This is a genomic window from Flagellimonas aurea, assembly GCF_017313785.1.
GTDB classification, from domain to species: domain Bacteria; phylum Bacteroidota; class Bacteroidia; order Flavobacteriales; family Flavobacteriaceae; genus Flagellimonas; species Flagellimonas aurea.
Genome location: NZ_JAFLNL010000016.1, coordinates 1 through 57,671, shown reverse-complemented (window position 1 = coordinate 57,671; position 57,671 = coordinate 1). Strand labels below are relative to the sequence as shown.

Below are 57,671 nucleotides of genomic sequence, written 5' to 3'. Positions count from 1 at the left end.
ACCATAGGGAAACGAGGTTGCCGATAAGGGCGAAAATGGAAACGATAATCATCCATTGGAACAAAGGGGTTTCGCTACTACTCAAAAACCTTCTCACGACTTCCGAAAATCCCAGCAGGGCCAACGCCATCTGAAAATAGCCACTGAATTTCGCCACTTTCTTTTTTCTGGAAATAGCGCCGCCTACGGCAAAAAGGCTCAATGCATATACAATGGAATCGGCCAGCATATCCAGTGAATCGGCAATTAGACCCATCGAGGAAGAAATCCAACCCGTAGTCATTTCGATAACAAAAAAACCAAAATTGATGTACAAGACCCACCAGAGTATCTTCTTTTGTTTGGTCTCATCTTCAGTATTAGGTGCTTCCGCCTTTTCTGTTCCCAAAAGTTTTTCCCCCAACTTTAATGCACCCAATTCCACGTTTATTTCTTGGGCATTCCCTTGATGGTACACATCTAATTTCCTATTCGGAATGTCAAAGTCCAGATATTTGATTTGAGGATTTGACTCCAGTTTCATCCGTATCATCTGTTCTTCTGAAGGGCAATCCATTTGACTTACCTTAAAAGTGCTTTTGTTTATAGTGGACATTTAAATAATCTGTATTAAATTCTACGTTTGGTCTTTTAAATCTTTACTTACTATGGGATTCCATATATTTTTCCAAAATCGATTTTAAGCTCTCCAAATAATCAGCGAACGATTTAATGGTCGGTTTTGCTTCATCATCTACGGGAATCGTTATGGGGTTCTCATCCAAATACCGATAGAGTTCGGGATATTCGTGTTCAATCCTTAGGGTCAATTCGTTGATTTCTTGGGTTAGTTTTTGAATTTTCTTCATCTTCGTTTTTTTTATAATTTTATATATGCAACGCCCTGTCTTCGGTAGCAGCCAAGCAGGCTTCCTTAAAGGTTTCTGAAAATGTGGGGTGTCCGTGGGACATTCTGGCAATATCCTCTGCCGCTGCCCTGAATTCCATCGCCACGACAGCTTCCGTATAACTATCGGCTATGCGCGGACCTATCATATGAACGCCCAAAATTTCATCGGTTTCCTTGTCTGCAATCACTTTTATAAAGCCATCGGTGTCCATACTTATCTTGGCCCGTGCATTGGCCTTAAAGGGAAACGTGCCCGTTTTTATAGCCCTTCCTGCTTCTTTAAGTTCCTCTTCGGTAAGTCCCACGCCGGCTACTTCGGGCTGTGTATAGACAATGTTTGGTATGAGGGAATAATTGATGTGCGGCTTTTGTCCCGCAATGCGTTCGGCCACAAAAACACCTTCTTCACTGGCCTTATGGGCGAGCATCGCACCTCGGACTACATCTCCAATGGCATAGACCCCTTTTACATTGGTTTCCAGGTTATCGTCTACTTTTATTTGTCCTTTTTCGTTGGTTTCCACTCCCACGTTTGCAAGGCCCAAGCCTGATGTAAAAGGTTTTCTCCCAATGGCCATCAGGCAATAGTCGCCTTCCAACTGCATTTCCTTGTCGTCTTTCCTGTTCTGTGCCGTAAGGGTTACTTTATCATCTGCTGCCACAGCTTTTGTGACCTTGTGTTCCAGATAGAACTCGATATCTTGTTTTCTTAGGGACCTGTACAATTGATGCCCTACGGATTTGTCCATTGTATAAATAAGCCCATCAAAATACTCTACGATGGAAACCTTTGAACCTAACCTGGCGAAAACCGAACCTATCTCGACCCCAATGACACCACCTCCAACGACCATCAAGTGTTTGGGGATTTCTTTAAGGGCAAGCGCTTCCGTAGAGGAAATAATCCTTTTTTTATCTATTTCTATGTTGGGCAAGGATGCAGGTTTTGACCCGGTGGCGATGACCATTTTATCGGTTTCTATGGTTTGTGTTTTGTCCTCGCCCTTAATTTCAATGGTGTTTTTGTCCTTGATGTTTCCGTGGCCTTCATAAACGGTAACCTTGTTCTTTTTCATCAGGTAGGCTACCCCGTTGATGATTTCCCCCACGACGTCTTGAACCCTTTGGTTCATTTTTACAATATCTACATTCGCCTCCTTGACATCAATGCCGAAATCCTCGAATTGGTGTTTGAGCTTGTGGTAATGTTCCGATGCTTCCAGCCAGGCTTTTGAAGGGATACAACCCACGTTAAGGCAAGTGCCGCCAAGGGTACTGTACCTTTCGATTATGGCCACTTTAAAGCCCAGTTGTGCAGCACGTATGGCACACATGTAGCCACCTGGACCGGAACCAATAATTGTTATATCATATTTTTCCATAATTGTATTTTTTTGGTTAAATAAGGTGGAAGAACCTTGAACTTGCCTCTTGGGCGCAAGGGTTCAAAGTTCTGGAACTCCCACCTGTTATTTTTCCTTACATTTCACGCATATCCCTTTTAATACCAAGTTGACATCGTTTATTTTATAATCACTTGGTAAACTTTCTTCCGGTATTTTATTTGGCAAACAGATTGTTTTCTTACATTCGGTACAATGAAAATGCAGATGTAAATCCGAACCATATTTACCTTTAACGTTTTCATCAGAAATTGCAAATTTTGCCACTCCGGTTCCATCATTAATCTGATGAATAAGTCCCTTCTCCTCAAAAATCTTAAGGTTGCGATAAAAGGTCGTTCTGTTTGCTGTCTTATTGGTTTCGCTCTTTTCGGCAAAGACCTTTTTTAAATCGGAAAAGGACACGGCACTTTGCTTCCTTCTCAGATACCTGTATATCTTGGACCTCATTTGAGTAGGGCGAATACCGTGACTTGACAATATTTTTTCCGTTTTGTTCATTTTTTAATCTTGATTCAAAGGCAATCTCCTTTATTGGATTTATTTTTTATAGGCGAGCAAACGCAATGCATTGACCACCACTACCAACGTAGAGCCTTCGTGAACCGCCACGGCTATGCCGATACTTGCCCAGCTCATTATGGTCGCAGGAATTAAAAGGGCAACAACCCCCAAGCTAACCCATAAGTTTTGCTTGATTATCGCCTTCGCTTTTCTGCTCAAACCGATGGCAAAAGGCAAGGTTTCCAGTTTGTCTGCCATTAGTGCTATATCTGCGGTCTCTAAAGCCACGTCGCTTCCCGCCGCACCCATTGCAATACCAACGGTACTGTTTGCCATAGCAGGGGCATCATTGACCCCATCACCTATCATTGCCAGTTTATTTTCCTGTTCCGCAAGTTTTTTGATGGCCTCCACTTTTTCTTCGGGAAGCAGACTTCCGCGAGCTTCGGTCAAACCGATTTCCTCGGCTACAGCGTCGGCTACTTTCTGGTTGTCGCCGGTAAGCATTATCATTTTCTTGATGCCTATTTCCTTTAGTTGGGCAAGGGTTTCCTTGGCTTTTTCCCGTGGCGTGTCCATTAGCCCCAGCATCCCTATAAATTCATTGCCCCTTTTTATTAGCATCGTGGTCTTTCCTTCCCCTTCAAGCGCTCTTACCTTTTCTGATACATCGCTGGGAACACCTTTATCAATATCCTCAAAAAGCTCAAGGTTGCCTATGTAAATGGAATTCCCTTGATAGTTTGCCTTTATGCCCTTGCCCTGTACGGCTTCCAAATCATCGGCATCGGGAATTTTGGTGTCCTTCCCAAGCCGCTCCATCCCATCCCTTACAACAGCCTTTGCCAGGGGATGGTCACTCAGTTCCTCAACCGCAATCGCGATTTCCAACAGTTCCTTTTTATCTATACTGCCAAAACTTTCGACGTCGGTAAGCTTTGGTTTTCCTTCGGTAAGTGTTCCCGTTTTGTCAAAAGCGAGAGCGGTAAGTACCCCTAAGTCTTCCAAGGGGCGACCGCCTTTTATCAAAACCCCGCCTCGTGCTGCTCTTGCCACACCACTCAATACAGCAGATGGCGTAGAAATGGCCAGGGCACAAGGACTGGCTGCCACAAGTACCGCCAGGGAACGGTACAGGCTTTCATTCCACGTTTCATCGATGACCAAAAAAGCAAAATTTAATACTATGACCAATAAGATTACCGATGGCACGTAGTACCGCTCAAACTTGTCTGTCAATAATTGTGTGGGCGATTTTTGGTCCTGGGCCTCTTGAACCATAGTGACCAAGCGGTTGAGGGTAGAATCTTTTGCCTCTTTAATCACCTTTATTTCGAGGGTATTGTTGCCATTGATAGTTCCTGAAAATACACGGTTCTCGTCGGGAATATCGCTTTTTGCTGTATATTCCTTATCGGGATTTTCTATTGGTGTTTTGTCCACTGGAACGCTTTCCCCGGTAATGGGTGACTGGTCTATACTACTATTGCCCTTTACAATAACACCATCAGCAGATATTTTACTGTTGGGGCGTACCACGATAGTATCACCTATCTGTAACTCTTCTATACCGACTTCAACGGTATCGTCATCCTTCTTTAATAGTGCGGTTTTAGGCGCAAGGTCTGTTAACGCTGCAATGGATTTCTTGGCCTTGCCCATTGCATAGTTTTCCAGTGCGTGACCCAAACTAAACAGGAACAGCAACAAGGCACCTTCTGCCCATTCGCCCAAATAGGCGGCTCCTGCAGCTGCGACCAGCATCAGGAAATCGATTTCAAATCCGCCCTTGGAAATCTTGACGATGGCCTCCTTCAAGGTAAAATAGCCACCGAAAAAGTAGGCCGCAATATAGAGCCAAAAAGGAATGTTTTCTGAAACCCCGGTAAATTTCTCCAATAGGAAACCCGTAATTAGTGTGACCCCGCTTAAAATAGCAAAATAGAGTTCGGTGTTTTTGCCGAAGATGCCGCCGTGGTCGTGGTTGTGGCCATCGTCTTTGCTGTGTTTTTCCTTGTCTTTCATATTATTAATGGTTTTGTTATCGTTAATTAAGATTTAATCCAGTTTTGGGCTTGTAATTTGTTAAAGGTTAACATTTTTGCTATTTCCAATTCATTTTTTGCAAACGTATTGCATTGAGAATGGCAACGAACGAAACACCTACATCGGCAAACACAGCCTCCCACATCGTAGCCAAACCGATGGCACCCAAAATGAGAAAAATCCCTTTTACCCCAAAAGTAAGACCAATATTTTGCCATACGATACGGCGTGTTGAGCGTCCAATTTGGATTCCTCGGGCCATCCTGCTCGGCTGGTCGGTCTGGATGATAACGTCTGCGGTCTCTATGGCCACATCGCTGCCCAAACCACCCATTGCAATACCCACATCACTGGCTGCGAGCACGGGTGCATCGTTGATGCCGTCGCCCATAAATGCTACCGTGGATTCAGGTTGTTCCTTGAGCTTTTCGACCTCGTTGAGCTTATCTTCGGGTAGCAAGCCGCCTTTGGCCCAATCAATATTCAGTTCCTTGGCAACTTGTTGGGTTATGGAATCCTTGTCTCCAGAGAGCATTATGATTTTAGCTATTCCGGCCACCCGAATCTGTTGAATGGTGTGATGCGCGTCTTCCTTAAGTTCATCGGCAATGGTCACATAGCCTGCGAATTTTCCATCGATGGCGACCATCACTATAGATTCGACTATCACATCGGTTTCAGGTGGAACATCAACACTATTGGAAGTCATCAATGCTTTGTTGCCGACCAAGACCTGCTTATGGTTGACTGTGCCCTTTAATCCCTTACCGGCAACTTCAGAAACTTCGGATGCCTTAAAATCAGTACCGTCCGCTTTGTATTCCAGAATTGCCTTTGCAATGGGGTGGGTAGATTGTTCTTCCATCGCCATCAGGTATTTCATAAATTCCACTTCCGCAAAAGCGGATGTATTTATCACTTCCTTAATCTTAAAGACCCCTTTGGTAACGGTTCCGGTTTTGTCCATCACCACAGTATTCACTTTGGTCATTGCATCGAGAAAGGATGCACCTTTGAACAGGATTCCGTTGCGCGATGCCGCACCCAGACCGCCGAAATAGCCCAGTGGAATGGAAATGACCAAGGCACAAGGGCAGGAAATCACCAAGAAAATTAAAGCTCGGTATAGCCAATCCCTAAACACATATTCATCGACAAAAAAGTATGGTAACAAAGTGAGTCCGATAGCAAGGAAAACCACGATGGGCGTATAAATCCGTGCAAACTTCCTAATAAATAATTCGGTCTTTGATTTCCGGGCCGTGGCATTCTGTACCATCTCCAGAATACGGGCGATGGAACTGTCCTTGAATTTCTTGGTGGTTTCTACTTCGATGACACCGTCGAGATTGATGCTTCCCGCAAAGACTTTTTCGTTCTGTGTTATGGTGTCGGGTTTGCTTTCGCCAGTAATGGCAGCTGTATTGAGCGATGCTTTGTTTGATAGCAGTTTGCCATCCAATGGGATTTTTTCGCCCACCCGTACCTGTATCTTCTCGCCAATATTGACCGTTTCGGGATTGACGGAAACGAAGTCCCCATTACGATAGACCAATGCCTCGTCCGGTCGTGCATCCAGAAGTGCCCTAATGTTTCCTTTGGCACGGTTTACGGCAGCATTTTGGAACAGTTCGCCCACGGCATAGAACAACATCACGGCAACGCCCTCTGGATATTCGCCTATGGCAAATGCTCCCAAGGTTGCGATGGACATCAGGAAAAATTCTGTAAAGAAATCGCCATTTTTAATACTTTCCCATCCCTCCTTGATGACGGGAAAGCCAACAGGGATGTAAGCCACCGTGTACCACACAATCCTGACCCATCCCTTAAAGAAAGGAAAGGCATCGAAATAGTCAATGGCAATACCAACTATGAGCATCACAAAGCTGAAAATTGCCGGTAAATAGGTTTTGAGCTTTTTTTCGGTTGCTGAAATTACAGTGGACTGTTTCCCTTTTAGCTCCCGTAGCTGTAGTTTTTTCTTTTTCATCCTTTTGTTGAGACCCAGGTCATTGCCTGCTCTTTATTTTTACTATCAAAAAATTTAACTTCAGACTTTATGAAAAAATCAGTTGCCTTCGCGGCCCATTCCTGCCATTTTTTATTGCCCACAAAGGCCATCTTGCCATAATCTCCCAAATGAGCCGAATCAATCTTTAGGTCTTCCCAAAAGCCTTTAAGGGTATAGCCTTTTAAATCTTCCATTTCAAAATAGAAATCCACTTTATGCCCTTTTTCTATGATGTTGTGGATAAGCGGATGCATCTTTTCCATATCCTTTTCCGTAAGTTTCCCGCTGATTTTAGCGGCAATAAGATGTTCTTGTTCTAAGTTTATTATCTGTAACATATTTGTATATCTTTATATTAATCTATTTAAAATATTAGTGCGTTGTATGTGCAAATATCCATTGGCCTACACTTACTTTTCTTAATTATAAAGCGCCTTCTCTTTTCCTAAGTGCAAGATGGCTTCGGGCAAATCGAGTTCGCGCGTTCCGTTGCCCGTTCTAATATAAAACCGTGACCTCCCGTCTTGACTTAGATAGACTGGTGTTTTGGCCGGGTCTATTTCTATGTAGCACACGTCATTTTCTCCATATCTGTAAAAAGATACATTTACAGCCGTACATAAATGGGTTCCCAATTTTAAAGATATCAACTGCATCAGGTATTGCTCAAAACCATCTGTACCCGGTTTTTTCAAGGTGTCAAAATCCTGGTTTAGACCGAGGATGTTGCCGTTATCGTCTACTCCTATAAGCAAATTACCACCGTTGGTGTTCATAAAACCCGCTATGGTCTTGATAATTACAAATTCCAACTGTTTATTCACTTTGGATTGACGTAAATCCCATCGCAGACTTGATTTGAACTCCACCAAATCATTCTCGCCTTTTTTAATGAGTTCCAGCAGGGTTTGCCCATCCATCCGTTTCCTGTTCAGTTGAAAAATCTTTTTTCTGAAAAAGACCATCAAGGCAAGGCTGCTTCCCAATATTCCGAACAACAGGTTTTTAAGGACTTGGTCAACATCGGTAAAACCCCATACGGTTTCAAAAGCCTCGCCAAGATAGCTTGGCCAGTGACCGGAATCGCCCGACCGGTCAAAGAGAAAAAGGGATAGGCCCAAGGGTTGCAGTATAAAGACCCCAAAGGCAAAGCCTGCCAAAAGCCATATCCCTATTTTTCTTCTTTGCATAGATAACGGTGTTATGGTCGTTCGGTCAAAAGCAAAACACTGTTATTTTTTGTCCTTTAACAGGAACGTCTTGCGTTTCTCAAACTCCTCTTCGTCGATTTCGCCGCGGGCGTACCGCTCCCTCAGGGCTTCCATTGCCCTGTCCTTTCTGTTTTTCTGTCCCGGTGTGGGGTAGGGAATCAGGAATATCCAGAAGATGAGGATTATCCATAACCCCCACCATATCCAGTGCATTCCCCCAAAATACCAATCGTCCATCATAATTTTCTAGATTTAAAGATTCATGTTTCAGTTACTATTGCTATTGCTTGTTTGTTCGAGCCAGTTGTTGGCCATGTTTCCATCTTCAGGTCCGAAATATTTTATGTGGGCTTCACTAAACGGCAATAGCGATTCGGTAAACCGTTCTTGCCATGTTTTTTCGCCCACCAAGGCTATTTTCTTAAGCCGTGCTTCTTCGGGAAAGGAAATATCCAACCTCTCACCGCTGCTTTTCTTCACTCCTTTTTTGCGAGGCTCCATTTCCATATACCAAGCGGGCAGTTCATTGCTTTTCAAATGTTCATTCAGGGCCTTGACTAAGGTCGCCCCATCATCGGCATCCAGCTCTTGATCTGCGATGGTATATAAGATTTGGTCTTTTTTATAGATTGCTATCATCGTCGTATTCTTTTGATATTATTGTCCTTAAAGGTTACTCCAAATTGCCATTGCATTTATTGCATACTCCCGTTACGACCAGATTGATATCCTCTGCCATATATCCTTGGGGCAGGTTTACCTGCGGGATTTTACGGTCGGTCAAACAAACGGTCTCGTTGCACCGGGTGCAATGAAAATGCAGGTGCAGGTCGTTGCCCACCTCACATTCACAGTCTTCCTCACAGAGCGCATATTTCATAATGCCCGTACCGTCCTCTATTTGATGTACGATGCCTTTTTCCTCAAATGTTTTCATCGTCCGGAAAAGGGTACTCCTTTCCGACTTCTCGAAGAAACTCTCCAATTCGCCCAAACTGATGGCCACCTCGTTTTCCAGTAACTTTTTATAGGTCAACAGACGCATCGGGGTGGGTCGTATTCCCTTGCTCTCCAATTTTTTGACGATTTTTTCCATGTGCGATGGGTCAGAGGTCGTACCGTTTTAAGGATTCCCCCGTTTTGATCTGGAAGGCATCCTCAATATCCGATAAATAGATGATACCGTCCCCTGGGTCGGGCGTTTTACCGTTTTCCGTAATAATATCGATTGCCGATTGTGCTTCTTCATTTTGACATACCAGCTCCACTTTTACCACCGGACTATCGGTTACGTGAAAATCCAATGAGGGCTTCGCGCCTTTTGCTTTGAATGCTCCAGTACCCTCCGCCTGTGAAAGCGTCATACTTTTAAAACCTTTATCGCTAAGGGCTTCGATGACCCTTTGTATCCTGTTCGGTTTAACAAATGCTTTTATTTCTTTCATTTTTAAAATGTTTAAATTTTTAATCGATTTTGAACCGAGCCTGTTCTTTAATTTTTAACTAACTAAATTAAGTCGATAAACAAACTCGGAATCAAAATCCTTGATTTTTAGAGAATTAATGTCCGTGCTCCAATTCGCCTTTCACCATTTCTGAAGAAAGAGTATAGGCCCCATTTGTTACTATTTTGATATTTTCGGGTGTTCCTGCAGGCAGGTTAACTTCAACAAACCCCAGATCGTTGACCCCCGTGCTCACGGGGATGCGTTTATATTTCATTTTATTTTCAACAGGTTCTTCATCCTCATCCATGATGAAGATATAAGACTGTTCACCTTCCTGGACAATAGCTTCCTCGGGAACAGCAAAGCCTGATTTTTCTCCTTGTACAATTCTTCCCTCCACATACATTCCGGGCAAAAGGTCCTTGTCTTTATTCTCGATATCTGCCAATACCTCTATGGCCTTCGGATCGCTCTCAAACGTCTGCCCTATGGAACGCACGGTGGCCTTTAACAATTCATTAGGTTTTGAGGCTGTTGAAAAATAAATCTGTTGTCCCTCCTTGACCTGCTTGATGTCCTTTTCATATACTTTGAAATTGACATAGATTTTCGAATTATCGCTTATCGAGAACATTTTGGATTGTGGGGCCACATAATCGCCCAGGCTTACCATTACTTCGCCCACATAGCCACTAATGGGCGTAATAATGGGGATGGCAGAATAGATCTCCCCTTCGGCCACTTTGGAAGGGTCCAGTCCCAACAAGCGTAGTTTGGACTTTAGGCCGTTTACACTGGAAGTGGTGGAACGAAATTTGGATTGCGCCATTTGGAATTCCTTGCCAGAGGAAACCCCTTTGTCATAGAGGGTCTTTTTGCGCTCAAAATCCTGCTTTAAAAATACCAGTTCGTCATTCTTTTCCTGGTATTCCTGTTGCATGGCGATGATATCCGGGTGTTCTATATAGGCCAACACCTGTCCCTTGCGCACAATGTTGCCCGGTACTACCTTGATCGAGCTAACATTTCCACCAATAAAGGGACTAATGTTTGCCCTGTCCTGTGGGAAGAGTTCGAGTGTTCCTGTTACCTTAATGTTGTTCCCTAAATTACGTTCCTCCAGAGGTTTCGTTTCCAGACCGATGGTTTCGGCCTGTTGTTTTGTAAGTTCAACAACACCTTCTTCCCCTTCTTCCCCTTCGTGGCCACCTTCTTCTTCGTCGTGACCCTCTTCTCCGTGCGCATCTTCTCCAGGTGCTTCGGTTTTTGATACGCCTTCCGTTTCGTTATGCCCAAGCTCGGATTTTGGGGCATCGTTACAGCTCAGAAACATAAGTGTCAATAATACGGTACTAACTAATAGTATATTCTTCATTTTTCTTTCTTTTTAAGATTATAGATTGCCCAATTGATATTGTATCTCAATGGCCTGTTGGTTATATTGGTTGATGAAATCCAAATGGTTTATTTTGATGTTGATGGCACTGTTGAGGATGGTGATATAGCTAATGTAGTCTATCTCACCTTCCTTGTTTGCCAGTTCGGCAGTGGTCAACTGTTCCTCTGCCAGTGGCAGTGCCGCTTCTTCATAGTACCTCAACGACTTCAACGTTTTGTCCTGGGCTTTGTACAGTTGGGAGACCAGGCTCTCGGTGGTCGCCTTTTGTGTCAAATACTGGTTTTCGGCCACCATGGCATCTGCCTTGGCCGCCCTTACCCTATTTTTTTGCGGAAGGAACCACAAAGGGATGCTGATGCCCGCCTGATAGGCATTGAACCCCGTAACATCATTATACTTGAGATTGTCATAGCTCAGGCTGAACTTTGGCAGGAACTGGGATTTTTCGACCTTTACGTTCGCTTTGCCCACTGCAGCGTTCTGAAGGTCGAATTGCAGCAACGGGTTATTGCTTATATCCAAAGTGTCCACAACCGATATTGGGTTTATGATCCCATAAGGCCCATCCATCGTATCAATGGAACCATCGATTCCCAGATATTGCTTCAATGCCCTTTTGGCAATCTCGATATCATCATAGGACTGTTGCTTTAACACCTGTATTTGTTGGTACTCCGAGGTAGCCGAAATATAGGCGAGTTTTCCGGTCTCACCGCTATCGTACCTTAATTTGGCCGCGCTTTCAAAATCGGCATAAATGCTGTCCAGCCGCTCGGCAAGCTTCAGGCGGGCCTTATTGTAGGCAATCTCATAATAGGCCTGCATCACATCCCGTACCAGCTGCTGCTCACTAAGGTCATAGAATTTCTCGCCCAGCTTGGTGCGTTCCTTATAGAACCTGGATTTTGAAAACCCGGAGAGCAGGTCAATGTTGCCCTGTTGTACCCCGAAGGTACGCAGATTTCCCTGATTCAGGCCTTGGTCTTCCCTGCCGGCATATAGAAACGTGCTGCCCAGGTCAAAACTGGTGCCCTTCAAGGCCTGTTCCCTGTCTATGAACGCTTGTCCTTCCTTTAGGGTGGGATAATTTTCCCTTGCCATTACTATAGCTTCATCTAAAGTCAAGGTTTGAGCGATGGGATTGTTTTGGGCCGATAGGTTACCAGATGATAAAAATCCTCCAACCAACAATAAAACTGGAATGATGGCTTGGCTTTTTTTGATATAACCCGTATCGTCACCATTATTTCTACGCTCCTTACGGGATTCCAACCAACTATAAAGTACCGGGACTACCACCAATGTTAAAAAGGTTGCCGTAATCAAGCCACCAATAACAACGGTTGCCAATGGTCGCTGCACTTCTGCACCACCGGAAGTAGAAATCGCCATTGGGATAAAGCCCATAATGGCCGCCGTTGCCGTAAGCAATATAGGGCGCAAGCGCTCGTGGGTTGCCTCGTAGATCCTGTCTTTTAAATTTGTCATACCACTTTCTTTTAAATCATTGAATTTGTTTATCAGTACCAGTCCGTTCAATACTGCAACACCAAAAAGCACGATAAATCCGACTCCTGCGGAAATACTGAATGGCATTCCCCGTATCCAAAGGGCAAACACGCCACCAATGGCTGCCAGGGGTACTGCCATATAAATCATTACCGACTGTGAGAACGAGCTCAAAGCAAAGTAGAGCAATATGAAAATTAGGAACAGTGCAATAGGCACTACGATCATTAATCGGTCGGTCGCCCTTTGAAGGTTCTCAAAAGAACCGCCATAGGTTATATAATACCCCGGGGGCAGTTTCAACTGGGCATCGAGCTTTTGCTGAACCTCCTCGACCATGGACTTGACATCCCTGCCCCGAACGTTTACCCCCACATAGATTCGCCGGTAGGTATTGTCCCTGGAAATCTGCATGGGCCCGGGTTTATAGCTGATGTCCGCCAATTCCTTTAGGGGCACTTGGTTACCACTGGGCAGGTCTATATACAGATTTTTAAGGTTGTTGATATCCTTTCGATAGTCCTCGGCCAGACGGATGACCACGTCAAAGCGCTTTTCGCCCTCGAATATGACACTTGCCGATTCCCCTGCGAAGGCGGCACTCACATAATCGTTGAGCTTGTCAATGGTAACCCCGTATTGCGCCATCTTTGCCCGGTTATAGACAACGGTCATCTGTGGCAGGCCACTGGTCGCTTCCGCCCGTACATCACCAGCGCCATCTACGGTTTGTATGATTGCCGCCATTTCCTGTGCCTTTTCGGCCAGAACATCCAGGTCCTCACCATAGATCTTGATGGCAACATCTTCCCGGACACCCGTCAACAGTTCATTGAAACGGAGCTCTACGGGTTGGGTAAACACGAAGTTCACCCCCGGGATAACCGAAATCTTTTCCTTTATTTTTTCTATGAGTTCTTCCTTGCTCTCCGCACTGGTCCATTTGCTCTTATCCTTTTCAAGGATGATGTAACTATCGGCAATGTCCATGGGCATGGGGTCGGTAGGGATTTCGGCCACCCCGATCCTCGAGATCATGGTCTTCACTTCGGGAAATTCATTTATCAAGTTCTGAAGTTTTTTTGAAGCTTCAATGGATTCGGTAAGGCTACTGCCCGGTTTTATCAGGGCCTGCATGGCAATATCGCCTTCATCCAGCTTTGGGATAAATTCACCACCCATAGTGCTGAATATAAATCCTGCGATTGCCAGTAAAGCAACTGCCCCTAAAACAATACCAGCCTTAAAACGCAATGCAAACGACAGCAATGGCTTATAGGCTTTGTTCAACCCTGCCATGATTTTATCACTGAACCTATCGATACTATTTTCAAATTTGGCAAACCAATGGTCCTGGTTTTTTGCAGGTTTCAGGAACAAGGCCGAAACCATAGGTACGTAGGTAAGGCATAGGATAATCGCCCCAAGTACGGCAAAACCAAAGGTAAATGCCATGGGACGGAACATTTTTCCTTCAACTCCGGTAAGGAAAAGGATTGGTGTAAATACGATAAGAATGATAAGCTGACCGAAAAAGGCAGAGTTCATCATCGTACTTCCCGATTCGTATGCCATTTCGTCCATTTCGGCCTGACCTATCGCTGCTTTTGATTTTTTCATCCGTTGATGGATATGCAATACCATACCTTCCACGATAATGACCGCACCATCCACGATAATCCCAAAATCGATGGCACCAAGGGACATTAAATTTGCCCATACGCCGAACTGTTTCATCAGGATAAATGCGAAGAGTAATGATAACGGGATTACCGAAGCGGTAATCAATCCGCCACGTAAACTCCCCAAGAGCAGTACAAGCACAAAGATCACAATCAATGAACCTTCAATCAAGTTCTTCTCTACCGTACTTGTGGTCCTGGCTATAAGTTCGGCACGGCTTAAGAACGGTTCAATATAAACGCCCTCGGGAAGCGATTTTTGTATCTCGTCAATTCGTTTTTCTACATTATTGATCACATTACTTGGGCTTTCTCCCTTTAACATCAAAATCTGACCTCCCACGGATTCGTGGCCATCTTGGGTAAACGCCCCATAACGTACCTGATTCCCATAGCCCACTTTCTGAGCGATATCACGTACCAGAACAGGTGTTCCATTTTGGGTAGTAACCACCGTATTTTCCAAATCTTCAAGGCTACTGGCCAAACCTTCGCCACGGATAAAGTTGGCCTGATGGTTTTTTTCAATATAGGCACCGCCTGTATTGGCATTGTTCACCTTAAGGGCTTCAAAAACCTGCCCCATGGTAATGCCAAAACTTTTTAGTTTGTCAGGGTTTATGGCCACTTCGTACTGCTTCACATAGCCCCCAAAAGCATTGACCTCGACCACACCGGGCACTAATGCCATTTGGCGTTTAACAATCCAATCCTGAATGGTACGAAGTTCCATTGCATCGTATTTATCTTCGTATCCTTCTTTTACCTTTAAGGTGTATTGGAATATTTCGCCCAGACCCGTAGTAATGGGTGCCATAAAAGGCGTACCAAAACCTTCGGGAATTTCCCCGGCGACTTCGGTCAATTTTTCTTGCACCAATTGCCGGGGAAGATAGGTGCCTGCTTCGTCCTTAAAAACAATGGTAACCACGGACAGCCCAAAACGAGATACCGAACGCAGCTCGATAACGTCAGGAAGGTTGGCCATTGCCAATTCTACAGGATAGGTAACAAATTGTTCAATATCCTCAGTACCTAAATTTGGGGCTACTGTAATAACCTGTACTTGGTTGTTGGTAATATCGGGGACAGAACCCAGATTTATAGTGGCCATAGACCAAATGCCCGTACCTACCAGTGCCACTATGAAGAGCCCAATAATAAACTTGTTATTAATGGAAAATGAAATGATTTTGTTAATCATAGTAAAAGTATTAATTCAGTTTAAACATCGCAATGCAATGAGATACAATGCGTTTATAATGTGATGCTTATTTTGAAAAGCATCACGTAAGGATATAGCTATCCTTAAAAAAACTGAATTATACTTTAGGTGGTTGGAAAAGCGATTCCAAATATCTGGAAGTGAAGTTTACTTTATATAAGTTAAACTGTTCTTTCCCTTCAAACTTTAATAGATTAATTAAAGCCGAATTGTTGTTCGCAATAATTAATACTAAAGGGTGGCAACATTGCTGATGGGAATGGATTGGTGTTTTCTGCTTACCAGAGTCATTATGGTGCCTTTCAGCTTTTGCTACGTTACCAAAGTAATCTTCAACTACATATTCAAGGAAAGAGTCACCATAAACTTTATGGTCTTGGTAATGGATTAGGATGCTTGAAATTTCTTTAATGGGTCCACAAAAGTCCATATCAATACTAATTCCCTGAAAAAAGAATAATAGCGACATTGATATGGAAAAAAGTGTTTTCATAAATTTCAACAAAGGTAAGAATTAATCGATGCACAGGTTGTGCAAAAACTTGAAAGCAGGGATAAAAGGTTTCATGAAGCACTAAAAACTAGTTATTCTGCAGATCCATAAATCTTTTGAGGGCGAAATAGGCTTTCCATAGGATAGGTCATATATATATATTATATCGTAAGATATCAGACATAAAATTGAGTGCCAAGAAATATATTTATAATATGATTGCCAAAAATTTCAAATTGCAAATATAACAATGATTACGTGCGACTGGGTTACAAAAGAACTTCAAAAATAGGGTAAGGTTTCAAATAGTCACTAAAATTAATAAACTGAAAAGGCTGAACAATAAGACAATAAGATTTCTAATAATATTAAAATTCTCCGTGCTTCCATCTCTCACTTTATCCATCAATGGACTACAAATCGTGTGCCTTACAAAAGTTATTACAGATTTGTTTATTTTCCCTTTGTTCTTTTTTGATGTTATTTTAAACAGAACTAGGTTTAATTCAATTCCCGCCTCGCCTTCTGATGCCCCTTCAAGGGTTATTGTTCCACTTGTAAAAGGAGGTAGACAGTCGTCCAAGTCCTTTTCGCTTGGGTAAACCGCCCTACGGATATCCTCTACAAGCAAACGTAATGGTTCGCTATTTTTCCTGAGTTCGCGAAGTCTTTCTTCTTCTGTAAACCGTCCATATTGAGCTGAAATTGGTACTGAAAAAAAGCAAAAAATGAGAAATAAGAGTGGAACGTGGCTTTCATATTCGGTAATTTTTAAATATTCAAAAAATTAGGGAAGCCAATTTTAGGGTAAGAAATACACACACCTCATTTTGAGTGGCTTTTAAAATGGGGGAGTTTTCCAATTTAGAAAATTTATTTGAGACCCCATTACAGGAAATCCACATAAAAACTGTGGTTTTCCCCTGTGTATATTTGCAAATGAATGCCCCGCATTACTTCAATCTCTTTGAAATTTTGATTATCATTGGTGAGAATAAAGTAATCACTCATTAGAATTACCTCTCGAAATCGAACTAATATCGAACTAATAAAAATATAATTAAATACAGTTAAATCAATATCAGTTATTTAATATAAAATAGACGATATACAGAATGGATATATACCTGCTTTAGCATTAACTGTTCGGAGGCCTATAATGGAGCAAGCTTGGAACAGGTCGAGATCCGCATTTTCAACAGACAGGACAATCGTTGGGATACCAAATTGTTGAACTACAGCGAAGCCAAGGGAAGTGGTGTCGACAGGTATTTTGAGATGGAGACCGAACCGCGTGAAAGTAGATTGAAATACCTAGATCAGCCTTATGAAGTAAGGGTACGGGACAGTGATGGGCAATGGAGCGATTGGACTTTTGGCTCCGTGGTAAGGGTATAAAATTCATTAATGGGCTATGCCCCACTTATTCAATATCTGAATCAACACCGTTTGTAAGTATATGTGATAACGACATCCTGATCATCCAAAAAATCATCCTGTTCCAGTACAAGACGGTTCTTGGTAAACTCTATGATTCGCATATCATTTCTGTTCTCGAAGCGTAGAATTTCGTTATTGATCAACTCATATTTGTCCGATTCCACCGTACTATATGGGTCAACTTCACCACAGGAAAGACCATTTTCATTAATTCTAAACTCGTTTTTTTCTCCAATTGCCCCTTCTGTAAAAAAGATTAAGTTGTCTTTAAGACATTGACGAATTTCGTTTGTGTTATATAGGTCAATGTTTACGGTCCCGTCACCATTGATATCAACGGCAGTATCGGAATCAATAGCCTCATATTCCCATTGGCCAAAAAGTGCCTCCTTCCTGTCATTAATTGAAACGTCATCATCTTTGCTACAAGAAGATATTACCAATATCACTCCAACTGTAATTGTGTATTTTCTCATGAGGCCAGATTTGGGATATAAACAAAGATATAAAAATAAGCCCTTCTAACTTTATCTTTTAAGAGGCATTGACGAATTCATAAAATGATTTCAGTTTATGTTGACTGTTTTTGGGAACTTCTTTCAACATAACCTATCACAATATAAAGAATTGTTTATCCTATGTATCTTTTTATATTGAGGACAGATCTCTTGCAGAGTTTATAACCAGACAAGCTCCAGAATATTATGCTTAGAACATTTTCTCAGGGTGGATTATATTTTATGTCTTAATGCAAAAAATTAAAATCAAAAAATCATTATATTATATTACATTTAAAATCGAATTATGCGGTTCGCAAATAAGTAAACAATGAATCACAAGTTCTTTTCAATATCGGATAGAATCAAAAGGGTTGTTGGACTTCCATAATTGATGAGCCTGTCCACAAAGTCCTGCAAATGTTTTTGGTCCCGCAGAATTGCTCTAATATGGATATTATACGGGCCGGTAATCCTATACGCCTCCTCCACTTCAACAAAGTCATGGATTTCCTCCAAAAAATACTTTAGTTTTCCATCGAAAATCTTTAGAAGGATAAAGACCTCCATCCCATATCCCAACAAGGCATAATTGACCTTGAGACTGTACGATTCGATTATGCCTAAATCTTCCAGCTTTTGAATCCTTTCCCTCACAGATGAAGGCGAAAGTGAAATGATTCTGCCGATTTCGGCAAATGAATACCTAGAATTCTTTCTCAGAAGACCAATTATTCGGTTATCTATTCCATCAACCATCTTTTCAACATATTTTTTGTCAAAATAACGCATATTCAATTAAATATACCTGTTTTCTCCAATTTTTCAATTTTTAAACCATTTTACAACCCACTAGCTTAGCCGTTCAATTTCTGGAACATGGATTTATTTTCACTTATTACTTTGACCATAGGTATTTTTGCAGGGTTTTATGTTCAAAGTGCCATGGGATTTGCAGGTTCTCTCATTGCACTTCCCATCTTATTATTGAAGTTTCAATTACCGGAGGCCATTGCCTACATTTCCCTATTCTATGTATTTTCAAGTATTTTCCTAATTTACAGGGAATGGGTTTTCATTGATAAAAAAACAATCCTTGACCTTTCCATAACATCAATTGTAGGGGTTGTTTTAGGGGTTTTGGTCCTCTCATATTCCAAGCCATTCTTTTTAAAAAAAATGCTTGGTGCCTTTATACTCGCATACGTGTTGTATTCCCTTCTAGGTAAGCGAGAATCGAATCTGGGGAATACCAGTATTTTAGGTCTTGGTATTTTGGCAGGTTTTTTCTCTGGGATATTCTCCACTGGGGGACCATTGTATATCATCTGCGTGGAGAATAGGATCAAGGAAATCAATACCATAAGGGCCACGATGATTGGCATTTTAGGACTTGTTACCCTTACCAGAATACCAACCTTGGCCTTAAATGGCATTTTAAATTTTGAGCAATGTAAATACGCCGCGATTATTTTTCCCATTTTCCTTTCCGCCCAGTTTTTGGGAAGAAAAACGTTCAAAAAATCAGGAAAGGCCCATTATAAAAAGAGCATCCTGTTTTTGCTAATGGTTTCAGGACTTTCATTATTATTCTAGTATAAAGAACAAAATTCATGTCCTGTAAAAAAATGATGGAAGAAATCCATTAACAACTAACGGTAGGATTGGCAAAAATTTGAATCAACTATAACCCTATCGGGGTCTATGAAGGATTGAACCTAGAACGATTCGTCATCACTTTGATCTGAAACCGATTACAGTGAACAAAATTTGAAATTTCTCATACAACTTTTCCTTGAGGATTTTATATGCATTGGAAAGATGGCCTTCCACGGTTTTGATGGAAATGTTGAGATAATCTGAAATTTCCGCATTGGTCAAACCTTCCTTTTTGCTCAAGACCAATACTTGTTGACATTTCTTGGGCAACAAGTCAATCTCCCTATCCATCAATTCAATCTTTCTGGATAGGTTTTCTTGGTGATCCTGTTGTGAAAGGGTTTCCATGGTCTCCGAATAGGTCCTCTCGAAAAAATAGGTTTCCTTTCTGTACTTTTTTACATGATCCAGGAATTTATTCTTCAATGAAAGATAAAGCCACCCCCTAAGAACCGTTTTTGCATTCAAAGTTTCCCTTTTTTGCCATAGTCCAAAAAAAGCTTCTTGGACCAAATCCTTGGCCAACAATTCGTCCCTACATAAACTTTTGGCATAAAAAAAGAGTTCGTTGTAATAAAGCTCAACAACCTTCTCGAATTCCTTTCGACTGCCCTTTTGGATTGCGATTAAATCAATATTTTCCCCGATATCATTGGAATCCATTGCACCTATCTTCTAAGTCCGATCAATATTATCAATATTTTTTGATTAAAACCAAGGGTTTGTCAATTTCAGATCGTTTAACAAATAACATTTTGGTAATCCGCATTTAACGATAATGAAAAATAAACATATCAAAAAAATTATTTTCAATTTCTTTGAAAACCCTTCAAACCCGGATGAAATTGAGCAATTGGCCCAATGGGTCAAGGACAATCCTTCTTCCTTTAAGGAATCGGCCGAGCTTCACTATTTGATAACACGGTCCCTAGGTCAGGAAAATGCCGAACAGTACAAAAAGGAATTACTGTCAAAATTTGACCTTTTAGTCAGGTCCAAAAGAAAAAGAAGACAGGCTTGGTTGCGGTATGCTGCAATTTTTATCGGGCTTATCGGAATATCAACATTGCTTTTGTTAAGAAACAATAGCCCAAAGACCGTTGGCCAACAGGAAGTCACCATTGTCCTGGACAATGGTACGACCAAGGAACTATCGAACAAGGATGCCTCAATTGTCACGCGTTCAAACAATATCATTGCTGAACAGGATGGATCTAAGATTGTATACAAAAAAGTTAGCATTGAGAACGATGATTTGGGCGAACCCTTGGTATACAATACCCTCAACGTACCCTATGGGAAGAAATTCGAGATTGTGCTTTCCGATGGAACCCAGGTCTATCTCAATTCCGGTTCTTCCTTGACCTATCCCACGGCATTTTATGCTTCGGGACCAAGGGATGTGGAATTGACAGGGGAAGCATATTTCACCGTAGAATCCGATTCCTTGCGCCCTTTCAGGGTCAAAACAAGGGAGTTGGACACTAAAGTTTTGGGCACTCAATTTAACCTATCCAGCTATCCCGATGACGAAACCGTTCAAGTGGTCTTGGTGGAAGGCAGTCTCTCGGTCAAAAGGAGCAATGGTTTCGAAGCATCACATCTCCTTTTAAAACCGAACCAAATGGCATTCTATTCCAATGGTCATAAAGAACTTCAACTGACCGATGTGGATGTCAGCAGGTACATTGCCTGGAAGGAAGGCATCCTGTATTTCAAAAACGAAGATTTCATCCACATTACCAAAAAATTGGAGAGGCACTACAATGTGGCCATCGAAATAAGGGGGGACCTTCTTAAAAGTGAACGGTACACGGGTCGCTTCAAAACGGAAACTATTGAAGAGGTCCTACAAGGATTCCAAAGAATCAAGGATTTTGCCTATAAGATAACCAACGATAAAATAATACTAACTCAGAAAAACAACTAACGCCTATGAACTAAACCTAAAAAAGAACCAGGAATTGCGGGAACAATCCCTGGTTTTCAAACAATTCAAAAACTGAATGACCAATTTTTAAACCATATCAAAAGTATGAAAAACACACTATGCAAAAGCTATTTTAGTGCTAAAATAGATTTGAAAATGAAAATTTCCGCCCTGTTTTTATTGGTTGCACTGTTCCAACTCAATGCCAATAATTCATATTCTCAAAAATTCGTTTCGATGAAAATGGAAAATGCATCCATAGCATCCGTTTTCGAAAAAATTGAGGAGAGTACCGATTACAATATCCTATACAAAAATTCCACATTGGATTTGAACAAAAGGATTTCGGTGGATGTGGAAAAAGTTAAAATCGATGTCCTGATGGACATTATCCTTGCCGAAAGCAATATTTCTTATGAAATCAGGAGAAAGTTGATCGTCCTTGTAGAAAAGGAAAATGAACCGGAAAAGATCAGCACCCAATCAGAAAAGGCATCGAAGCCAAATTTCATTAACATCACAGGAACCGTTACTGATGAGAACAACTCCCCCCTACCTGGGGTCAGTATTGTCATTAAGGGGACAATAAAGGGGGTCTCCTCCGATTTCGATGGAAACTATGCCATCGATGCCTCCCAAGGAGACATTTTGGTATACTCCTATATTGGTTACCAAACCAAGGAAATAACCGTAGGGAACAATCCCGTCGTCAATGTGACCATGGTCCCCAGTGTCAGTAATTTGGATGAAGTTATCGTAACGGCCATTGGTACCAAGCAACTAAAGGATGAATCAGGTTCCACAAGTTCCACTATCCAATCCGAGAACATTGCCAAATCTGGGGAAGCCGGGGTTATCAATGCATTGGCAGGTAAGGCATCAGGGGTACGGATCGGCAAATCCAATGGTGACCCAGGGGCTGGATCTTCCATACAGATCCGCGGTGCGAACACCATTCAAGGTGCCAGTCAGCCTTTGATCATTTTGGATGGTATTCCCGTGAGCAATGACAATATTGGAGGCGTCACCCTCAGCCAACAATCGCGATTGGACGACATCAATCCAAAGGATATCGCCTCAGTTCAGATTTTGAAAGGTGCATCAGCTGCTGCCCTTTGGGGTTCCCGTGCTGCAAATGGGGTTATTGTGATTACTACAAAAAGTGGTCAATTGGGTCAAAAGCCAACCATACAATATACTTTTTCACAATCCTATGATTATATCAATGTAAGAACTCCTCTTCAGAACTCCTTTGGACAAGGACGTAATGGAGTTTTTAGTACTTCTTTTGCAGAATCCTGGGGCGACAAAATCACAGACCGCTCAGGTGAGCCCGATGACTTGGATACATCCGGAGCATCTTTTTTGTCAAGCACAACCGGCAATCGATATTATCCCGTAATTTCAAAAAACTCAAGAGAAACATTTACTGATAGTAATTATGACAAGGTTTTTCGTATTGGAACCTTTTCACAACACAATGTATCCGTAAATGGCGGAGGGCAAAGAGCCTCTTACTTTTTTAGTTATGAGAATTTGGATCAAAAAGGAATCATCAAAAATTATGATTACAAAAGACAAAATGTTAGGTTGAACACCAAGTTCCAAATGACAGATTGGTTGAGTTGGAACAATAGAGTATCCTTTACCAACACTAGATCGAATCGTATTGAACAGGCCGGGGAAACAACCAACGGTATCCTTTTAGGGCTTTTAAGGACCGCACCTGATTTTGATATTACAGACTATATCGGAACCTACACGGCATCCAACGGAGACATCATCACAAATCGACAAAGGTCCTATAGACGCCAATTGGGAGAATCTGAAAATCCCATTTACAACAATCCCTTATGGACTTTAAACGAACAAAAAGCACCCAATGATGTCAACCGTTTCATCATCAATCCCGAGTTGACCATTGACCCTGTCAATTGGCTAAAAGTCATTTTAAGGGGCGGTCTGGATTATTATACGGATGCAAGAAGTCAATTTTATCCAATCGGTTCGGCTAGTGGCCTTCGAAGTAGCGGGTATTGGAGTCAGACGGATATTAACAGCAAGGAGTTCAATTTAGATGGAATTATAGTTGCTACACATGACTTTAGCAATGATTTAGGGGTATCCGCCACGTTCGGTGTTAACTTCAATGATCGGAAAAGAGTTATCAATACAAATACAATAAGTCCTTTTGCCGTTGATTCAAGGTTACCCACACCAGATCTCAATCCAGATCAAGCGGCCAGTTCTTGGAATCGTAATCTTCAGCATATTCGCTCAAACCGTGGTTATGGTATTTTGGGAATAAATCTTTATGGTCAATTGTTTTTCAATTTTTCAGGAGCCTTGGAAGCCTCTTCAACCATAAAAGGGAGTTTTTTCTATCCTTCAGTAGACCTTGCCTGGCAGTTCAGTGATCTGGTCGGTTCCTCTGATTTCCTGAGTTTTGGAAAGCTTAGGGCAGCTTGGGGAAAGGTAGGGATTCAACCGGCTCCCTATAAATTCGAGACTTTGGCCACAACAGGATTTTCAAACTTCGGAGGAAGTTTTATGGTCGATTCGGAAAAAGGAAATCCAAATCTGAAACCAGAGATTAAGACAGAGTGGGAAGTTGGTACCGATTTACGGTTCTTTAAAGACCGAGTGGGATTAGGGTTTACCTATTATAGAAATGAAACCAAGGACATCCTCTTTGCCGTCAAAGCCAATCCGAGTTCCGGTTTCAACTTTAACTATAAGAACGCCGCGGTCATCGAGAACAAAGGTCTTGAAGTCGATCTTACTGGCAAGTTGATCGAAACCGATGACCTCAAACTTTCGATCAACACCAATTACAACAACAACGAAAATATGGTTGTGGATATTGCTGGAGCCGAAACCGTGGATATTGGAGGAACATCAAAAGCCGTCAAGGGATATCCGATGAGTTCCTTTTTCTTGCCAGGAACCCTAAGAAATGAGGACAATAGTTTGGCTTTGGATGCCAACGGTTTTCCACAATTGGATACGGAAAGCCGCGTACTCGGAGATCCAAATCCCGATTGGAGGGGAGGCATCGGCATGCAACTAAACTTTAAAGGTCTTGACTTCAGCTTCTTGTTCGAACATTCCCAAGGTGGCGATTTCATTAATAGAACACGAGTGGTATTATATGGGTTTGGCGTACACAAGGATGTAGCCCAGGAGGTTACCCTAACAGAGGACCTTGTCAATGTCAATGGAGATGTAATCCTAGCCGGAACCACGGTAAGGGGGAACATTGCCGACTTTGGTGGTGGGGATGTTCTATTGGATGAATCTTGGTATCGCGGTATCGGAGGTGGCCTTGGTTTCAACAAGACCAATGACCTGTTCATCGAGGATGCCACGTGGACCAAGCTCCGTAACGTGACCCTTGGGTATACATTTTCAGGCCTTAAGTTGAGTAAAAAACTGGCATTGGATTCGTTCCGGATATCGGTGACGGGACGGGATTTGATTCTATGGACCGGTATCAAGGATGTGGACCCAGAGACCAATAACTATGGTGTCAGCAATGCCTTCGGAATGAATTACTTCAACAATCCCGGAACACGTTCGATTTTGTTTAACCTTCAAGCCAATTTCTAAAACCTAATAATCATGAAATCAACATATATACAAATTCTTTTGATTTTCACGGCTTTCGTTTTTTTTGGTTGTGAAAAAATGGTCGAAGATCTCAACGAAAATCCGAACCAATTAACTTTAACAGATATTGACGCAGGTCTTTTCCTAAACGGCGCGGAGCTTTCAAACATCGGCATCCAATTGGGGGCCTATAGTAGAATGGCGGGTTATTGGTCCGGACAACTGACCGGTTTTGAACAAGTGGAACTGGAAAGATATCAATACAATGTCGCCAACAATACCTTTGATTGGGATGGCTACCAAAATGTTTTGACGCCAGTGCGGCAAATACAGGACAGAGCTGTGGACAACCCCCTATTATTGGGTATCTCCAAGGTAGTAGAAGCTCATTTGGTGGGTACTTATGCTTCCTTGTTCGGCGATATCCCATATTCTCAGGCATTGGGTGATATAGAAAACCCTGAATTCGATGACCAACTCTATGTTTTTGAACAGTTACAGATACTGTTGGACAGTGCCATCGCCGATTTAGAGGGTGCTGCCGGTTTTGGCGTTCTGGAGGATTACATCTTCCAAGGAGACCGCGACAAATGGCTCGAATCCGCATGGACCCTTAAAGCTCGTTACTTTATGCATACCAAAGCATATGGCGAAGCTTATAGTGCAGCCTTGAACGGGATTTCCACTAGTGATAACAACATGATGTTCAATCCCCTTGACGTTACGGGGCAAAACGCCACCAAAAACAAATACTACATTGTTTTGGCCGGTAGCCCGAACACAGGGACCGGGGACAGTTATTTGATGCAGCTATTGGACGATACCAGTGGAATCTCCCGAAACAATGCCAAGACCGATGAAACGGCCAGGCGCCAGTACTATGTCATCGACCAATCGGATGCGGACGGAAATCTGGGTGTAGCACAGGAACTTGAACCACAGCCAATGATCACATTTCAGGAGAATATGCTCATATTGGCGGAAGCGGGTGCCCGTACCCAAAGTTTCGAAATTGGTTTGGGACATTTGAACGAGTTGCGTGCCTATCTGAATACCGGAAGTTTCCTAAATGCGAATTTTTCCGCCGAACCCTATTTATATGAAGCCTATGTGGCCGGGGATTTCAATTCCGGTGGCATGGAAAATATAGACGGGACAGACCCGAATACTGCCTTGCTCAGGGAAATCATCGAAGAACGATATGTTTCTGGCTTTACCACCTATATGCCATTCGATGATGCGCGCAGACTCCGAAAGAATGATTCGGACGTAGCGGTGCCTTTTCCTTTGAACGTACCGACCAGTACACAAAACGTGGAGCGTATGTTGTATCCCCAGGACGAGGTCTTGTCAAATCCTGCGGCCCCGGCAGATCCTGGTTTATATGAACCTACCAAAGTCAATCAATAATTGAAAAATTAAGTCACCGAAAAATGCATAGGGATCTATTTTTTCAAGGAAAGATTGGGAAAAACATGCTCATTTGCCTTCTAGTTGCCACTGCACTTCTTCAAGTGCAGTGCGCTGGTGGCAAAAGCACATCGGACGGTTCGGACAAAAAGGCTTTGTCCGAAGGACGGAAAATATTCGAGGACAGCTGGCTGGAAACCGTCAAGGGCAACATCCCTTTGGTTATCAGTGCCCCACATGGGGGCACCATATCTCCTGAGGAGATCAAGGACAGGGATTGTGGCGCGAAGGTAATGGACAACAATACGGTCGAGCTCGCACTGGAAATAGAGAATGCGTTCAAGGTCCATGGCAAAAAACCATACCTGGTCATTGCCCGATTGGCAAGGAGTAAGATCGATTTTAACCGGGACCTGGAGGAGGCCACCTGTGGAAACCCACAAATGGAGTATACCTGGAGACAATATCACAAGCATATCGAGGAGGCCTTGGATGCGGCCATCAAAAAATACGGATATGCGATGTACATCGACCTTCACGGCCAAAGCCATAAAGTAAAACGTTTGGAGTTGGGGTACCTACTTAGGACACCTGCCCTCAAGGAACTAAGGGAAGGGGAAAGTTCCGAGTCTGAAATTGGCGGAAACACTTCGGTACGGAACCTATTAAAGGGTAACCCACAATTGGGACTCAACCAACTCTTGACCGGGGAAAACGCTTTCGGAACCCTTATGGAACGAGCCGGTTTCCCTGCGGTTCCAAGCCAAGGCGACCCCTATCCCAAGGAGGGCGAGCCCTACTTCAACGGAGGATATAACACTAGAAGATATACCGCTTACGACCACCCCAAAGTTTTCGGGATGCAGATAGAGGCCAATTTCCAAGGGGTCCGTGACAGTGAGGAGAACCGGAAAAACTTTTCCAAAGCCTTTGCGGAATCCATCACTACTTATTTGGACTTTGTGGAATCCTATATGGACTGAAACAAAATTCAGTGCCCGGGATTTTTCCCTAGAGGCAATAACTGACCGATAAGCCGGGAAGAATCCAGTACAATAGGGTTTACAGAATATCGCATTCTGTGAAAATTAATTAATCAATAAAGCTGCCCTTATCTATCAATTCAAAACAAGTAAAAATAGAAACTTAGGCCTTATCGTATGGGGTCTTCAACACATTGCCATAAATATTTGAATTAGTAGTTTGTTGAGTTGGATTGGATAAAGGGTAGCTTTTCATAATAATAATCTTGAAAAAAGAAACATCATTGGAATCGTACTTCAATTCCTTTCGAAGAAATATTATCGGTATCGACGAAAATATCGAAACCCCTTTTGGGACCAAAAAGATCGTCTATGCGGATTGGATCGCGAGCGGTAGGTTATATGGCCCCATAGAGGATATCATGAAAAAAAAAATCGGTCCCTTTGTCGGGAACACCCATTCCGAGACCACTTTTACCGGGAAATTGATGACCAATCTTTACGAGGAGGCTAAACACCGGATCAAGGAACATGTCAATGCCTCCGAGGAAGATGTCATTATTACCACTGACACCGGTATGACCGGGGTGCTCTGCAAGTTTCAGCGTATTTTGGGGCTAAAGCTCCCAGAAAAGTTCAAGAATTCCCTCTCGATTCCAGAGACCGAAAGACCTGTCGTTTTTTTGACCCATATGGAACACCATTCCAATCAGACGACCTGGTTGGAGACCATGGCCGATGTCGTATTGTTACAGCCTACAGAAGACCTGTTCGTCGATACACGCCAATTGCGCAGGGAACTTCGTAAATATGGGGACCGAAAACTCAAGATCGGTTCCTTTACGGCCTGTTCCAATGTCACGGGGGTGGGAACCCCCTATTATGAGTTGGCTGAAATCATGCATGAACACGACGGGTACTGTTTTGTGGATTTTGCCGCATCAGCACCCTACGTCCAGATTGATATGCACCCGGAGAACAAGGCAAGGAAATTGGATGCCATTTTTTTCTCCCCACATAAGTTTTTAGGGGGGCCTGGCAGTTCAGGCGTTTTGGTTTTCGACAAGGCGCTTTACAAGAACCGGATTCCGGACAATCCAGGTGGTGGAACGGTAAAATGGACGAATCCTTGGGGGGGGCACAGTTTTTTTGAAAGTATTGAGGCCCGGGAAGATGGTGGAACGCCTGGATTCCTACAGACCATAAGGACAGCCCTATCGATCGCTCTGAAGGAAAAAATGGGCATAGAGCAGATCCGGCAACGGGAAAATGAACTTACCAGAAAATGTTTCGAGGAGTTGCCCAAGATCAAGGGCTTGCATGTATTCGCACCGGAAGTCAGGTACCGCTTAGGAGTCTTTTCCTTTTATGTGGAACATCTCCATTACAATCTGGTGGTCCGATTATTGAACGACCACTATGGAATCCAGGTCCGGGGCGGCTGTTCCTGTGCCGGCACCTATGGACACATACTATTGGAGGTCACCCAAGAACGATCACGGCACATTACCGACCAGATCGAGCACGGGAACCTTAAGGACAAACCTGGGTGGGTCCGTCTCTCACTCCATCCCACTATGACGGATGGGGAACTGGACCTTATACTGGATGCACTTCGCGAAATAGCGGAGCATGGTGCTGAAATGGCCAAAGCATATGATTACGATCCAATGAGCAATACCTTTTACCACAAGTCCGAATCCAACCAAAGACTGGACCTAGACCAATGGTTTGAAATCTAAAACCAAATAAATCATAAAATCACCAACAATGAAGATAAAAAAAACCTTTGGATACCTCTTTTTGTTAGGTATCATGCTATCCATGGGGAGTTCCTTCGCACAGGAGACCTTTCCCAAAAACGATGTCCTCGATGCGCGCCCGGACAGGGTGGCCCTCACCCATGCGACCATCGTCACAGCCCCAACGCAAGTTTTGGAGAATGCGATGTTGGTCATCCAAGACGGTAAGGTCGTTTCGGTACAAGCGGGGAACCAGGTACCCAACGGCTATCTGGAAATCGATCTCAGCGGACGTTATATCTATCCCTCTTTTATAGACATGTTTGGGGAATATGGGCAACCCGAGGTAAAACGTCCCCCATTCAGGAACCCTGTTCTCAGTAGGGAACAGATACAGTCCAATACCAAGGGACCCTACAATGCCAACGAGGCCATAAAATCGCAATACAACAGTTCCGAAAACTTTACCGTGGACAAAAAGCTTGCCTCCAAATGGAGGGCCCAAGGATTTGGTGCCGTAGCGTCCATCAGAAGGGATGGAATTGCACGGGGAACCGCTGCCCTAGTAGCCCTAGGCGAGGATACGGAAAACAATTTGGTCATCAATTCCAAGGTGGCCGACCATTACTCTTTTGACAAGGGCACCTCGACCCAGGACTATCCCATTTCCGCTATGGGGACCATTGCCCTTTTGCGTCAGACCTTTTACGATGCCAAGTGGTATGGGGCACAAACCGACAGCCCTTTTTCGGACCTGTCGTTGGATGCCATGCTGGTCAATGGGAACCTGCCCAAAATCATGGAGGCCGATGGTTGGTTGACCGCCTTAAGAGCCGATAAAATAGCGGATGAATTCGGGTTCGAGTTCATTATAAAGGGAGGCGGAGACGAATATCAACGGATTATGGAAGTGAAGGACATGAAAGCTCCGATGATCATTCCGATCGACTTTCCCAAGGCCTATGATGTGAGTGACCCCTACATCACCAAGAAAATCACCTTGGCCGATCTTAAGCATTGGGAACTGGCCCCTACAAACCCGGCATCTTTGGAAAAGAACAGCATACCCTTTGCCATCACCTCCTTTCCACCTGAAAATCTTCCTGACTTCTTGAAAAATCTGAGAAAATCAGTGGCGTATGGCCTGAGCAAAACGGCTGCACTCTCCTCTTTGACCACCGTTCCGGCCAAATGGTTGGGCGTTGACCAGGATATGGGCACTTTGGAAGCCGGTAAAATGGCCAACTTCATCGTTACGGACGGTGATCTTTTTGAACCGGGCACTCAAATTATGGACAACTGGATCGAAGGGAAACCCTATGTGGTAAACGAACCCATTTCCGAATCCATCCTTGGGGAATACGATTTATCCGTAGGTGGCTTAAAGGCCGTATTGTCCATTATCGGAAAAGGCCCTAAGTACCAAGCCGAATTGACATTGACCGATGGATCAAAGGAAAAGGTGGAATTTAAAATGGACGGGGATCTTCCTGTCCTTAAATTCACGGTCAAGGGAAGCCAATACAATCTGAAAGGTTGGACCAAACAAGAAAAGGGAATGACCGTGCTTAACGGTACTGGCACCCTGAACTTTGGGGAGGACCAACCTTGGACCGCCCGGATGAAAGAAAAAGGAAGGGGCACCTTGGGAGCTCAAAAGATACAGGATAAGGGTCCTGTCGACTTGGGTGAGGTATTCTATCCATTCTTGGCCTTTGGCAGTCCGGAAAAGATTGCATCCCGATCCATTTTAATCACCGATGTCACCGTTTGGACGAACGAAGATGAAGGAATCCTCATGGACACGGACGTGCTTCTTGAAAATGGCAAGATTGCCAAGATCGGGACCGATCTCAGTGCCAAGGATGCCTTGGTATTGGACGGTACGGGCAAGCACCTGACCCCTGGAATCATTGATGAGCATTCCCATATTGCCTTGGGCGGTATCAATGAAATGGCACCAAATTCGGGAATGGTCCGGATGCAGGACGTGATCGACCCCGATGACCCGGGCATTTATAGGGCTTTGGCCGGGGGCGTCGTTGCGGCGCAGCTCCTACATGGATCTTCGGATCCCATTGGGGGCCAGTCCGCCCTAGTAAAATTCAAATGGGGGGAGGATGCCAAGGGATTGTTGATCCAGGGCGCTGACCCCTTCATAAAATTTGCCCTTGGAGAGAACGTGAAACGTTCAAAAAACAACGTATCCATACGATTTCCAAGGTCCTTGATGGGCGTGGAACAATTTTATACCAATGCCTTCACTGAGGCCTTGGATTACAAAAAGGAATGGGATGCCTATAGAAGCTTGGGCACAAAGGAAAAAAGGACCGCAGTGGAACCCCGTAAAAACATTCTTCATGAGACCATGTTGGAAATCTTGGAGAAAAAACGGTTCATTACGGCCCACTCCTACCAGGATAAGGAAATGTTGATGTTGATGGAGGTCGCGGAGCGGTTTGGTTTTGCCCTGAACACGTTCACCCATGCATTGGAGGGCTATCGGATCGCGGACCGAATGAAGGAACACGGGGTCGGGGGCAGCACATTTTCCGATCGTTGGAACTATAAATGGGAGGCTAGGAACGGGACCCCGTACAATGCCCCCATCATTGACCGTGAAGGTGTGGTCACTGCATTGAACTCCGATAGCGGTGAAACAATGCGACACTTGAACCATGAGGCAGCAAAGATGGTCAGATATGGGGGGCTCACACCAGAGGAAGCCCTTAAAATGGTCACCTTGAACCCGGCAAGGCTCTTGCACCTGGACGATACCATGGGAAGTATCAAAGTCGGTAAATCCGCGGATGTTGTCCTTTGGACAGGAGATCCACTGTCGCTTTATTCCAAACCTGAAAAGACCATCATTGAAGGGGCCATTTATTTTGATCTGGCCAAGGATGCGCAGTTGCGCAGGGAGAATTCAAAAGAGCGTGCCAGACTCCTCAAAAAAATGGAAGGGTTGGAAGGCACCGAGAACGTATCAACCAGAATATCCTTGGAACGGTTGGAATTCCATTGTGAGTCCTTGGAGATGCAGTACTAAATAATCAAGAACATGAAAAACAAGACATTGTATACGATATTGACCATGATACTGATCCTTTCGAGCCTTTTGGAAGGATTGGATGCCCAGATTCTTCCGATGGTTGCCAAGGAGCAGGAAACTCCCATCCTTTTGGTTGGGGGGACCGTCCATACCGGAGATGGCCGGGTACTGGAGGACACCGCGGTCGGATTTGACAAGGGGACCATTACCTTCTTGGGCAAAGCCTCTGATCTGGACGCCAATGGGATCGATTATAAGATCATAGACATAACCGGACAACAGGTATATCCGGGTTTTATCCTTTTGAATTCCATTATCGGTATCAACGAAATCAGTGGCGTTCCGCATACCAATGATACCTTGGAGGAAGGGGATTATCTTCCCAACCTACAAACAGTCTACGCCTTTGATATGACATCAACTTTTCTTCCACCTTTGCGGTTCAATGGGGTTCTTTACATTGAATCGATTCGATCAAGAGGTGTCATTCCAGGCACCTCATCGGTAATGTCCTTGGATGGCTGGAACTGGGAGGAAGCCGTATTCAAAAGGGCTGCGGCCATACACCTCGATTGGCCCTCTGCCCTATCGAGTTATTATGATGCCGAGACGAACAGCAGGATGCTCCGCCCCAATACTTCTTACGAAAAGATTACCGGTGAACTGGAAAAATTGTTCTCCGATGCCAAGCAATACGAACAAATGCCCACTGCCCAAACCAATTTGAAGTTGGAGGCCTTAACGAATCTGTTCCAAAAAGAAAGGGTACTTGTCATCCATGCGAATGAACCCAAGGAAATCATACAGAGCATCACCTTTGCCAAGTCCTTTGGCATTGACCAAATCTCCTTGGTGGCCTCTGAGGGTTCCCTGGAAGTTGTCGATTTTCTCAAGGAAAACCAAGTTCCGGTGATTGTACCGCCTACCTACAACCTCCCCAGAAACGATGATATGGACTATGATGCCTTTTATGGTTTGCCAACAAAATTGCAACGGATGGGCATCGAGGTATCCATGTACCATGTGGGATCGTTGTCCAACTCCATCAATCTGCCCTTTTATGCGGGAACATCGGTGGCATTTGGGATGAAAAAGGAGGAAGCCCTGAAAACCATTACTTTGCATCCCGCAAAAATTCTGGGAATTGACGATAAGCTGGGGTCCATTGCCATGGGCAAGACAGCCAGTCTATTTGTGTCCAAGGGGGATGCACTCGATATACAGACCAATGCGTTGACCTTGGCATTTATTGGCGGCAAGCAGATCGATTTGGAAGGACCACAACAATTGGACTACAAACGCTATTCCTCCAAATTAGGCCAGAACGAATAGATAGATGGGAAAAATTGAAGCAACGATAACCGGAATCAGTGACTGGATTTGGGGATTTCCCCTATTATTGCTGTTGGTGGGTGGCGGAATATATCTTTTGGTGTATTCCAGGTTATTGCCGTTCAAGCATTTCTGGCATGCCCTTCAGGTCATCAGGGGAAAGTACGAGACGGCCTCGAATGTTGGACAGATCAGTGCTTTCAAGGCATTGACCACAGCCTTGTCCTCCACCTTGGGCATGGGCAATATTTCAGGGGTGGCCCTTGCCATTACGATGGGTGGGCCTGGTGCCCTTTTCTGGATGTGGATCAGTGCCTTGATCGGGATGGCGACCAAATATTATACCTGTTCCCTTTCCGTCATGTACAGGGGTACCGATGATTCGGGGGAATCTCAAGGGGGGCCCATGTATGTCATCGTCAATGGTCTAGGCAAACCATGGAAACCCCTGGCCATTTTCTTTTCAATGGCAGGGATCTTTGGCTCACTTCCCATTTTTACGGCAAACCAGTTGACCCAGGTCGTCGTGGAAGTGATGCCCCTCTCGTTTATGGGACCATCCAAGGACCTGACCCTTTCAATGGTGGCGATCGTAATCTGCTTTTTGGTGGGTCTGGTCATATTTGGGGGAATCAGGCGCATAGCAAACCTGGCCAGTCGACTGGTCCCTTTTATGGTCACTTTGTATTTTTTATCTGTTAGCTATATTTTGGTGGTCAACCATGGTAGGATCATTCCGGTCCTAATGGACGTATTTAGGGATGCCATGACCGGCGATGCGGTGTTGGGGGGAAGTCTGGGTGCCATCATCATTATGGGGGTACGAAGGGCCGCCTTTTCGAATGAGGCAGGTATCGGCACCGCTCCCTTGGCACATGGTGCCTCAAAGAACACCGAACCGATCAAGGAAGGACTGGTAGCGATGTTGGGGCCCTTTATCGACACCATAGTGGTATGTACCTTGACCGCCATTGCCATCTTGGTCACGGGAAGTTGGCAGCGTTCGGACCTCAGTGGTGTGTCCATTACTTTGGAAGCTTTCGTTTCTGCCATGCCTGTAATAGGTGCCCCGTTGTTGATCTTTATCGTGGCCATATTCGCATTGACCTCTTTGTTCACCTATTCCTATTATGGATCGAAATGTGTGGTATTCCTGTTTGGAGCCAAATATCGGAACATCTATAACTACCTGTATATCGCGGGCATATTCCTTGGCTCGGTTTCCTCCTTGGCCGGTGTCGTGGGCATCATCGATATCAGCTTTGCCCTAATGTCCATCCCCACCATGGTTTCGGCGATTTTATTGGCACCGCGCATCAATGCGGCCAACGCATCCTATTTCAAGAAAATTGAACTGCAAAAACAACTAGCTTAAAAATCCTATTATGAAAAAAATCTTTGTACTCCTAAGCCTGTTGGCCATAGCGAACCTATTTGGCCAAGAACAACGGTTCCAGGGCCAACCCCCTGTGAATGCCGTACCAACGGATTCCAAACCGGTCCAAAAGCAATGGAAGGGACAGTTTGCCTTTCCGGATCAAGGTATAACCTTCTCCAATGAGTTCGACGGTGCCCGGTTGAACGGCTTGGTCCAGAACAATGACAGTACCTATACCCTATTGATCACTTCGGAGAACACTCCGATCAATACCAGTCCGTGGTATGCGTTCAAGGTTTGGGGAAAGCGTCCTATGACCATTGATGTATGGCTGACCTATCAAGCGGACAACAAACACAGGTACTAACCAAAGCTCAGCCATGACGGAGTGCACTGGACCGCATTGGATTCCCTTCGTTATGTTGAGATTGGTAAGGGAGAAAAGGCCTTTGGCCCCGGCTCCTTGCCTGAAAAGGTCAAAATGCGATTGGAAGTGGGCCCGGATACACTCTGGGTCGCTGGACAAGAATTGGAAAATTCGGCCCGGGTAAATGCCTGGATGGACAGTATTTCCCAGAAAAAGTTCGTGACCAAGAACACCATTGGAAAGAGCCGTGAGGGCCGGAACCTCAATTTGCTCAGCATTGGCGATACGGACTCCAAAAATATGATTATGATCATTTCCAGACAGCATCCCCCTGAGGTAACAGGGTACCTGACTATGAAATCCTTTGTGGAGACCCTTTCCTCGAATACCAAATTGGCCAAAAAGTTCCGAAAGGAATTTACCATCTATGTGGTCCCCTTGATGAACCCTGACGGGGTCGACAATGGGTTTTGGAGACATAATACCGGTGGAATAGACCTCAACCGGGATTGGGCCAATTTTAACCAACCGGAAACCTCTGCGGTCAAGGATTTCATGGAAGGGATGGTCGAGAAGACCCAAGGGAAGTTCTATTTCGGCATAGATTTCCATTCCACTTGGGATGATATTTACTATACCGTGGATCCGGAACTCCATGGAAACATGCCCAATTTGGTCTCCACCTGGCTGGATGGCCTAAAGAAGCGCATCGAGGGATATGATCCCAATATCAAGCCTAATGGGGATTTGGTCCCTACCACGGTATCAAGGAACTATTTCTTCGTAAAACATGGTGCCGAGGCCTTGGTCTTTGAGGTCGGGGACAATACCCCAAGGGATTTTTTAAAGGAAAAGGCGGAGAAGGGCGCCGAAGCACTTATGGAGATCATGTTGGAGCGTATCAAGGACATTCCCTGACCCGGACAAAAGAGCAAAACCCGGAATCCAGAAAAGCAACATTAAGTACCTTAAAAATAAACCCATGAAAAGAATGCTATATTTTCTTCCCTTACTACTATTTACCCAATGTACCCGTGAGTTACCTGCCGAACCGACAGGTTTGGTCACGGAAAATGCCATGGTCGTCTCTGCACGTAGGGAAGCTTCGGAGATAGGCGTTGAAATCATGAAAAAAGGCGGGAATGTTTTCGATGCCATGGTAGCCACCGAACTTTCCCTAGCGGTGGCCTACCCTTTTGCGGGAAACCTCGGGGGCGGGGGATTTATGGTCTATCGCAAGAGTAATGGTGAAGTGGGAAGTATCGATTACAGGGAAAAGGCTCCATTGGCCGCCCATAGGGACATGTATCTCGACTCCCTGGGCAATGTCATACCTGGGCTGAGCACATCTGGGGGAACCGCCGTAGGTGTCCCAGGTACCGTGGCCGGGGTTCTGGAAGTCCACAAGAAATTCGGAAAACTGCCCCTCAACAAAATCATGGAACCCATCATTGCCTTGGCGAGAAAAGGGGTCGTGGTGACCGAAAAACAGGCCAAAAGATTAGAAGGTACCCGAAAACGATTCATTGAAGCTAATAGTGACAGCACCAAGTTCGCGACCGTGTACAAAGCTGGTGATACCATCAAATACCCGGCATTGGCCACCACCTTGGAAAAGATCATGAACGAGGGACGTGATGGGTTCTACAAAGGGGAGGTAGCCCAAAAAATAGCGGCCTATGTACAGGCAAAGGGAGGTGTGATCACGGAGGAGGATCTCGCTAGGTATGAGGCCAAGTGGAGATCGCCCATTGTATTTGACTACAAGGACATCAAGATCATCTCAATGGGTCCCCCCAGCAGTGATGGTATGACCATGGATCAGATCTTTACCATGATAGCACCCTATGAAATAGCTAGCTATGGCCACAATTCGACAAGGGCCATCCAATTGTTCACCGAAGCTTCCAGAAGAGCCTATGCGGATCGGAACCATTACCTTGGTGATCCCGATTTCGTGGACATTCCCTATAAGGGGCTCATGGACGTTGACTACTTAAAGTGCAGAATGGCCGATTTTACTTTTGATAGGGCCACCTTGTCCTCGGAAGTAGGCCATGGAACGGTGGAAATTGTGGAAAGCAGCGAGACCACCCACTACTCCATTATCGATGCGGAGGGCAATGCCATCAGTGCGACCACGACCCTGAACGGTGGATACGGTTCCAAACTTTATATTGATGCCTTGGGATTTTTCCTGAACAATGAAATGGATGATTTCAGTACCAAGCCCGGTGTTCCCAATATGTTCGGTCTTCCTGGCTCCGAGGCCAACAGTATTGCACCCGAGAAACGAATGTTGAGCAGTATGTCACCGACCGTAGTGGAAAGGGACGGCGAGCTTTACATGGTCGTCGGCACCCCTGGAGGTTCCACGATCATCACGGCCGTGGCCCAGACCATACTCAATGTCCACGAGTTCAATCTCAGCATGCAGGATGCCGTGAACGCTCCGCGGTTCCACCACCAATGGATGCCCGATGTAGTCGTGTTCGAACCCGAAGGCTTTCCTTTGGAAACCATTGAAACCCTAAAGGCAAAAGGCTACCAAATCAATGAGGGCAGGACCCGGATCATAGGAAAGGTAGACGCCATCCGAGTGCTGGAAGACGGCAGACTTGAGGGCGGGGCGGACAAACGAGGGGACGATACCGCTGCGGGATATTGACCACCCAGAGAACCAAACCCTACTTGGTAAAACGCATACTGATGATTTTTGAGACCATTGACTTTACGTATCCTATACACCTTCAAGGTAAGGGAATTTACCCATGAAAGATTGAAACGTTCTTCCTCAAATATCGCTTACCCTTTATATTCCTGATTGATATCCCTTTAATTTAAAAGCCAAAGACACCTTGGGGCGATTACAAACAAAAAATTGAACTTTACATATTATAGTAAAGGAATTTTCAAAAACCAATAAATTCAATTATTGGTTGCGGTTTATGGAAAATCACGATATTCAACCAATGGTATCCACTTCCTTGATTAGGTATCCAACGTTAGAAAAATGCATTGAAAGAAGGTAAACAAGCCCAAAAGCTATCAAAATTCCCCAAAAAATGCCCTGTATATCCACCGCAAAGTGAAAACCCATGATTCCAAAAGCAATAGGAATCATAGCTAACAATGCAACAATTATCCATCTACCAACGACCAAAAGTATAACTGGTAACAGTTCCACCACACCCACTGTTGGCATTATAAATTTATTGGCCAATAGTCCTTTGTAAACAGCAATGGACTCCTCGGTCATCACACGGTCGTGAGGCAGAAATCCAAAAAACTTATACAATCCGAATAGGATCAAGGTAACCCCCAATCCTATTTGAACCATTTAATCTATTCTTCTGGACATTCCTTTTATTTCTTGGTAAAATGATATCCAACCGATTCAACGGCAGAAGTGATTTCCTCTGCTGGATAGTGGGTAGGTAGAGATAAGTAGATTAAAGATTTGCATTTCGTGTCCTTGTTTTGGTCTACTATTTGATCTACATTATACATTCTCCCATTTTATTTTTGTGAGTCTATTTGATATGGACAGAATTATTTCCAAAATGCTTTCCTCTTTTGGCAATTTTCCATAAACCAAATACTCAAACTCATTGCGATAGGTATCTTTAAGTTGGTTCCATGTTTTTTCAGGTTCTTTGAAAATCAATGCTTGTTTTGGGTGGTACTTTAACCAATCATTGTTGTTCTTAAAACTTTGCGTATCATCATGGGCTACCCTTAGGAGCATTTTATCAAATGCACCCGAATTGAAAAATCCTAGAACCGTTTCATCCTTTAATAATTGATGAATATCGTATACATGCCTAATTTTGTTGTTCAAATCCTCAATTGGGTTTTTAGTATGGGAAAACCGGACCAAACTCATTATTTTTTCGCAAAGTGTTCTTTTGACATCCAACACAAGTACTTCAAAGGGTAATAATCCATAAGTCTCTGCTAGTTTGGTTTGGTTTGAGTCAACCATCATTTCATAGATATACGTATTGACGACCTTCTTAATATATGGTTCAAAGTGACCTAACCACGTAGCTTCAACAATGATAGTATCCCTTACTTGTCCAAAATCGCCCTCAAAGATTTTGGGATAGTTATAGGCAATCTTTCTTATCATTCCCATTTTATTGGTGATTCCATCAATATCCACCTCCTCGAATGGTTCTACTATTTCCTTGGTTATTCTTTTAAGCTTGTTCTTTAATTGGCTCCCCGTCTCTTCTTCCCTGCGCAATACTACCAAATCAATATCTTCACTAAAACGGTCAATGTATTTAAAACACTTTGACAAAGCTGTACCCCCCTTAAATATGGCCTCATCTTTGTTTGCACTTTCATAAATGAGCTTTAGGGCATAGCATATCCAATAATCCTTTTCCACGTAAATTTCTAGAATATCCATACGTTGGGCAGTTGCCCTTATCGCCTCAGCAAAGAGTTCACTATTAGTGTGCAGATTCATACGATATTCCAATTTGGTTGTGTTGTCAATGTGGTATCACGCAAATTATATCTATAGATAGTAAGTGGATTAAGTGAGTTTTTCAATTCTTTTATATCGATTGCCACATCAAGTTGTTCTAATAGTGCTCCCAACAAAGCCCTTACCCGTGGTGGGTACAAGAGAGCATACTTGATGAGTACATCCAATTCTTTGGGTGTCATTTTCCCTAAACGTCTTAAAAAAATAAGAATAGCGGATTTTTTATCAACATCCGGAATGCTATTAAGGTCTTTCATGGCATCCAAAAAACCCAACATCCTATAATTTTTATCAGTAACGGGTGCGTAGCTCTTTACGGGCTTTGCTTTGATGCCGCCTCTATTAATATATATGCGCTTTTCGGCACTTGCTATTTTGTATAGTGACGGTATTTGGGTAGTCAGGTTCAACTGATTGTACAAAGAGGTTCCGGTTATATAGGCTATTCGCTTACCATCTTCGTATAAATATGGTCTTAGAATATCCTCTTCCCTTGGCTTTAGTTCTCCAAAAACCGTTACATTGGGTTTGTAAAAAATGCCTTTGGACAATTTTCTTATAATTCCTTTTTTTTGTAGTCGTTCCAAGGCCTTTGCAGCGGTTACATATTCTTCTGACCGAATAGGTAAATCGGCATAACCAAAAGTACTGTCCTTCGGGAGTTCCGCTATTTTATCCGCTATTTTTTTCGCAATTGTCATTACAATGCAAAGATATCCAAATAAATTACATGTCAAGTTTTATGCGCAAAAAACTTGACATATTGATTAAAAAGATTATTCGATGATCCGCCTTGATATTAATTAGTCACAAGATATTATTGGTATAGGTTTTTAACAAACCACTCAATATGTTACTAGAAATTTCTCTTTGATGTGAACATACATTCCTCCACCATCCCTTATATTTTCAAAAATAGAGGCAATAGGAAATACACCGCAATGGCCAACACAAGAATGGAAATTAAATTCATTAAAAAACCAGTACGTACCATATCGGGGATTCTAAGGTAGCCCGATCCAAAGACCACCGCATTTGGGGGCGTTGCCACTGGAAGCATAAAAGCACAGGAAGCGGCAGTGGTACAGGCAACCATCAACACGAACGGATCAACATCCAAGGTCACCGCCAATGGTGCCAAAACAGGCAACATCATGGCCGTAGTGGCCAAATTCGAGGTGACTTCCGTCAAAAAATTTATGCAGGTTATGACCAATAATATCAACGTAAGCAAGGGTAATCCATCAAAGAATGTCATTTGTGAACCCAGATAAATTGCCAACCCACTAGTCTCAAAACCACTAGCGATGGCCATTCCTCCACCAAACAACAGAATTATCCCCCAAGGAATCTGAACAGCTTCTTCCCATTTTATCATCTTCCTACCCTTTCCAGCAGGCAAAATGAACAAAACAAGTGCCGCTCCAATGGCTATTATGGTATCATCTATCCCAGGAACAATCTTTTGTAATAAGAACGACCGTGTTATCCAACAGAGTGCGGTAAGAACAAAAACGGCCATAACAATCTTTTCTTCCCTTTTCATAGGTCCCAGTTCCTGTATAAGCCTATGGATCTCTTCCCTTCCCCCAGGAAATCTTCCTTGCCGCAACGGGTAGGCAATCCGCGTAAGGTATAGCCATGCCAAAATCAACAGTAGAATCGATATCGGAAGTCCAAACTTCATCCATTGCCAAAAACTGATATCCAACCCATAGGCCTTCTGTACAAAACCGGCGAAAACCAGATTGGGTGGGGTACCTATCAATGTTGCTATCCCTCCAATGGATGCCGAATATGCGATGGAAAGCATCAGCAACTTGCCAAAAACAGCATTTTCGTCCTTGGCGGTCCGTGGATTGTCCTTTAACTGTTTTACAATGGATATGGCCATCGGCATTACCATCACTGCAGTGGCCGTGTTCGATATCCACATGGAAAGAAACGCAGTAGCCACCATAAATCCTAATACAATGGTATACATATTGGTACCAATGGCCCTTATGATATGCAATGCGATTCTCTTGTGCAGGTTCCATTTTTCTATGGCCATTGCCAACATAAACCCACCCATGTACAAGAAAACATATTTATGGCCATAGTTAGCTGTGGTTTCCTCTAGGCCCAGTGCCCCCAACATGGGAAACAAAACAATGGGAAGCAGCGCCGTGGCAGCTATCGGAAGCACCTCCAAAATCCACCAAACACCTATCCATAAGGTAACGGCCAAGATATCCCTTCCTTGGGAGGAGAGACCCTCCCCGCTAAAAAAGAAATGAATGAGAAGAAACAGAATCGGACCAAGTAAAAGGCCCATACGTTTATATGACATGTTTTTTGAATTGATTTGGTATGGTTATATAAAAAAGAGGCGTTGATCTATGATCGAACCGCCTCTTTTCGCAAAGATTACAAGATTTAATTCATATGTTCCTTGTCCATCCAGTACAACAGGTAAGGAATGTTATAGGCATGGGTCCATCCAAATACGCGAAGTCCTTGATTGGTTTCCCAATTGGTAAAGCTCTTTTTACTTTTTGGCAAATAGGAAATCTTGACCAGATCTTCGCTAAAAGCTTCCGCATTTTCATAGGACGCTGGTTCTTTGGGCAGTTCTCCGATCATTAGTACTTTGGCTCTCTCAAGAGCTTCATTCAGATACACTTTTTCCCCACTGAACTCATATCCTATCAACAATGGATATATGGTCGCCAAATATGATTCCATCTCATGGTTCAAGGGAGGCACATCCCTGACCCAGCGAGCATGTTTCAAAAGAGCTTGTCTCACGGTTTCATCACCGGTTATCTGTTGGTACTTATAAAGTCCTTGGGCAACATAGGTCTGACTATACCCATATCTATCCAAGAGTAGGTTTCCTCCCTGACGTTCCTGGAATTCCAACATTAACTTGACCCTATCGTCCAGTTCGTCCTTATACTTTTGGAGCTTGGTGGCATCGTACAGTTCAACAAGGTTTAAAACGGATAGATATAACCTTCTTCCCCTTAGATCATGCTCCCCCCATATTCTGTTGATATAAGTATCCCCAGTCATTCTGGCCACTTCGAGGGCCCTATGGTCGGCAGAAAGGTAATATGATGCAATCCAACCTTGTATCCATACATGGGCACTCAAAAGAGCATACCAGTGTTCATTGGCATGCCTTCTTCCTATGCCCAAATAGGGGGTGGACTTGGGTTCATCCTCATAGTTCCAGAAGTCTATGGCATCATTTATCTCCCCATAATAGGTTCTTTTTTTGGGCCAATGCACATTGTCCACATCCATGGTATGCCTACTCATGGCTTGGGCCAAATTATAATATTTGGAGTCTCCTGTCCGCATAAAGTTGGTCCAGAGCATGAAGTCCACTGTGGGTTCATTATTGGTCCATTGTACCCATTTTCCATTAAAGTAGTAACTTTTCCCATCCCCATAGTTGAAAATCCCATACCACGGCTCATGCTTTTGGTTATAGGCCCACCATTGGTATTTATATTGCAGGGCGTTCTCAAATTCCGGATGCTTGGATGAAAAAGGGGCCATATTACCGTATGCCTTGGATTGGGTATACCACTCAGGTGTGGCATGCGCCACTGGGTTTTCGATGATATAATCCATCTTTTTCCCTACTTTATCCATAGCATCGTTGTTGTGGAAGTAATAGACAAACTCTGTGGTCTTGGTAATCCCTTGGGCAAAATTGCCCAACATGCCCCCATCCGGTTCGGTATTATGTCTAGCAAAGTTCATGGGACCGTTTTCCTTGGGCCAAACACTGCCCAAAAGAGTTCCATTGGCAGGATCGACCTCAATCCCTTTGGGATATTCCTTCATAAAGTTTTTAATCCCAACGCCTACTCCTCGTTTTCCGTCGGTAACGTTGAGCCATCCTTTAGCCCTTTCCACTATTGCTTTACTTTCTTCCCCTTCTGAAACAGTGGCCCTAAATTCCAAAGCCGTATCGGGATTGTTCCCATCGTCCTCCTTTTTGAAACCGTTGAGGTACAAACTTCTTAAACTGGTGCTCTTTCTCCTTGCCGGGCCTTGTTGTAAAAGTTGAACTGGGGATTCCCCATTGGCAGCGATTTCCTCCAGAAAAGTATTGGCTTTGTCTTCTTTCCAGCTTCCTTCATATAGAGGCATTGAAACATTTACTTCATTATCCAGATGGTATTTAAGCTGAAGCCCACAGGCTGCAATTTGATCATTGGGCTGAGTCCAACCCATATCGTTCTCAGTGTTCTCCGTTACGATTATCTTATTTTGTGTGGCAATATTGGCATGTTCCCCTTCTTGTGGTTTATGTTTGTCCGGGATTCCTGTATAGGTCATGGTATGCAAAACTTTTATGTAGCTTTTTCCCGCATAGGCGTGCAACCAAATGGTAAAAGGGGACAGATTGTTATCCGATCTGCTATAGGTATAGGTTCCTTCTATCCGGAATATACTGTGCATCGGGCCAGATCCTTTCTCCCTGAACACCTCATTTATCACCGCTTTCGAAGTATCTATTCCGGCATCATCCAAAAGATCGAGAAAAGAACCCCTATTTTTTCCTGGTGAAGAAACAATGAGCTCCTCCTTATCAAACTTTCCATCTTTGTTGGAATCCAAAAACACTTCATCCAAAAAACCATTCCCTTTTTTATGTATGGAGAAGGACAAAGGCCCTGTATTCACCTCTATCCCACCTTGGGGCCGCATGTTGTTCATGGAAACAATCTTTTCTTTGGGAAGTATGGGTATTACAGAATCACCATATTCCAATATGTATTCTGAGTCTTTTTCGGAGAAAAAGAAAACCCATACCCATTTAACACTTTCGTCGGTTGGCCCCCAATTGCTCACTTCTGTGGTTTGACAAGGAATCTCAGTACCTCGGGATGTCAACAGACGTAGATGGTCCACCGAATGGAGTGTACCTTTTGGAAAAGGAATTCCAAGGGTTATTGGTGCACCTTCTTTATTGTTCTCTATGGTAATGTTGACCTGCTTGCCCTTTTCTGGGGTCCCACAGGATTTAAGCAAAAAACATGTAAGTAATATTAAAGCTAGTATTCTCATTTGTGCAATACGATTATACATTTTACAGACACAATGCAGCCGCGCCCAATATGGGAGCATCCATTAAGTCTGATGTTTCAATTTTTGTTTGTTCCAATTGTTTTTGATAAGCAAATGAAATTAAGGTTTCATGCATCGATTCTTTAAAAAACGCATATGCCTTGCTTATGGATCCGCCAAGGACTATGGCTTGGGGAGCATACATATAAAGAATGGCCTTGATGGCTTCTCCTAGATGAACTCCGTATTCCTTGTACGCCTGTAGAGCTAACTTATCTTTATCCATGGCCTTCCTGAATAAGGCTTTGGCCGACTCCCCGTATTTTTCATCAAAGAAAAAACTACCTGCATAATGCTCCATAATCCCATCCTTATAAGGAATCATACCTACTTCCCCCGCTCCGCACAGTACGCCATTGTATAGCTTTCCATCCACCAAAATGCCCATACCCAATCCTGTTCCCAATGAAAGCGCTACACAATTCGAATATCCCATGGCTTTCCCAAAATGCTTCTCGCCCAACGCGAAACAGTTGGCATCGTTGTTAATATGGACAGGCACATTGTACCGATCTTGAACTTTTCTTCTCAAAGGAACTTTTGTCCAAGATGGAATGTTTTGTACATCATATACCATTCCTGAATCTGGATCTACTACCGCGGGAACACCTATACCTATGGCTCGAATTGAATCAGTCATAAGCTCATCAATGGCCCCAAACACCTTATTGAGGGCAATTTCCTCTGAATCATCTCGATTTACTTCAATGAGATGGGTATCCACTATTCTGTTTCCCATCACCCTGCCCGATTTGATCTTAGTTCCACCTATATCAACCCCAAGAACCTCTGCTCCAATCCCTTTCACTGTTCCTTCTTTAAGCTTATCGTCTTATTATTTACCAAGGGTTTGGCCCAAAAGCCGATGGAAAGAATAAATGCCAAGGGCAGTATCAGAAAAAACATTCCAGATTTCAGGGTCAACATTTCACCCAGCCCCCCTACCATAAATGGAATGACCGCCCCACCTGCTATACCGGTACATAAAATTCCGGACAACGAACCATGGTGTTCCTTTACCGAGTTGAGCGCCAATGAAACTATAATGGAATACATTACCGAAATAAAGAATCCTACCATTGGAAAACCTATCAATGCCATTTGGGATGAGCCTGTCAAGGCCAAAATAAGACAGACTATGGTTATGGATGTTGCGAAAATCAACAGTTTCCGGCTATCCATAAACTTCAACAATAGAAGGCCCAGCAGACATCCTACCGTCAACATGGCCCAAAAATAGGATACAGTGTCAGCTCCTGTGGTTTGTGGGTCAAGTCCGTGGTATTCGGATAAGAATTGGGATATCCAATTTCCAACACCTTGTTCCGTACCCACATAACAAAACATCCCTATAAAATACAGTAAGGTCCATTTGTTTTTCAATAAATCCCAATAGGAGCTTTTGTCCCCTGCCCTTTCCTCCTCAGTCTTTTCAAACTTTGGATATTTGGTAAAAAAAACATAGAAAAACAACAAAAGGGATATTCCGGCAAACACAATATAGAGCGAGGCCCAAGGCAAATCCTCAGGCACCCATCCCCGCAACATGTCTGCAATCATATCGTTGGAAACCTCTTCCTTGTTCACCAAGTATTTATAGAGATAAGGACTTAAAAAAGACGCTGACCCAAACACCAATTGCGCCAGTACCGAGTTGAAGGCAAAATGTTCCTCACCTCCGGCCACGCGTAACATGGGATTAATAATGACCTGAAGGACCGCCATACAACAACCCAGTATAAATAGTGTAATACTGAACACGCTGTACTGTGGGGTAAGGGCAAAGCCCATAGAGGCAATGGCCATTACCAGAAAGGATACGGACAGTAAGGTCTTCTCACTAAACCTTTCGGAAAGGAACCCTGCAGGTATGGACATGATCCCATATGCGATAAAGAATGTAAATGGCAGTAGGCCTGTCAAAGTCAGACTTAGATCAAAACTACCCTTAACATCCACTATTATGGAGTTCAGTATGTTGGTGATGAAGGATATTACAAAGAATACGATCATTACCAACCCAATGATGTGAAAATATCTTTTGGTTGTGGCCTTGTTGTGCTCCATTTTTGGTTGGTTATTTTAATCTTGGGGTTCCAAATATTGGTCCACTCCTATTCTGTACCCAGCATGGGGAACAATTCCTTGATTTCTTCTTCGGTCGGTTGTTTTCCATACTCGCAAATCTCAAAGAACTCCACCTGCTTTACTTTGGAGACATCCACGTTGGGATACCACTTCTTTACGACTTCCAAAGTGCCGGCATCGGGTTTTCTGTTCATCCATCTGTCCTTCAGCCATGCCAGTCTTTCCTTTTCTCCTTTGGGAATGGTGGCAAGGTCCATTCCATTGGTCCATGGCAACCATTCGAACATTTGTGAATCGTGGGCCGCCAAACCTTTGACTTTGGTATCGATCACATCATCCACTATCACCGCAATGTCTTTTTGGAATGGGTATGGCTTTTTAAAGTGGTCGCTCATGTATAGAAAAACTGGATTCTTTTTAAGGGGTGGTGTGTCCGGAGCTACGTTGGGCACAATGTTCATGTAGGCTGCATCTTGTACAACGGAACCTGCATTTCTATGATCGGGATGATAATCATTGGGTCTCAACCCTAAAACGATATCAGCGTTCCAGCCACGTATTCTTCGGATTACCTCCAGTCGAACGTTCAAAGTGGGAAACAGCTCCCCATCATGGTTATCCAGAACTTCGTATTCCGCAATACCCAAAGCTTTGGCCGCATCCTTGGCCTCTTGTCTGCGCTTTTTGGCCAATGGCCCTCCTCCCATGCTTTGGTGGCCTGCGTCTCCGTTGGTCAACGCCAAAAATTTCACATTGTGGCCCATTTTTGCAAAGAGTGCTGCAGTACCCCCGAATTTTGAGTCACAGTCATCAGGGTGTGCCCCAATGGCTATAATATTGAGTACTTTTTTTTCTTGTGCCTGGATGGTTGCAAAGGCAAAGCAAAGGCAAATTGCCATCATTAATTTTCTCATCGTATAATCTATATTAGGTTCCTTAAAAATTTAATAATTGTGATTTTGGTCGATTCTTTTAAAGCAACTTTATGAAACGGACCCCTGTCCTTTTTGACAATGGCACCCATAGCATCATAAGTAGGGATTCATGGTCTTTTGGGGCGCTACCAATCAAACTAACTTAAATAATGAAAACACATTATAACGTAATCAAAGTCATTGCTTAGTTCTGTACAAAATTTGGGTTAATGTCCATCTCACGTTGTGGGATATAGAAAAACTCCCTTGTCCCGGTGATGAAGGGTTCAGCATCCTGGATTTTATCCACCATACCAAAGCGTTTTAAATCTGGCCATCTATGGTTCTCAAAAGCAAGCTCCACTCTTCTTTCCTGCAATAGTTTTTCTTCGAAGGTTCCTGGAGTGGAGGCATCAATATCGGGAAGATTTACCCTATTCCTAATCTCATTGATCAAATCATAGCTTTCGGGTGTTTCCCCCAATGCTTCGGCCAGCATAAGAAGTACATCTGCATATCTAAAAACCACAAAGTTGGTATCGGAATCGTTTTCAATTGCCAAATCAGATCGGTACTTTTTGATGTACCTAGCTTCTATGGTCTCTCCTTCCAAATCCACATAAGAATCCCCCATCGATATATCATACCGAAGGTCACCGTCCTCATATGCCTCCAACATGGAAACCGTAGGTCGGTTTCGCCCAAATCCTGAGCCTGTTTGCAAATCGGTACTGGGTGAAAAATCGTTGGTAAAAAGGCTTCCTTGTCCAATCCCCCCACTGATGTATTGCACCTCAAAAATGGATTCCGCATTGTTCTCATTGGCCACACCCCATAAATCGGCATAGTCTGGAAGCAGTTCATATCCATAATTGGCTATGATTCTCCGAAGTACCGTTTCAGCAGCAGAATCTTCACCCAAGGTCAGCAATACCTTGGCCAAAAGAGTAGCAGCCGCTCCCTTTGTTGCTTTTCCCACTTCACTGCCCGAGTAAGAAACCGGTAAGGCATCTTCGGCCGCGGTCAGGTCCGTGACCAATTGTCCCAAAATCGTGTTTTGGTCGACCTGTGTCAGCTCTTCCCCAGAGATATATGGTGTAAGCTGTAAAGGGATGTTTCCAAAACCGATGGCCATATGATAGTACACCAATGATCTAATGAACAGTGCTTCTCCTGTGACCCTGTTCTTTAGGGAGGCATCCATTTCCACATTAGGTATCCGTTCCAAAATCACGTTGCAATTGGCAATCACCTTGTACGATTCACTCCATGCGGAAGTAATCTGCTCGTTCAACGCATCTTCGGTAAAGGAATTGATTTCGGTGTATTGACGTGCCAACCCTGTGGCATCCGGACCTTGATCGGTATTATCGCTTCGCATCTCGAACATGGTCCAATACCCCCTTCCATAAATTCCTGTGCTTTGAAGCCCTGAATAACTTGCATTGATGGCCACTTCAAAATCATCCGCAGAATTATAGAAATCGGCTTCATTCCTATTGGATACTGGTGCAAGGTCGGTAAAGTCTTCACTACATCCGGCGAATAGAACCGTGCATAGTATTATATATAGAACTCGTTTCATGTTTTCCATTTTTTAGGTTAGAACTTTAAGTTTACTCCTAGGGTAAAGGATTTGGTCAATGGAAATGCTCCATAATCCTCGCCCGGGGTTAAACTGTTCGTGGTAATACTACTCACCTCTGGGTTGTAACCAAGGTAATCGGTAATCGTAAAAAGATTTGTTCCCGTAACATAGAACCTAAGTTTCTGGATGTTGCTTCCAAAAAGATTATTGGTTGGCAATGTATAACCCAAGGTCACATTCCTCAATCGGATATACGACCCATCCTCTACTTGGAAAGAAGACGGTCTGTTGTTATTTCCATGATTTCCAGATTCTCTGTCCGCCCGTGGAATCGACCCGTTCCCAGGGTCGGAAGGCGACCTCCATCGTTCATTGAAAATGGCATAGGAATTAAAATTGGCCTCCCCGTTCTTCATATGTCTTGAGGTAAGGTTCAAGATCTCATTCCCTTCGACTCCTTGGATCAAGAAGCTCAAATCTATGTTCTTGTACTTGAACCTATTGTTTACCCCCCAGGTAAAATCCGGAAAATAACTCCCGGTAACCGTTCTATCATCTGGAGTGATCTCTCCGTCCCCATCAATGTCCTTGAACTTGAAATCACCGACACCTGGATCAGGAGCCTGGGTATCCAGGGGAGCACTATCTATTTCTGCCTGTGATTGGTATATACCGTCCACTACATATCCGTAATAGCTTCCTATCGGGTCTCCTACCCTTGTTACGTGGCGTACACCGGCACTACCTGAAGAATAAATGGGTTCGTTTCCTTCATTGAGCGAAAGCACTTCATTCTTATTGGTTGAAAAATTGATATCCGTATTCCACGTAAAATCTCCTACAAAATTCTTGGTGCTCAACGCAATCTCAAATCCCCTGTTTTGTACTTCACCAAGATTTCTCAACGTAGTTTCAAACCCAGATACCGAGGAAATGGCAACATTCAACAACAAATCTCTGGTTTTTGTATCGTAGTAATCGGCCAAAAGAAAAACTCGATTGTTGAACAATCCCAGTTCAATACCTGCATCAATCTGTTCCGATTTCTCCCAAGTCAGATTGGGATTGGGAATGGTACTCTGGACCAAACCGTTGATTTCATTTCCTCCCAAGTTATAGTTTTGGGGGGATAATAGGCCAACGGCCCCATAATTGGGAATCTCAAAGTTACCCGTCTGCCCCCAACTCAATCTAAGTTTTAGCTCGGAAACGGTTTCTGACCCGACCAAGAACGATTCTTCGTTCAATCGCCATCCAACCGAGAAAGAAGGAAAATATCCCGTTTGGTTATTCTTTCCGAATCTGGATGATTTATCGGAACGAATCGTACCGGTAAACAAATACTTGTCCTTGTAACTGTAGTTGACCCTGAATAGAGAGGACAATAACGACCACTGTTCCTTTACAGAGGTGCCACCAAACACCTGTCCCCCACTGATGGTGGGAACCAAATCATCCGGATAGTTGTTGGCCAATACCTGTTTCAATGTCAAATTGTCCTTTTGGGCGGTATATCCCAAAACAGCATCCAAGTAATGGTCTCCAAATTCCTTTTTCCAATTGAGGGTATTCTCCCAAAGCCAATTGGTCTCTGTGGAAGATGATGCCTGTCCATACGGGTTACCATCCGCCGAATTTCTGTACAACAATGTGTTGGCACGGTAAAAATCCTGATTGTACAAATTAATGTATGCCCCTCCGAAGGTCTTAAAACTCAACTCCGGTAAAATATCGTAAGTCAATGCAAGGCTTCCCCTTGTCTGAAATTGGAATATTTGGTCATCCACGGCTTCGATGATTGCCAAAGGATTACTTGCCGTTGTGGTCCCACCTCCCAAATAGGATTGGTTGTTCAGTTGGTTTATGGTACCGTCAGGATTGTATGGACTCACTGTTGGAGAATGCACTATGGCTGAATAGACGATACCTGGAGGCGTGGCAAAATAAGGTGAAGATGCCGGTACCCGTTGGTTTTCGGTAACGGTCGGGGCCAATCTTACATCCAAGTTCAACTTTTTGGCAAGTTGGGAATTTAGGTTCAGCAGTACGGAGTACCGCTCAAACTTCGCCTTATCTATAACCCCGGTTTGGGAAAAATAGCCCGTGGATACATAAAAACTTGTCTTGTTCCTTACCGGTGATGCGTATGAAAAATTGTAACTCTGAACTATCCCGGTCTTAAAGATAAGGTCTTGCCAATCAGTATCCGTACCATCCCAGTTAACAAAGGATTCCGGTAGTTCGTAGTTGGCATTCCCTCTATCTCCGGGTCCTATGGGATCATTGATGGAAGCTCCATCAACAGAGGCCAGATAATTGTTGTTCCTGGCATCCGTAGTATAGTCTATCAATTCTTGGGCATTCATCAAATCCAACTTATTGGCAACGGACTGTATGCTCACATAAGAATCAAAAGAAAATACTCCTTCTTCAGAGTTGGACCCTTTCTTGGTGGTGATCAAAAGAACCCCATTACCTCCCCTAGATCCATAAATAGCTGCGGCACTTGCATCCTTGAGTACTTGAATGGATTCAATATCATTTGGATTTAGCGTAGCCAATGGATTAATGGTCGGGGGTTGGAACGTAGCCCTTCTATTGGCAACACCTCCCAACTGACTTGATGAGGTAAGGTTACGCGAAATAGGGATTCCGTCCACAACAAACAATGGGTCGTTTCCCGCAGAAATAGAACCTGAACCACGCACCCTAATGTTAGGGGCCGCTCCTGGTTCACCGGAGACTTCCTGTACCTGCACACCGGAAACTTGGCCGATCAGGGCACCTTCCGGGGTCAGTGCGGGAACCTCAACAATGGTTTCTGGGGTAATGGAGACTACAGAACCTGTCACCTTGGTTTTGGCCAATGTTCCATACCCCACTACCACAACTTCTTCAAGGGCAGCGGCATCCTGTTCCATGGAAACCGTGATGGAGGTCTGTCCTGCCACATTCACTTCTTTGGGTCTATACCCAATATAGGTTACTTGGATTTCGGTAACACCTGTTGGCAATGTAATGGTAAATTTCCCGTCAAAATCGGTAGTTGTACCCACTGTGGTCCCTTTGGCCACAATACTTGCCCCCGGCAAGGGCATACCTGCTTCGTCCAGAACCGTACCCGAAAGGTTGGACTGCGGCTTTGGTGCATCAATTCTTTTCTGGGGAACTAAATTGGGCAGTGGCCCCTTGTCTTTGTGCTTCACCACAATTTGCCTTGCGATCACCTCAAAGTACAGGTCCGTATCCTTGAAAAGTTCTTTCATGAAATCTTCAACACAAAGGTCTTTGCGGGATATGGATACCTTATGGTTCAGGTCAACATCGGAAGCTTCATAGAAAAACTTGTATCCGGTTGATTCTGTAATCATTTCAAATACATCCCCTAGCTTCGTATTCTCAAAGCTTATGGCAACAATATCCTCTTGCGTACATGATGCCGCTTTCAAATGGCCGAATATAAACAGTAAGAAAAAACAGCATAATATTCTTCTACCGACCTTTGGCGACAAAGCATGGATAGTTTTGGTTTTTTTCATAATTCTTTTAGTCTAGTTAGTTAAGTATTCGTTTTTTGGTCTACTGGTTCTTCAAATCATAAGCACTATTGTTTGTTAGGTTCTTTTATTGTTATTGTTTTTCCTTCTTTTTGATAGCTGAAGCGGGTATGGGTCTGAATTGTTTTCAAAACCCGGTCTATGTCCTCCACATCGAACATTCCCGTGAATCTTCGCTCACCCAATTCTTCAAATTGGTTTATAATCCGTATGTTATACTGACGCTCCAGCTTTTTTATAATGTTGGACATCGCCTCGTTTTCAAAGGTCAATATGCCTTTGGTCCACGACACATATGAAGAAACATCCACATCTTCCACAACAAAACCACTCTCCACATCAAGTAGCTTTGAAGCTTTTTGTGAGGGCTTTAGCATTTGTGGGGTTTTGGAGGTATTTACATCAACTTCCCCAACTCCTACCGAGCCTTCTACCAAAACCACTTCCGCCACTCCATCCTCTGTATAAGCGGATACATTGAACACTGTACCATACACTTGGGTATATATTGTATTGGTTTTGACAAAAAACGGTTGTTCCGGGTTCTTGGCCACTTCAAAAAAGGCTTCTCCCTGCAAATACACCTCTCTTTTGTCCTTCCCGGAAAAACTAGCCGGATAGCTCAATGTAGACCCCGAATTCAACATGACCACGGTACCATCTTGTAGGGTTACCGAGAGCTTTTTCCCATAAGGGATCTTCAGTACATTGTTTTTTTCCACTTTCTTCCCTTTGGTTCCATTCTTTTGGGTGAGTACTCCTTCTACCAAAGAAAAAACAGTATTTCCCTTTTTGCTTTTAATCGTTCCATTGGCACTTGGGTCTAGATTCAACACTTCACCATTCTCCAATTGCAACGTTATCATATTTAAGTCCACTCGAGGAGTCATATCCTCTTGCGGAGTACTGTATAGCAATGCAAACAAGGATGTGGATACAATTACCACTATGGCAGCCGCATATTTCCACATATCTCCGCGTACCAACAATGACCTTACCTTTTTGGAGTCATTCTCTTTTATGGTTTCCAAGAAATTTTTGAAGGCTTCCTCAGACTTCCAAGATCTGTTCTGATAATTTATCAGGAAATCTGCCTGAACATACTTTTTGAACACTTCTTGGTTGTTCCCCTTTTTTACCCACTCATACAACATTGACAATTCTTCTTGGGTAGCTTCCTGGTTGATGTATCTTGTAATAGTTCTTCTTATATCGAACTTGGTCATCGGTGAAAATTTATCTCTTTTATAAAACAGACGCAGTTTTTCAAAAAACCCTTACCTGAATTTATTTTTTTAACACAAAAATTATGGAGTATGCTTTTTTTGCCCTGAAACTTTAGAAGGAACAATTCAGGGAAAATGAACCTACAGAGAGGTTTTTAGAAGAAAATGGTCAGTTGGGCCCTAAGTCTTTTCAGTGCTTTGCCCATATGCACTTCAACAGTTTTGATGGATATATCAAGTCTCTCGGAGATCTCTTGGTATTTAAGGCCTTCCTTTTTACTCATTATAAAGACCCGCTTACACTGTTCGGGGAGGTTTTCTATTTCGGTCTCCACTCTTTTCAATCGTTCCTCAAAAAGTGAAGCATCGGTATCTGCAACTTCCAGATACGCTTCTTGTTTGAGACTCTCCAACAACTCAAATTCCTTTTTCTTTTTCCGTTTTGAGTCTATAAAGAGGTGGTAGGCTATTTTGAAGATGTAATGCTTTAGTTTGTTTTCTTGGACAACCAACCGTTCCCTGTTGTCCCATAACCTAATAAAAGTTTGTTGGGCTATATCTTCGGCGACCCTTGTACTGCCAGAGACCACCGTCATGTAATTGCACAGTTCTCTATGGTATATCCCAAAAAGGTATCCATAGGCTTCTTGGCAGCCTTCTTTCAGCTGCTCAACAAGAAGATGTTCATCACTGTATTTTTTTTGGTCCATATATTTTCGTCTTGGTCATTCAGCGCGCGACCATTGGGAATACTTCCATTGTATCACCAATACCTGTCTCACGCTCTTAACGTAGCGGTAGTTCAAGCAAAGTGGCATGAACTACCTTTATCTCAAACGAAAAAGTGCCGTTACATAAAAATCCCCCAATACAATCTTGGGCTATTTTTAATAAAGGGAAGCTGTATAAGCTCCTTATTTCAATTCTTTGATCTGAAGTGACCAATAGAATAAATACCAAAAAACGTTAACAAATTATAAAAAAATCTTTAAATGATTTGTTTTTTAAAAAAATATGAAGAGGAGCTTTGATTCCCCTATTACCCATTTCACCAATTAGCTTACTGTAACCCTATACCGAAAGCATTGGAATTGTAGATGAACTAAATCCTACTATTGTGTTTGGATGTACAACTCCGGAATAAGATTGATCATGGCTTACACACATCGGTTTCCTAAAGGGAGTTCAGCTTGATTTTTAACACGACCTATATCGTCATGTGTGCAAGTTATGAGATAGGGACGAAGCAATTACGGCCGTGTCTTCTAAAGAGGTTTGGGATATGGCAACCCCAATGGTTATAAAATATCAATAAAAAGGCTATATATCAACCTTAAAGTTAAAACCAAGGATTCCAAAAGCAATGGAGACCATGACCGATAGTGCAACGATTATCCATCTTCCAATAATCGAGCATATTCCGGATATAAGTTCGACAACACCTACCATGGACATTATAAATTCATTGGTCAGCAGCCCATGGCAAGCGAACACAAATTCTTTGATCATCACTTGGTTGTGCGGAAGAAGTTCAAAAAACATATCCAACCCGAATAGGATTAAGGTAACCCCCAATCCTATTCGAACCTTTTAATATATTCTTCTGGACGTTCCTTTTATTTCTTGGTCAAATGATATCCAGCCGATTCAACGGCAGAAGTGATTTCCTCTTCCGTGGCACTTGTGGTCTGTACGATCAACAATTTGTCTTGGGAAGCAAAGTCTACAGACCAATCGGTCACGCCATCCACCTTATCCAAAAATGGTTTTACGGTATTGGCACACCCACTGCACTTAATATTTGATTTGAATTGTAATGTACTCATGTTCATCGATTTTAAATTAGAAAATTACTATAGTTTAATCGTTTTAAGCCTCAAACTGTTCAATACGACCGATACACTGCTAAAGGCCATAGCGGCACCAGCTATCATCGGGTCCAACAAAAATCCATTGATTGGATACAGCAGCCCTGCAGCTATAGGAATTCCAATGATATTGTATATAAAGGCCCAAAAAAGATTTTGTCTTATACCTATAACGGTCTTATGGGAGAGCTTCAGCGCTTTGGGAATCGCATTTAAATCAGAGGTGATCAGGGTCATTTTCGCGACATCCATGGCTATGTCGGACCCTTTGCCCATGGCGATGCTGACATCTGCTTGGGCAAGTGCCTGCGAATCATTGATACCATCGCCCACCATGGCGACCACCTTTCCACTTTCTTGAAGCCTTTTTACAAAATCAGCTTTCTCTGATGGGAGTACTTCGGCTTCATAGCTTTTGATACCCACCTGTTGTGATACGGCTTCGGCGGTCATCTTGTTATCACCGGTCATCATGTAAACTTCCATACCATTCCCCTGCATTTCCCGTATGGCTTCCTTTGAGGACTTTTTTATGCTATCCATAATGGCCAAAATCGCCTTTACCTTGCCTCCACCGCCAAAGTATATGACCGTTTTGGCCTCCTGCTCTAACCCTTCGACCATGTGCCCCAGGTTGTCATCCATGGCGATTCCTTTTTCGACCATCAACTTATGATTGCCCACAAGGTATTGGGTTCCATCCAATGCCTCAGCTCGAACACCTTTTCCTGTAATACTATTGAAGTTCAAAATTTCGACCGGATTTACCTTTCTATTTTTTAAAAAGGAGACCACGGCTTCAGCCAAGGGATGTTCGGACTGTCCTTCCATGGCATATAAAATTTGCTCCAGGCCCCTGTGATCGGTCACATGGTCCGCAAAGACCATATCGGTCACCATTGGCTTTCCTTCTGTTATGGTTCCCGTTTTATCCAGGACAATGGCATTTACTTTGTAACCCAACTCCAAACTTTCCGCATCTTTGATGAGGATATTGTGTTCGGCCCCCTTGCCGATTCCCACCATGATGGCCGTGGGGGTTGCCAAACCCAGCGCACAGGGACAAGCTATTACCAATACGGCAACTGCGGTCAACAGTGCATGGGTAAAAGCGTCCTCACCCCCCAGGAACATCCAGGTGATAAATGTCACCAGTGAAATCGTCATTACCACGGGAACAAAAATACCGGCAATCCTGTCCACCAATTTTTGTACGGGCGCCTTGCTCCCCTGTGCTTCCTGCACCATCTTGATGATCTGGGACAAAAGGGTCTCCCCTCCCACCCGGTCAGCTACAAACTGAAAGCTTCCTTTTTGGTTTACGGTACCGGCAAAAACTTTTTCATCCTTTGTCTTTTCTACAGGGACGGGTTCGCCCGTGATCATACTTTCATCAACATAGGAACTTCCTTTGGACACCGTTCCATCCACAGGGATTTTCTCTCCCGGTCTAACCAAAATCGTTTGACCTACCTTGACCGAAGAAATAGGGATTTCCCCTTCCTCCCCATCTGCTATCACCTTTAAGGTCTTGGGCTGCAACCCTATCAATTTCTTTATGGCGGAGGATGTATTTGATT

47 protein-coding genes (1 of these 47 running past the window's edge) are annotated in these 57,671 nt (G+C 43.6%); 13 read left to right on the top strand and 34 right to left on the bottom strand.

Going from position 1 to position 57,671, the window contains the following annotated elements; genetic code table 11:
• From J0656_RS19005 to J0656_RS18930, 16 genes are all read right to left on the bottom strand, one after another.
• On the bottom strand, window positions 1-595 hold the 5' portion of the coding sequence (locus J0656_RS19005) for a cation efflux transmembrane domain-containing protein (RefSeq protein WP_036383482.1). It extends 206 nt beyond the left edge of the window; 595 of the gene's 801 nt are visible here — the first part of the coding sequence; its start codon is at window positions 593-595; the stop codon falls past the left edge of the window.
• A 43-nt stretch (window positions 596-638) separates the two neighbouring features.
• Window positions 639-848: a hypothetical protein gene (locus J0656_RS19000; protein ID WP_036383480.1), complete on the bottom strand. Its 210-nt coding sequence runs from the start codon at window positions 846-848 to the stop codon at window positions 639-641.
• Between the two features lie 19 nt (window positions 849-867).
• On the bottom strand, window positions 868-2,271 hold the full coding sequence (lpdA, locus tag J0656_RS18995; protein WP_036383477.1) for a dihydrolipoyl dehydrogenase: 1,404 nt from the start codon (window positions 2,269-2,271) through the stop codon (window positions 868-870).
• Window positions 2,272-2,358: 87 nt separating this feature from the next.
• Complete coding sequence (locus tag J0656_RS18990; protein ID WP_036383475.1) at window positions 2,359-2,793, bottom strand: Fur family transcriptional regulator; 435 nt, start codon at window positions 2,791-2,793, stop codon at window positions 2,359-2,361.
• Window positions 2,794-2,832: 39 nt separating this feature from the next.
• Window positions 2,833-4,821, bottom strand: coding sequence for a heavy metal translocating P-type ATPase (locus tag J0656_RS18985; protein WP_051947305.1), 1,989 nt, complete (start codon window positions 4,819-4,821; stop codon window positions 2,833-2,835).
• Window positions 4,822-4,900: 79 nt separating this feature from the next.
• Window positions 4,901-6,835, bottom strand: a complete 1,935-nt coding sequence (locus tag J0656_RS18980) for a heavy metal translocating P-type ATPase (RefSeq protein WP_036383473.1) — start codon at window positions 6,833-6,835, stop codon at window positions 4,901-4,903.
• Complete coding sequence (locus tag J0656_RS18975; protein WP_036383471.1) at window positions 6,832-7,194, bottom strand: SpoIIAA family protein; 363 nt, start codon at window positions 7,192-7,194, stop codon at window positions 6,832-6,834. Before J0656_RS18975 ends, J0656_RS18980 begins: the two co-directional genes overlap by 4 nt.
• 81 nt (window positions 7,195-7,275) lie before the next feature.
• The gene (locus tag J0656_RS18970) at window positions 7,276-8,046 is read right to left on the bottom strand and encodes an AlbA family DNA-binding domain-containing protein (RefSeq protein ID WP_036383468.1); all 771 of its coding nucleotides are present in this window, start codon (window positions 8,044-8,046) and stop codon (window positions 7,276-7,278) included.
• A gap of 42 nt (window positions 8,047-8,088) precedes the next feature.
• Window positions 8,089-8,307, bottom strand: coding sequence for an SHOCT domain-containing protein (locus tag J0656_RS18965; RefSeq protein WP_036383466.1), 219 nt, complete (start codon window positions 8,305-8,307; stop codon window positions 8,089-8,091).
• Window positions 8,308-8,334: 27 nt separating this feature from the next.
• Window positions 8,335-8,706: a SpoIIAA family protein gene (locus J0656_RS18960; protein WP_036383464.1), complete on the bottom strand. Its 372-nt coding sequence runs from the start codon at window positions 8,704-8,706 to the stop codon at window positions 8,335-8,337.
• Window positions 8,707-8,740: 34 nt separating this feature from the next.
• Window positions 8,741-9,163 carry a Fur family transcriptional regulator gene (locus J0656_RS18955; RefSeq protein WP_036383462.1) on the bottom strand — a complete coding sequence of 141 codons (423 nt, stop codon included), beginning with the start codon at window positions 9,161-9,163 and terminating at the stop codon, window positions 8,741-8,743.
• Window positions 9,164-9,173: 10 nt separating this feature from the next.
• Window positions 9,174-9,512 (bottom strand): P-II family nitrogen regulator, encoded by a 339-nt coding sequence (locus J0656_RS18950; protein ID WP_036383461.1) that lies wholly within the window; start codon window positions 9,510-9,512, stop codon window positions 9,174-9,176.
• A 115-nt stretch (window positions 9,513-9,627) separates the two neighbouring features.
• Window positions 9,628-10,890 (bottom strand): efflux RND transporter periplasmic adaptor subunit, encoded by a 1,263-nt coding sequence (locus J0656_RS18945; protein ID WP_036383460.1) that lies wholly within the window; start codon window positions 10,888-10,890, stop codon window positions 9,628-9,630.
• 18 nt (window positions 10,891-10,908) lie between these two features.
• The gene (locus tag J0656_RS18940) at window positions 10,909-15,309 is read right to left on the bottom strand and encodes a CusA/CzcA family heavy metal efflux RND transporter (RefSeq protein ID WP_036383459.1); all 4,401 of its coding nucleotides are present in this window, start codon (window positions 15,307-15,309) and stop codon (window positions 10,909-10,911) included.
• A gap of 118 nt (window positions 15,310-15,427) precedes the next feature.
• On the bottom strand, window positions 15,428-15,823 hold the full coding sequence (locus tag J0656_RS18935; RefSeq protein WP_225604828.1) for a hypothetical protein: 396 nt from the start codon (window positions 15,821-15,823) through the stop codon (window positions 15,428-15,430).
• A 301-nt stretch (window positions 15,824-16,124) separates the two neighbouring features.
• Window positions 16,125-16,454 carry a hypothetical protein gene (locus J0656_RS18930; RefSeq protein WP_036383457.1) on the bottom strand — a complete coding sequence of 110 codons (330 nt, stop codon included), beginning with the start codon at window positions 16,452-16,454 and terminating at the stop codon, window positions 16,125-16,127.
• Between the two features lie 539 nt (window positions 16,455-16,993).
• Between J0656_RS18930 and J0656_RS18925 the strand changes: the two genes are divergently transcribed.
• On the top strand, window positions 16,994-17,221 hold the full coding sequence (locus J0656_RS18925; protein WP_119647249.1) for a hypothetical protein: 228 nt from the start codon (window positions 16,994-16,996) through the stop codon (window positions 17,219-17,221).
• Window positions 17,222-17,262: 41 nt separating this feature from the next.
• Here J0656_RS18925 and J0656_RS18920 read toward each other — a convergent pair whose 3' ends face one another.
• Window positions 17,263-17,739: a hypothetical protein gene (locus J0656_RS18920; RefSeq protein ID WP_151891711.1), complete on the bottom strand. Its 477-nt coding sequence runs from the start codon at window positions 17,737-17,739 to the stop codon at window positions 17,263-17,265.
• 357 nt (window positions 17,740-18,096) lie between these two features.
• On the bottom strand, window positions 18,097-18,519 hold the full coding sequence (locus J0656_RS18915; RefSeq protein WP_072882442.1) for an Lrp/AsnC family transcriptional regulator: 423 nt from the start codon (window positions 18,517-18,519) through the stop codon (window positions 18,097-18,099).
• A 120-nt stretch (window positions 18,520-18,639) separates the two neighbouring features.
• Between J0656_RS18915 and J0656_RS18910 the strand changes: the two genes are divergently transcribed.
• The gene (locus J0656_RS18910) at window positions 18,640-19,356 is read left to right on the top strand and encodes a sulfite exporter TauE/SafE family protein (RefSeq protein WP_119647247.1); all 717 of its coding nucleotides are present in this window, start codon (window positions 18,640-18,642) and stop codon (window positions 19,354-19,356) included.
• Between the two features lie 138 nt (window positions 19,357-19,494).
• On the opposite strand, the gene J0656_RS18905 is transcribed toward J0656_RS18910, so the two are convergent.
• On the bottom strand, window positions 19,495-20,082 hold the full coding sequence (locus J0656_RS18905) for an RNA polymerase sigma factor (RefSeq protein ID WP_119647246.1): 588 nt from the start codon (window positions 20,080-20,082) through the stop codon (window positions 19,495-19,497).
• Between the two features lie 115 nt (window positions 20,083-20,197).
• Between J0656_RS18905 and J0656_RS18900 the strand changes: the two genes are divergently transcribed.
• From J0656_RS18900 to ggt, 11 genes are all read left to right on the top strand, one after another.
• Window positions 20,198-21,349: a FecR family protein gene (locus tag J0656_RS18900; RefSeq protein ID WP_119647245.1), complete on the top strand. Its 1,152-nt coding sequence runs from the start codon at window positions 20,198-20,200 to the stop codon at window positions 21,347-21,349.
• Between the two features lie 105 nt (window positions 21,350-21,454).
• Window positions 21,455-24,958, top strand: coding sequence for a SusC/RagA family TonB-linked outer membrane protein (locus J0656_RS18895; protein WP_119647244.1), 3,504 nt, complete (start codon window positions 21,455-21,457; stop codon window positions 24,956-24,958).
• 12 nt (window positions 24,959-24,970) lie between these two features.
• Complete coding sequence (locus J0656_RS18890; RefSeq protein WP_119647243.1) at window positions 24,971-26,368, top strand: SusD/RagB family nutrient-binding outer membrane lipoprotein; 1,398 nt, start codon at window positions 24,971-24,973, stop codon at window positions 26,366-26,368.
• 65 nt (window positions 26,369-26,433) lie between these two features.
• Window positions 26,434-27,351, top strand: coding sequence for an N-formylglutamate amidohydrolase (locus J0656_RS18885; protein WP_127137025.1), 918 nt, complete (start codon window positions 26,434-26,436; stop codon window positions 27,349-27,351).
• Between the two features lie 266 nt (window positions 27,352-27,617).
• The gene (locus tag J0656_RS18880) at window positions 27,618-29,093 is read left to right on the top strand and encodes an aminotransferase class V-fold PLP-dependent enzyme (protein ID WP_119647241.1); all 1,476 of its coding nucleotides are present in this window, start codon (window positions 27,618-27,620) and stop codon (window positions 29,091-29,093) included.
• A 28-nt stretch (window positions 29,094-29,121) separates the two neighbouring features.
• Window positions 29,122-32,142 carry an amidohydrolase family protein gene (locus tag J0656_RS18875; protein ID WP_207036722.1) on the top strand — a complete coding sequence of 1,007 codons (3,021 nt, stop codon included), beginning with the start codon at window positions 29,122-29,124 and terminating at the stop codon, window positions 32,140-32,142.
• A 12-nt stretch (window positions 32,143-32,154) separates the two neighbouring features.
• On the top strand, window positions 32,155-33,477 hold the full coding sequence (locus J0656_RS18870) for an amidohydrolase family protein (RefSeq protein ID WP_119647239.1): 1,323 nt from the start codon (window positions 32,155-32,157) through the stop codon (window positions 33,475-33,477).
• Between the two features lie 4 nt (window positions 33,478-33,481).
• Window positions 33,482-34,852, top strand: coding sequence for an alanine/glycine:cation symporter family protein (locus tag J0656_RS18865; RefSeq protein ID WP_119647238.1), 1,371 nt, complete (start codon window positions 33,482-33,484; stop codon window positions 34,850-34,852).
• Window positions 34,853-34,862: 10 nt separating this feature from the next.
• The gene (locus tag J0656_RS18860) at window positions 34,863-35,222 is read left to right on the top strand and encodes a hypothetical protein (RefSeq protein WP_207036713.1); all 360 of its coding nucleotides are present in this window, start codon (window positions 34,863-34,865) and stop codon (window positions 35,220-35,222) included.
• A 21-nt stretch (window positions 35,223-35,243) separates the two neighbouring features.
• Window positions 35,244-36,140, top strand: coding sequence for a M14 family metallopeptidase (locus tag J0656_RS18855; protein WP_207036704.1), 897 nt, complete (start codon window positions 35,244-35,246; stop codon window positions 36,138-36,140).
• 64 nt (window positions 36,141-36,204) lie between these two features.
• Entirely contained in the window at window positions 36,205-37,890 is a 1,686-nt protein-coding gene (ggt, locus tag J0656_RS18850) for a gamma-glutamyltransferase (RefSeq protein ID WP_207036702.1), read from the top strand.
• A gap of 297 nt (window positions 37,891-38,187) precedes the next feature.
• On the opposite strand, the gene J0656_RS18845 is transcribed toward ggt, so the two are convergent.
• The 15 genes from J0656_RS18845 to J0656_RS18775 form a co-directional block, all read right to left on the bottom strand.
• Window positions 38,188-38,562, bottom strand: coding sequence for a hypothetical protein (locus J0656_RS18845; RefSeq protein ID WP_127137023.1), 375 nt, complete (start codon window positions 38,560-38,562; stop codon window positions 38,188-38,190).
• Window positions 38,563-38,724: 162 nt separating this feature from the next.
• Window positions 38,725-39,699 carry a nucleotidyl transferase AbiEii/AbiGii toxin family protein gene (locus tag J0656_RS18840; RefSeq protein ID WP_036383532.1) on the bottom strand — a complete coding sequence of 325 codons (975 nt, stop codon included), beginning with the start codon at window positions 39,697-39,699 and terminating at the stop codon, window positions 38,725-38,727.
• Window positions 39,696-40,421 (bottom strand): DUF6088 family protein, encoded by a 726-nt coding sequence (locus J0656_RS18835; protein WP_036383530.1) that lies wholly within the window; start codon window positions 40,419-40,421, stop codon window positions 39,696-39,698. The genes J0656_RS18840 and J0656_RS18835 overlap by 4 nt, the downstream gene beginning before the upstream one ends.
• 200 nt (window positions 40,422-40,621) lie before the next feature.
• Window positions 40,622-42,052 (bottom strand): SLC13 family permease, encoded by a 1,431-nt coding sequence (locus J0656_RS18830; protein ID WP_036383527.1) that lies wholly within the window; start codon window positions 42,050-42,052, stop codon window positions 40,622-40,624.
• 86 nt (window positions 42,053-42,138) lie between these two features.
• Window positions 42,139-44,754 carry an exo-rhamnogalacturonan lyase family protein gene (locus J0656_RS18825; RefSeq protein WP_225604829.1) on the bottom strand — a complete coding sequence of 872 codons (2,616 nt, stop codon included), beginning with the start codon at window positions 44,752-44,754 and terminating at the stop codon, window positions 42,139-42,141.
• A gap of 58 nt (window positions 44,755-44,812) precedes the next feature.
• Window positions 44,813-45,658: an ROK family protein gene (locus tag J0656_RS18820; RefSeq protein WP_225604830.1), complete on the bottom strand. Its 846-nt coding sequence runs from the start codon at window positions 45,656-45,658 to the stop codon at window positions 44,813-44,815.
• Entirely contained in the window at window positions 45,655-46,917 is a 1,263-nt protein-coding gene (locus tag J0656_RS18815; RefSeq protein ID WP_036383526.1) for an MFS transporter, read from the bottom strand. The genes J0656_RS18820 and J0656_RS18815 overlap by 4 nt, the downstream gene beginning before the upstream one ends.
• A gap of 47 nt (window positions 46,918-46,964) precedes the next feature.
• Window positions 46,965-47,852, bottom strand: a complete 888-nt coding sequence (locus J0656_RS18810; protein WP_036383524.1) for a PIG-L deacetylase family protein — start codon at window positions 47,850-47,852, stop codon at window positions 46,965-46,967.
• 205 nt (window positions 47,853-48,057) lie between these two features.
• Window positions 48,058-49,437, bottom strand: a complete 1,380-nt coding sequence (locus J0656_RS18805) for a RagB/SusD family nutrient uptake outer membrane protein (RefSeq protein WP_036386573.1) — start codon at window positions 49,435-49,437, stop codon at window positions 48,058-48,060.
• Window positions 49,438-49,454: 17 nt separating this feature from the next.
• On the bottom strand, window positions 49,455-52,979 hold the full coding sequence (locus tag J0656_RS18800) for a TonB-dependent receptor (RefSeq protein ID WP_207036700.1): 3,525 nt from the start codon (window positions 52,977-52,979) through the stop codon (window positions 49,455-49,457).
• A gap of 65 nt (window positions 52,980-53,044) precedes the next feature.
• Window positions 53,045-54,223, bottom strand: coding sequence for a FecR family protein (locus J0656_RS18795; RefSeq protein ID WP_051947309.1), 1,179 nt, complete (start codon window positions 54,221-54,223; stop codon window positions 53,045-53,047).
• A gap of 155 nt (window positions 54,224-54,378) precedes the next feature.
• Window positions 54,379-54,933 (bottom strand): RNA polymerase sigma factor, encoded by a 555-nt coding sequence (locus J0656_RS18790; RefSeq protein WP_036383520.1) that lies wholly within the window; start codon window positions 54,931-54,933, stop codon window positions 54,379-54,381.
• A gap of 610 nt (window positions 54,934-55,543) precedes the next feature.
• Window positions 55,544-55,765 (bottom strand): hypothetical protein, encoded by a 222-nt coding sequence (locus J0656_RS18785; protein ID WP_237688994.1) that lies wholly within the window; start codon window positions 55,763-55,765, stop codon window positions 55,544-55,546.
• A gap of 74 nt (window positions 55,766-55,839) precedes the next feature.
• Complete coding sequence (locus J0656_RS18780) at window positions 55,840-56,049, bottom strand: heavy-metal-associated domain-containing protein (RefSeq protein WP_090297511.1); 210 nt, start codon at window positions 56,047-56,049, stop codon at window positions 55,840-55,842.
• 27 nt (window positions 56,050-56,076) lie between these two features.
• On the bottom strand, window positions 56,077-57,671 hold a 1,595-nt coding region (locus J0656_RS18775; protein WP_207036696.1), incomplete at its 5' end, for a copper-translocating P-type ATPase.

Coding starts and splice junctions, on each gene's coding strand:
- J0656_RS19000 (WP_036383480.1), bottom strand. CDS start 848: ATGAAGAAAATTCAAAAACTAACCCAAGAAATCAACGAATTGACCCTA.
- lpdA (WP_036383477.1), bottom strand. CDS start 2,271: ATGGAAAAATATGATATAACAATTATTGGTTCCGGTCCAGGTGGCTAC.
- J0656_RS18990 (WP_036383475.1), bottom strand. CDS start 2,793: ATGAACAAAACGGAAAAAATATTGTCAAGTCACGGTATTCGCCCTACT.
- J0656_RS18985 (WP_051947305.1), bottom strand. CDS start 4,821: ATGAAAGACAAGGAAAAACACAGCAAAGACGATGGCCACAACCACGAC.
- J0656_RS18980 (WP_036383473.1), bottom strand. CDS start 6,835: ATGAAAAAGAAAAAACTACAGCTACGGGAGCTAAAAGGGAAACAGTCC.
- J0656_RS18975 (WP_036383471.1), bottom strand. CDS start 7,194: ATGTTACAGATAATAAACTTAGAACAAGAACATCTTATTGCCGCTAAA.
- J0656_RS18970 (WP_036383468.1), bottom strand. CDS start 8,046: ATGCAAAGAAGAAAAATAGGGATATGGCTTTTGGCAGGCTTTGCCTTT.
- J0656_RS18965 (WP_036383466.1), bottom strand. CDS start 8,307: ATGATGGACGATTGGTATTTTGGGGGAATGCACTGGATATGGTGGGGG.
- J0656_RS18960 (WP_036383464.1), bottom strand. CDS start 8,706: ATGATAGCAATCTATAAAAAAGACCAAATCTTATATACCATCGCAGAT.
- J0656_RS18955 (WP_036383462.1), bottom strand. CDS start 9,163: ATGGAAAAAATCGTCAAAAAATTGGAGAGCAAGGGAATACGACCCACC.
- J0656_RS18950 (WP_036383461.1), bottom strand. CDS start 9,512: ATGAAAGAAATAAAAGCATTTGTTAAACCGAACAGGATACAAAGGGTC.
- J0656_RS18945 (WP_036383460.1), bottom strand. CDS start 10,890: ATGAAGAATATACTATTAGTTAGTACCGTATTATTGACACTTATGTTT.
- J0656_RS18940 (WP_036383459.1), bottom strand. CDS start 15,309: ATGATTAACAAAATCATTTCATTTTCCATTAATAACAAGTTTATTATT.
- J0656_RS18935 (WP_225604828.1), bottom strand. CDS start 15,823: ATGAAAACACTTTTTTCCATATCAATGTCGCTATTATTCTTTTTTCAG.
- J0656_RS18920 (WP_151891711.1), bottom strand. CDS start 17,739: ATGAGAAAATACACAATTACAGTTGGAGTGATATTGGTAATATCTTCT.
- J0656_RS18915 (WP_072882442.1), bottom strand. CDS start 18,519: ATGGTTGATGGAATAGATAACCGAATAATTGGTCTTCTGAGAAAGAAT.
- J0656_RS18910 (WP_119647247.1), top strand. CDS start 18,640: ATGGATTTATTTTCACTTATTACTTTGACCATAGGTATTTTTGCAGGG.
- J0656_RS18905 (WP_119647246.1), bottom strand. CDS start 20,082: ATGGATTCCAATGATATCGGGGAAAATATTGATTTAATCGCAATCCAA.
- J0656_RS18900 (WP_119647245.1), top strand. CDS start 20,198: ATGAAAAATAAACATATCAAAAAAATTATTTTCAATTTCTTTGAAAAC.
- J0656_RS18895 (WP_119647244.1), top strand. CDS start 21,455: ATGAAAAACACACTATGCAAAAGCTATTTTAGTGCTAAAATAGATTTG.
- J0656_RS18890 (WP_119647243.1), top strand. CDS start 24,971: ATGAAATCAACATATATACAAATTCTTTTGATTTTCACGGCTTTCGTT.
- J0656_RS18885 (WP_127137025.1), top strand. CDS start 26,434: ATGCTCATTTGCCTTCTAGTTGCCACTGCACTTCTTCAAGTGCAGTGC.
- J0656_RS18875 (WP_207036722.1), top strand. CDS start 29,122: ATGAAGATAAAAAAAACCTTTGGATACCTCTTTTTGTTAGGTATCATG.
- J0656_RS18870 (WP_119647239.1), top strand. CDS start 32,155: ATGAAAAACAAGACATTGTATACGATATTGACCATGATACTGATCCTT.
- J0656_RS18865 (WP_119647238.1), top strand. CDS start 33,482: ATGGGAAAAATTGAAGCAACGATAACCGGAATCAGTGACTGGATTTGG.
- J0656_RS18860 (WP_207036713.1), top strand. CDS start 34,863: ATGAAAAAAATCTTTGTACTCCTAAGCCTGTTGGCCATAGCGAACCTA.
- ggt (WP_207036702.1), top strand. CDS start 36,205: ATGAAAAGAATGCTATATTTTCTTCCCTTACTACTATTTACCCAATGT.
- J0656_RS18845 (WP_127137023.1), bottom strand. CDS start 38,562: ATGGTTCAAATAGGATTGGGGGTTACCTTGATCCTATTCGGATTGTAT.
- J0656_RS18840 (WP_036383532.1), bottom strand. CDS start 39,699: ATGAATCTGCACACTAATAGTGAACTCTTTGCTGAGGCGATAAGGGCA.
- J0656_RS18835 (WP_036383530.1), bottom strand. CDS start 40,421: ATGACAATTGCGAAAAAAATAGCGGATAAAATAGCGGAACTCCCGAAG.
- J0656_RS18830 (WP_036383527.1), bottom strand. CDS start 42,052: ATGTCATATAAACGTATGGGCCTTTTACTTGGTCCGATTCTGTTTCTT.
- J0656_RS18815 (WP_036383526.1), bottom strand. CDS start 46,917: ATGGAGCACAACAAGGCCACAACCAAAAGATATTTTCACATCATTGGG.
- J0656_RS18810 (WP_036383524.1), bottom strand. CDS start 47,852: ATGAGAAAATTAATGATGGCAATTTGCCTTTGCTTTGCCTTTGCAACC.
- J0656_RS18805 (WP_036386573.1), bottom strand. CDS start 49,437: ATGAAACGAGTTCTATATATAATACTATGCACGGTTCTATTCGCCGGA.
- J0656_RS18800 (WP_207036700.1), bottom strand. CDS start 52,979: ATGAAAAAAACCAAAACTATCCATGCTTTGTCGCCAAAGGTCGGTAGA.
- J0656_RS18795 (WP_051947309.1), bottom strand. CDS start 54,223: ATGACCAAGTTCGATATAAGAAGAACTATTACAAGATACATCAACCAG.
- J0656_RS18790 (WP_036383520.1), bottom strand. CDS start 54,933: ATGGACCAAAAAAAATACAGTGATGAACATCTTCTTGTTGAGCAGCTG.
- J0656_RS18785 (WP_237688994.1), bottom strand. CDS start 55,765: ATGTTTTTTGAACTTCTTCCGCACAACCAAGTGATGATCAAAGAATTT.
- J0656_RS18780 (WP_090297511.1), bottom strand. CDS start 56,049: ATGAGTACATTACAATTCAAATCAAATATTAAGTGCAGTGGGTGTGCC.